At 62.4% G+C, this 55,776-nt stretch carries 52 protein-coding genes (2 of these 52 only partly in view); 30 read left to right on the top strand and 22 right to left on the bottom strand.

Features of this window, described 5'->3' with window-relative positions:
- A protein-coding gene (locus NIBR502773_RS00930) for an efflux RND transporter periplasmic adaptor subunit (protein ID WP_141155097.1) crosses the window boundary here: on the bottom strand, window positions 1-449 show its 5' portion. Its footprint begins 658 nt before the window's first position; 449 of the gene's 1,107 nt are visible here — the first part of the coding sequence; it begins with the start codon at window positions 447-449; the stop codon falls past the left edge of the window.
- A 100-nt stretch (window positions 450-549) separates the two neighbouring features.
- Between NIBR502773_RS00930 and NIBR502773_RS00925 the strand changes: the two genes are divergently transcribed.
- Together NIBR502773_RS00925 and NIBR502773_RS00920 are read left to right on the top strand one after the other, a co-directional pair.
- Window positions 550-1,755, top strand: a complete 1,206-nt coding sequence (locus tag NIBR502773_RS00925; RefSeq protein ID WP_141155096.1) for a multidrug effflux MFS transporter — start codon at window positions 550-552, stop codon at window positions 1,753-1,755.
- Between the two features lie 78 nt (window positions 1,756-1,833).
- The gene (locus tag NIBR502773_RS00920) at window positions 1,834-3,774 is read left to right on the top strand and encodes a TonB-dependent receptor domain-containing protein (protein WP_141155095.1); all 1,941 of its coding nucleotides are present in this window, start codon (window positions 1,834-1,836) and stop codon (window positions 3,772-3,774) included.
- Here NIBR502773_RS00920 and NIBR502773_RS00915 read toward each other — a convergent pair.
- Both NIBR502773_RS00915 and NIBR502773_RS00910 read right to left on the bottom strand, forming a co-directional pair.
- A complete protein-coding gene (locus tag NIBR502773_RS00915) occupies window positions 3,771-5,090 on the bottom strand; it encodes a HAMP domain-containing sensor histidine kinase (RefSeq protein ID WP_168209028.1) in 1,320 nt (439 codons plus the stop codon). The genes NIBR502773_RS00920 and NIBR502773_RS00915 overlap by 4 nt on opposite strands.
- A gap of 20 nt (window positions 5,091-5,110) precedes the next feature.
- Complete coding sequence (locus NIBR502773_RS00910) at window positions 5,111-5,854, bottom strand: response regulator transcription factor (protein WP_141155093.1); 744 nt, start codon at window positions 5,852-5,854, stop codon at window positions 5,111-5,113.
- A 179-nt stretch (window positions 5,855-6,033) separates the two neighbouring features.
- On the opposite strand from NIBR502773_RS00910, the gene NIBR502773_RS00905 reads away from it, so the two are divergent.
- From NIBR502773_RS00905 to NIBR502773_RS00885, 5 genes are all read left to right on the top strand, one after another.
- Complete coding sequence (locus NIBR502773_RS00905) at window positions 6,034-6,894, top strand: pirin family protein (RefSeq protein ID WP_141155092.1); 861 nt, start codon at window positions 6,034-6,036, stop codon at window positions 6,892-6,894.
- A gap of 122 nt (window positions 6,895-7,016) precedes the next feature.
- Window positions 7,017-8,462, top strand: coding sequence for a mechanosensitive ion channel family protein (locus NIBR502773_RS00900; RefSeq protein WP_141155091.1), 1,446 nt, complete (start codon window positions 7,017-7,019; stop codon window positions 8,460-8,462).
- A gap of 90 nt (window positions 8,463-8,552) precedes the next feature.
- Window positions 8,553-9,170: an LpxA family transferase gene (locus tag NIBR502773_RS00895; RefSeq protein ID WP_141155090.1), complete on the top strand. Its 618-nt coding sequence runs from the start codon at window positions 8,553-8,555 to the stop codon at window positions 9,168-9,170.
- A 91-nt stretch (window positions 9,171-9,261) separates the two neighbouring features.
- Window positions 9,262-9,780, top strand: coding sequence for a sigma-70 family RNA polymerase sigma factor (locus NIBR502773_RS00890; protein WP_027607930.1), 519 nt, complete (start codon window positions 9,262-9,264; stop codon window positions 9,778-9,780).
- Window positions 9,777-10,694: a DUF4880 domain-containing protein gene (locus NIBR502773_RS00885; protein ID WP_141155089.1), complete on the top strand. Its 918-nt coding sequence runs from the start codon at window positions 9,777-9,779 to the stop codon at window positions 10,692-10,694. The genes NIBR502773_RS00890 and NIBR502773_RS00885 overlap by 4 nt, the downstream gene beginning before the upstream one ends.
- 446 nt (window positions 10,695-11,140) lie before the next feature.
- Here NIBR502773_RS00885 and NIBR502773_RS00880 read toward each other — a convergent pair whose 3' ends face one another.
- The 3 genes from NIBR502773_RS00880 to NIBR502773_RS00870 are packed head-to-tail and all read right to left on the bottom strand — an operon-like array spanning window position 11,141 to window position 13,663.
- Window positions 11,141-11,857, bottom strand: coding sequence for an ABC transporter ATP-binding protein (locus NIBR502773_RS00880; RefSeq protein WP_141155088.1), 717 nt, complete (start codon window positions 11,855-11,857; stop codon window positions 11,141-11,143).
- Complete coding sequence (locus NIBR502773_RS00875; RefSeq protein ID WP_141155087.1) at window positions 11,854-12,681, bottom strand: ABC transporter permease; 828 nt, start codon at window positions 12,679-12,681, stop codon at window positions 11,854-11,856. Before NIBR502773_RS00875 ends, NIBR502773_RS00880 begins: the two co-directional genes overlap by 4 nt.
- Window positions 12,682-12,691: 10 nt before the next feature.
- The gene (locus NIBR502773_RS00870; RefSeq protein WP_141155086.1) at window positions 12,692-13,663 is read right to left on the bottom strand and encodes an aliphatic sulfonate ABC transporter substrate-binding protein; all 972 of its coding nucleotides are present in this window, start codon (window positions 13,661-13,663) and stop codon (window positions 12,692-12,694) included.
- A gap of 341 nt (window positions 13,664-14,004) precedes the next feature.
- On the opposite strand from NIBR502773_RS00870, the gene NIBR502773_RS00865 reads away from it, so the two are divergent.
- Window positions 14,005-14,220, top strand: coding sequence for a molybdopterin-binding protein (locus tag NIBR502773_RS00865; RefSeq protein ID WP_003173733.1), 216 nt, complete (start codon window positions 14,005-14,007; stop codon window positions 14,218-14,220).
- Between the two features lie 47 nt (window positions 14,221-14,267).
- On the opposite strand, the gene NIBR502773_RS00860 is transcribed toward NIBR502773_RS00865, so the two are convergent.
- Together NIBR502773_RS00860 and NIBR502773_RS00855 are read right to left on the bottom strand one after the other, a co-directional pair.
- Window positions 14,268-15,413 (bottom strand): MalY/PatB family protein, encoded by a 1,146-nt coding sequence (locus tag NIBR502773_RS00860; protein ID WP_141155085.1) that lies wholly within the window; start codon window positions 15,411-15,413, stop codon window positions 14,268-14,270.
- A 78-nt stretch (window positions 15,414-15,491) separates the two neighbouring features.
- Complete coding sequence (locus NIBR502773_RS00855) at window positions 15,492-16,343, bottom strand: LysR substrate-binding domain-containing protein (protein WP_370671275.1); 852 nt, start codon at window positions 16,341-16,343, stop codon at window positions 15,492-15,494.
- Window positions 16,344-16,586: 243 nt separating this feature from the next.
- Here NIBR502773_RS00855 and NIBR502773_RS00850 point away from each other — a divergent pair, with 243 nt between their 5' ends.
- The 10 genes from NIBR502773_RS00850 (at window position 16,587) to ggt (ending at window position 28,322) form a co-directional block, all read left to right on the top strand.
- Window positions 16,587-17,408, top strand: a complete 822-nt coding sequence (locus NIBR502773_RS00850; protein ID WP_141155084.1) for a transporter substrate-binding domain-containing protein — start codon at window positions 16,587-16,589, stop codon at window positions 17,406-17,408.
- A 2-nt stretch (window positions 17,409-17,410) separates the two neighbouring features.
- Window positions 17,411-18,217: a transporter substrate-binding domain-containing protein gene (locus NIBR502773_RS00845; RefSeq protein WP_115486155.1), complete on the top strand. Its 807-nt coding sequence runs from the start codon at window positions 17,411-17,413 to the stop codon at window positions 18,215-18,217.
- The gene (locus NIBR502773_RS00840; RefSeq protein WP_141155083.1) at window positions 18,210-19,631 is read left to right on the top strand and encodes an FAD-binding oxidoreductase; all 1,422 of its coding nucleotides are present in this window, start codon (window positions 18,210-18,212) and stop codon (window positions 19,629-19,631) included. The genes NIBR502773_RS00845 and NIBR502773_RS00840 overlap by 8 nt, the downstream gene beginning before the upstream one ends.
- Complete coding sequence (locus NIBR502773_RS00835; RefSeq protein ID WP_141155082.1) at window positions 19,628-20,830, top strand: aminotransferase class I/II-fold pyridoxal phosphate-dependent enzyme; 1,203 nt, start codon at window positions 19,628-19,630, stop codon at window positions 20,828-20,830. Before NIBR502773_RS00840 ends, NIBR502773_RS00835 begins: the two co-directional genes overlap by 4 nt.
- Window positions 20,827-21,552 carry an amino acid ABC transporter permease gene (locus NIBR502773_RS00830; RefSeq protein WP_027607919.1) on the top strand — a complete coding sequence of 242 codons (726 nt, stop codon included), beginning with the start codon at window positions 20,827-20,829 and terminating at the stop codon, window positions 21,550-21,552. The genes NIBR502773_RS00835 and NIBR502773_RS00830 overlap by 4 nt, the downstream gene beginning before the upstream one ends.
- Window positions 21,542-22,225, top strand: coding sequence for an amino acid ABC transporter permease (locus NIBR502773_RS00825; protein ID WP_141155081.1), 684 nt, complete (start codon window positions 21,542-21,544; stop codon window positions 22,223-22,225). Before NIBR502773_RS00830 ends, NIBR502773_RS00825 begins: the two co-directional genes overlap by 11 nt.
- A complete protein-coding gene (locus tag NIBR502773_RS00820; protein WP_141155080.1) occupies window positions 22,212-23,036 on the top strand; it encodes an amino acid ABC transporter ATP-binding protein in 825 nt (274 codons plus the stop codon). The genes NIBR502773_RS00825 and NIBR502773_RS00820 overlap by 14 nt, the downstream gene beginning before the upstream one ends.
- Before the next feature lie 16 nt (window positions 23,037-23,052).
- Window positions 23,053-23,646, top strand: coding sequence for a cysteine dioxygenase (locus NIBR502773_RS00815; protein ID WP_092489207.1), 594 nt, complete (start codon window positions 23,053-23,055; stop codon window positions 23,644-23,646).
- Window positions 23,647-23,802: 156 nt separating this feature from the next.
- Window positions 23,803-26,505 (top strand): cystathionine beta-lyase, encoded by a 2,703-nt coding sequence (gene metC / locus NIBR502773_RS00810; protein ID WP_141155079.1) that lies wholly within the window; start codon window positions 23,803-23,805, stop codon window positions 26,503-26,505.
- A 92-nt stretch (window positions 26,506-26,597) separates the two neighbouring features.
- The gene (gene ggt, locus NIBR502773_RS00805) at window positions 26,598-28,322 is read left to right on the top strand and encodes a gamma-glutamyltransferase (protein WP_141155078.1); all 1,725 of its coding nucleotides are present in this window, start codon (window positions 26,598-26,600) and stop codon (window positions 28,320-28,322) included.
- Between the two features lie 90 nt (window positions 28,323-28,412).
- Here ggt and NIBR502773_RS00800 read toward each other — a convergent pair whose 3' ends face one another.
- From NIBR502773_RS00800 to NIBR502773_RS00790, 3 genes are all read right to left on the bottom strand, one after another.
- The gene (locus tag NIBR502773_RS00800; protein WP_092489195.1) at window positions 28,413-28,934 is read right to left on the bottom strand and encodes an AAA family ATPase; all 522 of its coding nucleotides are present in this window, start codon (window positions 28,932-28,934) and stop codon (window positions 28,413-28,415) included.
- A complete protein-coding gene (gene pnuC / locus NIBR502773_RS00795; RefSeq protein WP_115486146.1) occupies window positions 28,931-29,494 on the bottom strand; it encodes a nicotinamide riboside transporter PnuC in 564 nt (187 codons plus the stop codon). Before pnuC ends, NIBR502773_RS00800 begins: the two co-directional genes overlap by 4 nt.
- A 178-nt stretch (window positions 29,495-29,672) precedes the next feature.
- Window positions 29,673-31,307 (bottom strand): methyl-accepting chemotaxis protein, encoded by a 1,635-nt coding sequence (locus NIBR502773_RS00790; protein ID WP_141155077.1) that lies wholly within the window; start codon window positions 31,305-31,307, stop codon window positions 29,673-29,675.
- A gap of 229 nt (window positions 31,308-31,536) precedes the next feature.
- On the opposite strand from NIBR502773_RS00790, the gene NIBR502773_RS00785 reads away from it, so the two are divergent.
- Together NIBR502773_RS00785 and NIBR502773_RS00780 are read left to right on the top strand one after the other, a co-directional pair.
- Complete coding sequence (locus NIBR502773_RS00785; RefSeq protein WP_141155076.1) at window positions 31,537-32,367, top strand: undecaprenyl-diphosphate phosphatase; 831 nt, start codon at window positions 31,537-31,539, stop codon at window positions 32,365-32,367.
- Window positions 32,364-32,747, top strand: a complete 384-nt coding sequence (locus tag NIBR502773_RS00780; RefSeq protein WP_092359431.1) for a DUF1294 domain-containing protein — start codon at window positions 32,364-32,366, stop codon at window positions 32,745-32,747. Before NIBR502773_RS00785 ends, NIBR502773_RS00780 begins: the two co-directional genes overlap by 4 nt.
- Here the strand turns inward: NIBR502773_RS00780 and NIBR502773_RS00775 are convergent.
- On the bottom strand, window positions 32,730-33,092 hold the full coding sequence (locus NIBR502773_RS00775; RefSeq protein ID WP_027607908.1) for an MmcQ/YjbR family DNA-binding protein: 363 nt from the start codon (window positions 33,090-33,092) through the stop codon (window positions 32,730-32,732). The two genes, NIBR502773_RS00780 and NIBR502773_RS00775, sit on opposite strands and share 18 nt — an antisense overlap.
- The gene (locus NIBR502773_RS00770; protein ID WP_065941322.1) at window positions 33,089-33,997 is read right to left on the bottom strand and encodes a LysR substrate-binding domain-containing protein; all 909 of its coding nucleotides are present in this window, start codon (window positions 33,995-33,997) and stop codon (window positions 33,089-33,091) included. The genes NIBR502773_RS00775 and NIBR502773_RS00770 overlap by 4 nt, the downstream gene beginning before the upstream one ends.
- Window positions 33,998-34,123: 126 nt before the next feature.
- Here NIBR502773_RS00770 and NIBR502773_RS00765 point away from each other — a divergent pair, with 126 nt between their 5' ends.
- Both NIBR502773_RS00765 and NIBR502773_RS00760 read left to right on the top strand, forming a co-directional pair.
- Window positions 34,124-34,735 (top strand): FMN-dependent NADH-azoreductase, encoded by a 612-nt coding sequence (locus NIBR502773_RS00765; protein ID WP_115486145.1) that lies wholly within the window; start codon window positions 34,124-34,126, stop codon window positions 34,733-34,735.
- Window positions 34,736-34,975: 240 nt separating this feature from the next.
- Window positions 34,976-36,013, top strand: coding sequence for a dienelactone hydrolase (locus tag NIBR502773_RS00760; protein WP_141155075.1), 1,038 nt, complete (start codon window positions 34,976-34,978; stop codon window positions 36,011-36,013).
- Here the strand turns inward: NIBR502773_RS00760 and NIBR502773_RS00755 are convergent.
- Entirely contained in the window at window positions 36,007-37,182 is a 1,176-nt protein-coding gene (locus tag NIBR502773_RS00755) for an MFS transporter (RefSeq protein ID WP_141155074.1), read from the bottom strand. The two genes, NIBR502773_RS00760 and NIBR502773_RS00755, sit on opposite strands and share 7 nt — an antisense overlap.
- Before the next feature lie 208 nt (window positions 37,183-37,390).
- Window positions 37,391-38,977 (bottom strand): ABC-F family ATPase, encoded by a 1,587-nt coding sequence (locus NIBR502773_RS00750; RefSeq protein WP_027607903.1) that lies wholly within the window; start codon window positions 38,975-38,977, stop codon window positions 37,391-37,393.
- A gap of 311 nt (window positions 38,978-39,288) precedes the next feature.
- On the opposite strand from NIBR502773_RS00750, the gene NIBR502773_RS30595 reads away from it, so the two are divergent.
- Window positions 39,289-39,450, top strand: coding sequence for a hypothetical protein (locus NIBR502773_RS30595; protein WP_168208991.1), 162 nt, complete (start codon window positions 39,289-39,291; stop codon window positions 39,448-39,450).
- Window positions 39,451-39,455: 5 nt separating this feature from the next.
- Window positions 39,456-39,773 carry a hypothetical protein gene (locus tag NIBR502773_RS00745; RefSeq protein WP_053130406.1) on the top strand — a complete coding sequence of 106 codons (318 nt, stop codon included), beginning with the start codon at window positions 39,456-39,458 and terminating at the stop codon, window positions 39,771-39,773.
- A 123-nt stretch (window positions 39,774-39,896) separates the two neighbouring features.
- Here the strand turns inward: NIBR502773_RS00745 and NIBR502773_RS00740 are convergent, their stop codons facing one another.
- Entirely contained in the window at window positions 39,897-41,135 is a 1,239-nt protein-coding gene (locus tag NIBR502773_RS00740) for an MFS transporter (RefSeq protein ID WP_141157810.1), read from the bottom strand.
- 154 nt (window positions 41,136-41,289) lie between these two features.
- On the opposite strand from NIBR502773_RS00740, the gene NIBR502773_RS00735 reads away from it, so the two are divergent.
- A complete protein-coding gene (locus tag NIBR502773_RS00735; RefSeq protein ID WP_141155073.1) occupies window positions 41,290-42,102 on the top strand; it encodes a bifunctional 2-polyprenyl-6-hydroxyphenol methylase/3-demethylubiquinol 3-O-methyltransferase UbiG in 813 nt (270 codons plus the stop codon).
- Between the two features lie 136 nt (window positions 42,103-42,238).
- Here the strand turns inward: NIBR502773_RS00735 and NIBR502773_RS00730 are convergent, their stop codons facing one another.
- Entirely contained in the window at window positions 42,239-42,625 is a 387-nt protein-coding gene (locus tag NIBR502773_RS00730) for a TIGR03067 domain-containing protein (protein WP_065941329.1), read from the bottom strand.
- Between the two features lie 333 nt (window positions 42,626-42,958).
- On the opposite strand from NIBR502773_RS00730, the gene lpxO reads away from it, so the two are divergent.
- Window positions 42,959-43,858 (top strand): lipid A hydroxylase LpxO, encoded by a 900-nt coding sequence (lpxO, locus tag NIBR502773_RS00725; protein ID WP_141155072.1) that lies wholly within the window; start codon window positions 42,959-42,961, stop codon window positions 43,856-43,858.
- A 17-nt stretch (window positions 43,859-43,875) separates the two neighbouring features.
- Here the strand turns inward: lpxO and ligD are convergent, their stop codons facing one another.
- Both ligD and NIBR502773_RS00715 read right to left on the bottom strand, forming a co-directional pair.
- The gene (ligD, locus tag NIBR502773_RS00720) at window positions 43,876-46,350 is read right to left on the bottom strand and encodes a DNA ligase D (RefSeq protein WP_141155071.1); all 2,475 of its coding nucleotides are present in this window, start codon (window positions 46,348-46,350) and stop codon (window positions 43,876-43,878) included.
- Between the two features lie 24 nt (window positions 46,351-46,374).
- Complete coding sequence (locus NIBR502773_RS00715; RefSeq protein WP_141155070.1) at window positions 46,375-47,214, bottom strand: Ku protein; 840 nt, start codon at window positions 47,212-47,214, stop codon at window positions 46,375-46,377.
- 184 nt (window positions 47,215-47,398) lie between these two features.
- On the opposite strand from NIBR502773_RS00715, the gene NIBR502773_RS00710 reads away from it, so the two are divergent.
- Window positions 47,399-47,713, top strand: coding sequence for a hypothetical protein (locus NIBR502773_RS00710; protein ID WP_065941332.1), 315 nt, complete (start codon window positions 47,399-47,401; stop codon window positions 47,711-47,713).
- 12 nt (window positions 47,714-47,725) lie between these two features.
- Entirely contained in the window at window positions 47,726-48,883 is a 1,158-nt protein-coding gene (locus tag NIBR502773_RS00705; protein WP_065941333.1) for a PQQ-dependent sugar dehydrogenase, read from the top strand.
- 42 nt (window positions 48,884-48,925) lie between these two features.
- Here NIBR502773_RS00705 and NIBR502773_RS00700 read toward each other — a convergent pair whose 3' ends face one another.
- Entirely contained in the window at window positions 48,926-49,405 is a 480-nt protein-coding gene (locus NIBR502773_RS00700) for a nuclear transport factor 2 family protein (RefSeq protein WP_141155069.1), read from the bottom strand.
- A 54-nt stretch (window positions 49,406-49,459) separates the two neighbouring features.
- Entirely contained in the window at window positions 49,460-50,023 is a 564-nt protein-coding gene (locus NIBR502773_RS00695; protein ID WP_065941335.1) for a TetR/AcrR family transcriptional regulator, read from the bottom strand.
- Window positions 50,024-50,148: 125 nt separating this feature from the next.
- Between NIBR502773_RS00695 and pssA the strand changes: the two genes are divergently transcribed.
- Window positions 50,149-51,492, top strand: a complete 1,344-nt coding sequence (pssA, locus tag NIBR502773_RS00690) for a CDP-diacylglycerol--serine O-phosphatidyltransferase (protein WP_065941336.1) — start codon at window positions 50,149-50,151, stop codon at window positions 51,490-51,492.
- 136 nt (window positions 51,493-51,628) lie between these two features.
- Window positions 51,629-55,369: a hypothetical protein gene (locus NIBR502773_RS00685; protein WP_257228102.1), complete on the top strand. Its 3,741-nt coding sequence runs from the start codon at window positions 51,629-51,631 to the stop codon at window positions 55,367-55,369.
- Window positions 55,370-55,411: 42 nt separating this feature from the next.
- Here NIBR502773_RS00685 and efeO read toward each other — a convergent pair whose 3' ends face one another.
- Window positions 55,412-55,776: the 3' portion of an iron uptake system protein EfeO gene (efeO, locus tag NIBR502773_RS00680; RefSeq protein ID WP_141155068.1), read on the bottom strand. Its footprint extends 454 nt past the window's final position; only the last 365 of its 819 coding nucleotides appear in the window; its start codon lies beyond the right edge, outside the window — the gene reads right to left on this strand; its stop codon occupies window positions 55,412-55,414.

The raw sequence follows: 55,776 nt of genomic DNA, 5'->3' as shown, positions 1-55,776 counted from the left end.
TCGGCCACGCGCAGGTTGGTGGCCGACTGGTCGAAGATCTGCCGTGACACCGCGCCGGTACTGGCCAGGCGTTGGTAGCGGTTTTCATCGTCACGGCGCTGACGCAGCTGGGCCTGGGCGGCGTTGACGCGGTTTTTCGCCGAGCGCAGGGCCAGCTCGAAGTCGCCGATGTCGAGCACCAGCAGGGTGTCGCCACGGGAAACGTGCTGGCCGGGGTCGACCTTGCGTTCGATGACCTTGCCGCCGACCCGGAAGCCCAGGTCGCTTTCCGTACGCGCAGCCACCACGCCGGTGTAGGCGCTTTGCTGAGTGCCGGCGGCTTCGACCTTGGCGGCGAGTACCGGGCGTGGTTGCGGCGCTTGGGCGGTGGTGTCGGCCTGGCTGTTGCAGCCGCTGAGGACGATCAACACGGCCAGGGGCGTGAGAAGGCGCGAGGGGAGAAGGATCATGTCGGGCTCCGGGGATTACCATTGGGCAAAAAATTATGGACATAATTTTTTACGCATATTATGGTCGAAATATAAATAAATCCAGCCTCGGATAATCCCCATGTCGAACGCCCCGGCCCCATCGCGAAGCTTGTTGTTTTTACTGGTGGCCTTGACGGCGCTGGGTGAAGTCTCGACCCAATTGATCATTCCAGGCTTGGGTCTGATCGAGCACGCCCTGTTGGCGTCACCGGGTTCGGCGCTTATGGCACTGTCGGCGTTTGTCGCCGCCTTTGGCCTGGGGCAACTGCTGTTCGGCCCGCTGTCGGACCGCATCGGCCGCCGTCCGGTGCTGATCGGCGGGCTGTTGCTGTATGTGCTGGCGACCTTGTCGATGCTGCTGGTCAATGACATCCAGCAATTTATCGCCGCTCGCGTCGTGCAAGGCCTCGGCGCCTGCGCTGCGCTGGTACTGGCGCGCACCGTGGTGCGTGACGTGTGGAAGGCCGACGCGGGGCCGGCGCTGGCGCTGACCATGATCGGCATGCTGTACGCCATCGTCGTCGCCCCGATGGTCGGCGGCCTGCTGATCAAGCTGCTGGGCTGGCGTGCACCGATCCTGCTGGCACTGGCGATTGGCAGTGGGGTGCTGCTGCTGGCGCTGCTGTTCTTCCGCGAGAGCAACCACTTCCTCGACCCCAAGGCCGGCCACTGGCGCACCCTCGGCGGGCAATACCTGGACCTGCTCAAGGGCCGCCCGTACCGCGCGTTTGCCGTGGCGCTGGCGTGCACCTATGGCGCCATGTTCGCGGTGATCGCCGGTTCCTCGGCGGTGTATATCAATCTGCTGGGCTTGAGCAGCCTGGAGTACGGCATCAATTTCGGCCTGATCGTGTCGATGCTGATCATCGGTTCCACCTACACCCGGCGCAACATCCAGCGCCTGGGGCCGCAACGGATTGTGGCGATGGGCGTGACGCTGGTGGCCATGGGCGGGATTGCCGCACTGGTGATTTATGCGCTGTTTGGTCTGTCGGTGCTGGGCCTGGATATTCCCATTGCGCTGGCAACCCTCGGCGGTGGCCTGGTATTACCCGGGTCTGTGACCGGTGGGGTCATGCCCAACGCTCACCGCGCCGGTTTGGCGGCGGGCTTGATGGGTTTTGCGCAGATGTTCGGCGCGACCTGCAGTGGCCTGTTACTGAGCCACCTGCGCGACGGCAGTGCCACACCGATGATCGTGATCCAGGCGTGTTTTGCCGTGACGGCCTTCGTGGCCTTCCATCTGTTGCGTGAGCGCCGTACCGCGGAGGTCGCGGCGGCTTGAGCTGTCACACTTTGTCCAAGTTATTCGGGGCTGGATGATTACGATTCTCTTTTGAGTCTAATCCGAAGGTCTTCGCCCATGCTGCCTGCTTTTCGTTTCTCGCCCCTGGCCCTGCTGGTTGCAACCAGCCTTCATGCCCACGCCGATGAGCCTGTTGCACTGGAACTCAATGATGTAGTGGTGACTGCATCCGGTTTTGCGCAAAGCGTGGAAGACGCGCCGGCCTCGGTCACCGTGATCGATGGCGAGGCGCTGCGTCGCAAGTCTTATCGCGACCTCGGCGACGCGGTTAAAGACGTGGAAGGCGTGACCGTCAACGGCGGTGCGAATGAAACCGACATCTCCATCCGGGGCATGCCGGCCGACTACACCCTGATCATGGTCGACGGCAAGCGTCAGAGCGCGCGGGAATCGCGGGTCAACGGCAACAGTGGCTATGAACAGAGCTTTGTGCCACCCGCTGCGGCCATCGAGCGGATTGAAGTGGTGCGCGGGCCGATGTCCTCGCTGTACGGCTCGGATGCCATCGGCGGGGTGATCAACGTGATCACGCGCAAAGTCTCACCGACCTGGGGCGGCTCCATCGGGTATGACTATTCGGCGCGCCAGCACAGCGACCAGGGTAATGCACGCCAGACCCAGTTCTACCTCAGTGGTCCGCTCAAGGAAGATTTCCTCGGTTTGCAGGTGTGGGGCCGCTACCTGGATCGCCAGGCCGATGACGACATCGAGCAGACCAATGGCTTCAGCAAGGCTGACCACCGCGACCTCACCGCGCGCCTGGCCTTCACCCCCACTATCGACCACGACATCCTGCTGGAAGCCGGCGCCACGCGCTTGAAGAATGGCGACGGCATGAGCGCCAACTGGGCCACCCGCGAACAGGAAAACAACCGCGATCACTGGTCGCTGTCCCATCAGGGCCGCTGGGGCTGGGCCACCTCGGACATTGCCTTGTCCCAGGAAACCTCCAGCCGTGAAGGCAAGGCGACACCGGCGCAGACTGACATCTACGGGCGTAAACCCGAGATCAAGAACAGCGTGTTTGACGCCAAGCTGGTGGTGCCCACCGCCCACAACGTCAGCACCGTGGGCGTGCAATGGAATAAAAGCGAGCTGACCGACTGGAACCAGGGCCTCGGTGACCGCGTCGACTATAAATTCTCGGTGGTGCAAAAAGCCCTGTTCGCGGAAAACGAGTGGTCGATGACCGACAGCTTCGCGCTGACCACCGGCCTGCGCCTGGATGAGCACGAAGAGTACGGCGCCCACCTCAGCCCACGGGTCTACGGGGTGTGGCGCGCCACCGAGCAGTGGACGTTCAAGGGCGGTGTTGCACGTGGCTTTAAGGCCCCCGAGCTGCGTGCGGTCGTCGAGGATTACGCCTACCTGCGCCGCAACCGCTTCGTGATGTTCGGCAACCCGGACCTCAAGCCCGAAACCAGCACCAACTATGAAGTCTCGGCACTGTGGAGCAACCGCGACAACCTGTCCGGCGGCGTGACGCTGTTCTACAACGACTTCCAGGACAAGCTCTCCACCGTCACCACCGACCGACGCTGGAACGGCTACACCATCATGGAGCGGGTCAACGTCGACAAGGCGATCATCCAGGGCGTTGAGCTCAACGGCCAATGGGACATCAACCCCAGCGTGTTGCTCAAGGCCAACTACACCTACACCGACTCCGAGCAGAAAAGCGGTGCCAACAAAGGTGCGCCCCTGGCCCTCACCCCTGAGCAAAAAGCCAATGTGCGCACGGAATGGACCATTAACGACCGCACCCAGGCCTGGGCTTCGCTGAGCTACTACGGCGAGGAAACCGGCAACACCATCACCACCGACGAACCGGCGCCGGGCTACACCACCGCTGACCTGGGCGGCTCCTACGACGTGAGCGATTCGTTGACCCTCAACGCCTCCCTGAACAACCTCACCGACAAGCGCCTGGACGATGAAACCTACGGCACGGTGAATTACGGCCGCACCTTGTGGATGGGCGCCACGCTCAACTTCTAGAGCGCGGTGGGCAATCGCACCACCGCGCACAGGCCGGCCGGTGCGCGATTCTCCAGCACCAGCTCACCGCCATGGGCCTGGATGCACGAGCGTGCGATCGCCAGGCCCAGCCCCACGCCGCCGTCACTGACACCCCGTTGTACGAAGGGCTCGAAGACTTTGCTCAACCACGCTTCGGGCAAGCCTTGGCCGTGGTCGAGAATCTCGATGCGCAGCCAACCGTTGTCCTCGCGAACCAGGCTCAGGTCGGCATCGCCGGCGTGGCGCAGGGCGTTGTCGATCAGGTTGGTCAGTGCGCGCTTGAGCGCCAGCGGGCGGCAGGTCAGCAGCAACGCGGGTGCGCCGGCCCAGGTGACGGGCTGTTGCAGGCGTTGGTAACGCTTGGCCAGGTCATCCAGCAAGTCGCTCAACGACAGCGTGGTGGTAGCTTCCTGCACCGCGTCATCGCGCACGAAATCCAGGGTTTCACGCACCATTGCACTCAGTTCCCCGAGGCTTTCGAGCATGTCATTGCGGGCTGCGCCGGGCTCCAGCAACTCCACTTGCAGGCGCAGTTCGGTGATCGGCGTATTCAAGTCATGGCTGACTGCTGCGAGCATCCGCGTGCGGCCTTCGACATGCCGGGCGAGGTTGACCTGCATGGTGTTGAAGGCGGCAGTGAGGTCGCGGGCTTCCTGTGGGCCGGTTTCCGCCAGCGGGGCGATCCATTCACCGCGGCTGACGCGCTCGGTGGCTTGGGCCAGGGTCTTGATCGGGCGCACCACGCGGGCAATGAAAAACATCACGATCAGCAGCACCGGCAGGGTCGTCACCGGCAGGCTGTAGGCCAGGACGCGGCCCCATTCATAGGCGCCGGCGGGGTATTGCACGGCATTCAGGTAGGTACCGTTGGGCAGCGGCACGCTGCTGCGCAGGCGCAACGGCGCCCACCCGGCGGGGCTGAACACATGGGTACGGGCGTCGGCGCCGCTGATGCGTTCCAACTGCATGCCGATGGCGGCGGCGTTATCCAGCTGTAATTGGCGCCGCAGCTCGTTGGCCAGGCGTTGTTCTTCCGGGCGTTGCGCAAACGGCGCCACCTCCGGCGTGGGGCCGATCCAGAAGCGCGTGTCGTCGGTGCTCATGCCGGCCAGCAGGTGCGCGGTTTCACTTGGGGTCAGGTCGATTGCCGTGTGATGGGCAATCCCCAGGCGTTCCAGGCTGAAACTGCGCGACAGCGGGTGGATCAGGCTGCCGGTGCGTTGCAAAAACAACATCGCAATGGCGTTCGACGCCAGCAGTGCCAGCAACAACAACAGGCTCAACTGCCGTGCCAGGGTGCGCGGCCACAGCCGGCTCAAGGTGTGCATTCGCTGACCTCGGACGCCAATAGATAGCCGCCGCCCCAGATGGTGCGTAACAGTTCCGGGGTGGCATCGCCCTGGGCCAGCTTGCGGCGCAGGCGGCTGACCTGACGGTCGATGGCGCGGTCGCTGACATCGCTGTCGGCGGCGGCGGTGAGGTCGATCAGGCGTTCGCGGGGCAGCAGGGTGTTGGGGTGGGCGAGGAACACTTGCAACAGCCGGCTTTCGGCAGTGCTGAGCCGGATGGCCGGGCTGCCGTCGCGGCGCAAGGTGGCGCTGGCCACACTAAAGTGCCAGCCGGCAAACTCATAGGCCCGTGCGCCGGCGCCGGGCGCAGTGGGGCCGGTCGCGCGGCCCTGGCGGCGCAGCACGCTGTTGATACGCGCCACCAGCTCCCGGGGCTCGAAGGGCTTGGTGACGTAATCGTCGGCACCCAGGTCCAGGCCGCGCACGCGGTCGGCGGCAGTGTCGCGGGCGGTCAGCAGGATCACCGGCGTGTTGCTGCGCCGATGCAACTGGTTGCACAACTCAAAGCCATCGCCATCCGGCAGCAGCACGTCGAGCACCACCACATCGAACGCCTGGGTCTTGAGCAATTGCCACATGCCGGCCGCGTCTTCAGCGGTGCGCACCTCAAAGGTGTAACGTCGCAGGTACGTGGCCAAGGGTTCGCGAATCTTGCGGTGGTCATCCACCACCAGCACGCGCGGTGCGACAGGCGCAGGGGCAAACGGCATTGCAGCCCTCGAGGGTTGAGCGGGAGAGGGCGGATATTACTACGAGTCATTATCATTAACGCTGTTTTTGTGAGGCTGCAGTCGTAGGTCGTCCTGCCGGTAGGACGATCAAGGTTGTTTTTACCGTCTAGCGCTGAATTGCTGCGAGTTTTAAGGTGTATGCACTTTGGAGGACTACCATGAAAAAACTCATCGGCATCTACACCAGCCCTCGCGCCCATTGGGTCGGCGACGGCTTTCCCGTGCGTACCCTGTTTTCCTACGACTCGATGGGCAAGCACATCAGCCCATTCCTGCTCCTGGACCACGCCGGGCCGGCCGATTTCGCCCCGACAAACCAGCGTCGCGGCGTCGGCCAGCACCCCCATCGCGGTTTTGAAACCGTGACCATCGTCTACGACGGCGAAGTCGAACACCGCGACTCCACCGGCGCCGGCGGCAAAATCGGCCGGGGCGATGTGCAATGGATGACCGCCGCCAAGGGCATCCTCCACGAGGAGTTCCACTCCGCCGCCTTCGCCCGCAGCGGCGGTGCGTTGGAGATGGTGCAACTGTGGGTCAACCTGCCCGCCAAGGACAAAATGGCCGACGCGGGCTACCAGACCATCGTCGACGGCGATATCCCCGCGCTGCCCCTGGCCAACGACGCCGGCCACCTGCGCCTGATCGCCGGTGAATTCGCCGGCACCCAGGGACCGGCGCGCACCTTCACGCCGATCGATGTGTGGGACCTGCGCCTCAACGCCAGCAAGCCCGTCACCCTCGACCTGCACGCCGGGCGCAACACTGCCCTGGTGATCCTGCGTGGCACGGTGCTGGTCAATGGCGAAGAAGTCGCACGCCAAGGTCAACTGGCGTTATTCGAACGCGACGGCCGCCAACTCACCCTGGAGGCCAACGACGACGCCAAGGTCCTGCTGCTCAGCGGCGAACCGATTGACGAGCCTATCGTTGGGCATGGACCGTTTGTGATGAATACCGAGCAGGAGATTCACCAGGCGTTTGCGGATTTCCAATCGGGTCGTTTTGGGCAGATGTAGGATTAAAGGTCGGCCACAAGGTCAATGTGGGAGGGGGCAAGCCTTCTCCCACATTTGTTTTCGCTATACCCCGGAACGGCATTTCATGCGATCTTCCCGTCATTCGCCCTGGAGTCGCCTGGATGCCCTCATTTATCGCTGATCACCCGATGCTGTGCGCCGTGGCGCTGATCTTTATCGACATCGCTGTGTGGCGACTGATCTCTGCCGACCTGGCCAATTGGAAGCTGGCTGCGCGACTGGCGATTTTTGCCGTGTTCAGTGCCGTGCTGTTCAACGACGGCATGAACCCCATGCAACTTGCACCCTATGCCGACAGTACCGCCTTGCACCTGGCCGCCACGGCCCTGCAGATCGGCTGGTGGCTGTTTGCGGCGCGCACGCTGACGGTGTTGCTGGGCGCGGTGATGATGCAGCGGGTGGGTCACACCGGGCGGTTGTTGCAGGACTTGATGGGCGCGGTGATTTTCCTCATCGCGATCATCGCCGCCATGGCCTACGTGCTCGACCTGCCGGTCAAGGGCGTGTTGGCCACCTCCGGCGCGGTGGCGATCATCGTCGGCCTGGCGTTACAAAGTACCCTCAGCGATGTGTTTTCCGGGATCGTGCTCAACACCACCAAGCCTTATCAGATCGATGACTGGATCTCCATCGACGGCACCGAAGGGCGGGTCACCGACATCGACTGGCGCGCCACGCGCCTGCAAACCTCCCAGGGCAGCCTGGCGGTGATTCCCAACTCCCTGGCCGCCAAGGCCAAGATCATCAACTTTTCGCGCCCGGCGGATATGTTCGGCCTGGCGGTCAGCCTGCAGGTCAGCCCCCATGCACGTCCGCAAACCGTGATCGAGGCACTGGAGCGTGCGATGCAGGGGTGCCGGCCCCTGTTGGCCAAGCCGGCGCCGAGCGTGGCATTCAAGACCTCCGCCAGTGGCGGTGTGGAGTATGAAATCAGCGGCTTCGTGCCGGCCATGGCCCTCAAGCGCGAGGTGCGCAACCAGCTCTATGACCTGGCGTTCCGGCACCTGCAAGCAGCGGGCGTGGGCGTGCTGTCCGCCACCGAGAGCAGCGCGCCACCGGCCATGTCCGCCGCGCGGGCGTTGCTGGAGCGTTCGTCGATTTTCTCCACCCTGCGCCAGGAAGAGAAGGACACCTTCAGCCAGAACATGACCCTGCACACCTACCGCGCTGGCGAGATGATCCTGCCGGCGGGGGAGGTCAGCGATCATTTGTTTATTGTCGAGTCCGGCGTGGTTTCGGTGATGTTGACCAAGGGCGGCCACGTATTCGAAGCCGGGCGCATGGGGCCGGGAGAAGTGATTGGCGAGGCTGGGATTCTGTCCGACCAGGCTGCGCTGGCGGACTTTTCCGCCAAGACCTTCTGCACGCTGTACCGCATCGAGAATGAATACTTGAAACCGTGCCTGGACGCGCGCCACGACATCGGTGAGGCGATGAAGGCGCTGCTGGATTTCCGCCTGCACGCCGCCCAGGTCCTGACCCAGGAAGCGCCGGTGGTGCCGGTGAAGAAGGGCTTTTTGCAGTGGTTGCGCAAGCGCGGTCTGTGAGAGGCGAGGGCCTGGAAGTGCTGTACTCGAGGTCGAATGATCGCCAATGCGGGGTTTCTTGACTGTCTCTGACCACATGAGGGCTCGACCTTGATTCGACTCGCCGACTACATTGCCAACCTTGCTCAATCTCCCCTGGCCCCGTGGGCCGGCCTGGCGCCCTGGGCCCTGGTCGCCCAGGCGCCGGCCGTTGTTCGCCAGATGCTCGCCGAACTGCCGGCCGACGAGTACAGCGTGAAGGCCGAAGTCGCCATCCACCGTACCGCCATCGTCGAACCCGGTGCCTTGCTCAAGCCGCCCCTGATCATCGGCGCCCATTGCTTTATCGCCAGCGGCTCGCTGCTGCGCGGTGGGTGCTGGGTGGATGAGCACTGCATCATCGGCCCCGGCGCCGAACTGAAAACCACCTTCATGTTCAGCGGCAGCAAACTGGCTCACTTCAACTTTGTCGGTGATTCAGTGCTGGGCCATGGGGTCAACCTCGAGGCGGGAAGTATCATCGCCAACTACCGCAACGAGCGGGACGACAAGGAAGTGCTGGTACGGGTTGACGGGGTATTGCAGCGCAGCGGCTGCGACAAGTTCGGCGCTTTGCTGGGGGATCAATGCCGGATCGGCGCTAACGCGGTGCTGGCGCCTGGGGCGCTGTTGGTGCCAGGCAGTGTCGTGGGGCGTGGGCGGGTGTTTGATGCCGAGGCGTCCGTATAAACGCGAAGTTGAAAAGATCATGGTGTCCCGGCACGATATTAAATAGAATGAATCTCATTTGAGACTCAATCGCGCCGTGCAGGTTGTTGCCATGAATGATGCTGTTGTCCCCACGCACGCTCCTGAACTGACGCTATCGAGCTTGTACCGTGACCATCGCAGTTGGCTGGAAAGCTGGCTGCGGCGGCGCCTGGGTAATGCCTGGGATGCGGCCGACCTGAGCCAGGATACGTTCCTGCGGGTGCTTGCCAGTGCGCAGCCGATTGCGCAGATGCAGGAACCCCGGGCTTACCTGGTAACGGTGGGCAAGCGCCTGCTGGTGAATTTCCATCAGCGCCGCAGCCTCGAACAGGCGTATCTGAATGCCCTGGCCACCTTGCCCGACACCTGTGTGCCGTCGCCCGAACAGCGCTGGCTGGTGCTGGAAACCCTGCAAGCCCTGGATGAATTGCTCGACGGCTTGCCCGTGCTGGTGCGCCGTGCGTTTCTATGGAGCCAGCTGGAAGGCCTGGGTTACCGCGAGATTGCCGAGCGCCTTGACGTGTCCGAACGTACGGTGAAGCGCTACATGGCCCAGGCCTACGAGCATTGTTTGCTGGTGGAGCTGTGAGCCGCGACGTCGCGCGCGCCGCCGCCCAGTGGCTGGCGCTGCTCGAATCCGGCGCGGCCACCGAGCGTGATCACGCCGCCTTGCAGCACTGGCGCGACAGCCATCCCCAGCATGAACAGACCTGGCAAAGAGCCCAAACCCTGCGCCAGCGTTTCAGCGATTTGCCCCAGGCGCTCGCCATGGCCAGCCTCGACCGCCCGCAACCGGGGCGACGTGCCGTGCTCAAGCGTGCCCTGGGGGTGGCGGCGCTGGTGCCGGCGGCCTGGCTGATCAGCCGGCAGTTGCCCATCGACACGTGGCGTGCCGACTTGCACACCGCCACTGGCGAACGCAAACGCATGCCGTTGGCCGAGGGTGGCAGCCTGCAACTCAATACCGCTACAGCCGTAGACGTGGACCTGGCACAACGGCGCATCACCCTGGTCGACGGTGAGCTGGCGCTGAACGTTCCGGGCGCGGCGGTGATGACGGTGCAAACCCGCTACGGCCAATTGCTCGTCAGCCAGGCCGAGGTGTGCGTGCGGCAACTGCCTTCCGGCTGCCTGGTGTCGGTGCTCAAGGGCGCGGTGCAGGTGCGTGATTTGCGCGCAAACTTGACTACATTGCAGGGTGGCCAGCAAGCGCCGTTGAAAGCAGCCGGGCTGGGCGCTTCAGTGCCATTCGATGTGCTGCAATTAGGCTGGCGCGACGGCGTGTTGACCGCACAGAACCAGTTGCTGGGGGATTTTCTGCGCGAGCTGGAACGCTATCGCCCCGGCGTATTGCGCTGGGATCCCGGCCTGGAAACGCTGCGGGTGACCGGCAGTTTTCGCCTGGATGACACCGACCGCATCCTCAACCTGCTGGCCTCGACCCTGGGGTTGGAGGTGCAATCTCGAACCCGTTATTGGGTGAGCCTGCGCAAGGCGGCGTGATGCGGTTTTGTGGCCAGCCTGCTTGTTGTGGTGAACAGGCTTATTGTGGTGAGTGGGCTTGCTGTGGTGAGCGGGCTTGCCCCGCGCTGGGCTGCGAAGCAGCCCCAATCAGGCTCCCTGTGTTCTGTCAGGTAAACCGCAGCGCCTGGTTTTGGGTCTGCTGCGCAGCCCAGCGCGGGGCAAGCCCGCTCACCACAAGTTACGAGTAGTCCTCGATCACTTAGGCGCGTGGAGGTGCAATCTCGAATGGGTTATCGGGTGAGCCTGCGCAAGCTTATTGTGGTGAGCGGGCTTGCTGTGGTGAGCGGGCTTGCCCCGCGCTGGGCTGCGCAGCAGCCCCAATCAGGTTCCCTGTGTTCTATCAGGTAAACCGCAGCGCCTGGTTTTGGGGCTGCTTCGCAGCCCAGCGCGGGGCAAGTGCGCTCGCCACAGGTTACGAGTAGTCCTCAGATCACGTGGGCACGCTGCAACTCGGTCAAGGCCAGCGCCTTGAGCCGGGCCAGCAACGGATCACGTCGGTCTCTCGGGTGCGGCAGGTCGACCGTCAGCTCCTGGCGAATGCTGCTGGGCCGGTTGTCCATCACCAGTACCCGGTCACTCAGGTACAGCGCCTCATCCACATCATGGGTCACCAGCAACAAGGCGATGGCGTGGTGCGCGGCCAGTTGCAGCAGCAAGTCCTGGAGCTTCATGCGGGTGAAGGCATCCACCGCACTGAACGGTTCATCCAGCAACAGCACCTGCGGGCGTGAATACAGGCCGCGTGCGATCGCCACCCGCTGTGCCATGCCGCCCGACAACGCCTTCGGCAGCGCCTGGGCGAAGCCCTTGAGGCCGACTTCCTCGATCAATTGTGTGACCCAGGCCCTGTCGTAGCGGTTGTCATCGCTGAAACCAATGTTCTGCTCCACCGTGAGCCAGGGCATCAGGCGCGGTTCCTGGAACACGAACGCCACGTCGCCGTCAGGGCTGCGCAGTTCGCCCTGGAAGTCCTTTTCCAACCCGGCGACGATCCGCAGCAGGGTACTTTTGCCACAGCCACTGGGGCCCAGCAGGCTGACCGCTTCGCACGGCTGCAAGGCCAGGCGCACGTCTTTCAACACGGTGGTGCTGGCAAAGCTTTTACGCTCCACCCGAATGTCCAATAACGGCTGGGTACTCATTGTTCCGCTCCTTGGCCAGTGAAGGTGTCGCGCCAGGCCAGGCAGCGTTTCTCCACCGCCGCGAGCAGGCCGTCGCTGATCTTGCCCAGTAGCGCCAATACGATGATGGCGGCCAGCACAATGTCGGGCCGTGAGGTTTCCCGCCCATCGCTGAGCAGGTAACCCAAGCCCTTGGTCGCCGCGATCAGCTCGGCCGCCACGAGGAACATCCACGCCAGGCTCAAGCCACTGCGCAACCCTGTGAACAGGCCGGGCAGGGCCGCGGGCAGCAGGATCCGGCGCACCAGGCGGCGGCGACTGAAACCGTACATTTGCCCGACTTCCACCAGCTTGCGATCAATATCGCGAATCGCCGCGACGCCATTGAGGTACACCGGGAAAAACGCGCCAATGGCGATCAGCACAATCTTCGAGGTTTCATCGATGCCCAGCCAAAGCAGCAGCAAGGGCACCCAGGCCAGGCTCGGGATCGAACGCAGGCCGGCGAAGGTCGGCTCCAGATAGGCTTCGGCTTCACGGCTCAAACCGACCCAGGCGGCAAACACCAGGGCCAGGCCGGCGCCGATGGCAAAGCCCAGCAGCACGCGGGCGAGGCTGGCGCTGATGTGTTTCCACAAGGCGCCCTCGGCCAGGTCGGTGAGGGTCACGACGATCTCGCTGGGCGCCGGCATCTGGTAGGACGGCAGCCAGCCCACCCGCACGACCCCTTCCAGGATCATCAGAATCAGCACCGGCAAGGCCAGGCCTTTGAACCGGCGTGGCCAGGCGCTGCGCTGGCTGGCCACAGGTACCGGAAGCGGTAATGCCTGGCTTTTGCTGGTCATCGCGCGCCCCTTATTGCTTCGACAGGGTTTGGCCGAACGAAGGGTCGATCAGTTGATCGATCACCTGGTCCACATTCACCCCACGACGCACCAATTCCTCGGACACCAGGATCGGCGCCGCCGCCTTCGACGACTGCACATCCTTGGCGCTCAACAATGGCGTGCTCAGATCGGTGCGCGACAATTGCAGCTTGGCCACTTCCAGCGGCAGGCCGGATTCATCCGCCAGCAACCTGGCGAATTCATCCGGGTGCTTCACCGCCCAATCCCGGGCTTTTTCATACGCCCCGAGCACCTTGGTGATGGTTTGTGGGTGTGCCTTGGCGAACTGCTCGGTGACGCTCACCACGCCATAGCTGTTGAAATCCTTGTTGCGGTACAGCAGGCGCGAACCGGCCTGGATTTCACTCGCGGCCATGTGCGGGTCGAGGCCGGCCCAGGCGTCCACGTCACCTTTTTCCAGGGCGGTGCGGCCGTCCGGGTGTTGCAGGTGCACCAGTTCCACGTCGTCATTTTTCAGCCCGGCCTGTTGCAGGCTGCGCAGGGTGAACAGGTACGGGTCGGTGCCTTTGGTTGCGGCGATTTTCTTGCCCTTCAGGTCGATGACGCTGTTGAGCGGCGAGTCCTTGCGCACCACCAGGGCGGTCCACTCGGCGCGGCTGTAGACGTACACCGATTTGATCGGGCTGCCATTGGCGCGGCTCAACACGGCGGACAAGCTGGCGGACGAAGCGAAATCCACGCCGCCGCTGTTGAGGTATTCCAGGGAGCGGTTGCTGCCCTGGCTGAGTACCCAGCCGACCTTGCTGTGGGGCAGGGCCTGTTCCAGCCAGCCGAAGTGCTTGAGCACCAGGCTGACCGGCGAGTAGTAGGCGTAGTCGAGGTTGACTTCGGCGGGATCGGTTTCGGCGGCATAGGCATGCGCCTGCAGGCTCAGGATGAGGGCGCAGGCGCCGAGTAGACGCTGGGTGAAGGGTTTCATGGAACAGCTCCGGACAAGGCGTTGAGAGAAGGCTTTTCTTATATTCAGAAAGATGATTTTTAATGTGTCATCATGCTTTACAGGAATATGCAGTCTCTATGCCAAGGTCACCGCTACCCCGCGTAGATATCGTCTTAACCGTAAATATCGCCTTATCCAAATCCGCAGCTGCTACGGGGGGGAGCAAATTGTTGATCGGCTGTTGGTGAGGCAACAGTGCGCATATGTTTTTATGGAATAAATAAAGAGTTATATATTCCTTTTAATGTTCTACGCGATAGCGCACTTTGAAGGCCTGCGCATTCGTGCGGATTGACCCAACAGCCAAAAGGAAAGCCGACATGACCATTAAAGCGATCAACGTGCGCAACCAGTTCAAGGGCGTGATCAAGGAAATTCTGCTGGGGGAGGTGGTGTCCGAAATCGACGTGCAAACCGCGTCCGGCATCGTCACCTCGGTGATCACCACCCGCTCGGTGCGTGACCTGGAATTGAAGGTGGGCAGCGAAGTGATTGCCTTTGTGAAGTCCACCGAAGTGTCCATCGCCAAGCTGTGACACCCACCGGATGTGGGAGCGCCGCTCCCCCATCCATAAAGCCTGCCTCAGCGCTGCTGCAGCGCACGCTCCATACGTTGCAGACCCTCTTCCAGCAAAGCCCGTGGGCAGCCGAAGTTCAGGCGTACGAACTGCTGGCTGTCGTCACCGAATTCGATCCCCGCACTCAGCCCGACCTTGGCCTGCTCCAGGAAGAACTGCTGTGGGTCGTCCAGGCCCAGGGCGCTGCAATCCAGCCAGGCGAGGAAGGTGCCTTGCGGCGCATGCATCACCACGCCGGGCAAGCGGGTTTGCACGGCATCGAGCAGGTAATCGCGGTTGGCTTGCAGGTAGTGCTTCAGCGCGTCGAGCCATGCGCCGCACTGGCTGTAGGCGGCGCGGGTGGCTTCCAGGCCCAGGGGGCTGACGCTGTCGACCATGCCGCAGCGGGCCTGGTTGAAGCGCTCGCGGATCTCGGCGTTCTGGATCACCGCAAAGCAGGTCTTCAGGCCGGCCACGTTGTAGGCCTTGCTCGCCGACATCAGCGTGATGGTGCGCTGGGCAATCTCCGGGCTGAGGCTGGCGGTGGGGATGTGGCGGCGACCGTCGAAGCACAGTTCGGCGTGGATTTCGTCGCTGATGATCAGCGCGCCGTTTTCCAGGCAGGCAGTGGCCAGGGCCAGCAGTTCTTCACGGGGGAAGACCTTGCCGATGGGGTTGTGCGGGTTGCTCAGCAGCAGTGCGCCGGCGCCGGTCAGGGCCTTGCGCAGGGCGGGCATTGGCGTGATGTATTCAGCGTTGTTCAATTCGAACGGTACTTCGATGCGCGGCAGGTTCCAGTGGCCGGGCGCCAGGCGAATCGGCCGGTAGTTGGGGGTTTGCAGCACCACCGGCTGGCCCGGTTGGACGAAGGCGTGCAGCGCCATATTGAAGCCAGGCTCAACACCAGGCAGGAACAGCAGGTCGTCGGGCCGCACGCGCCAGGCGTACTTGGCCCACAGGTCGGCCACGATGGCCTCGCGTACATCCGGGCCGGCCACGCTGTAGCCGAGAATCTGCTGGTCGAGGCGTGCGTGCAGGGCCTGCAGCACGGCGGGCGGCGCGGCGATGTCCATGTCGGCGATCCACATCGGCAACACATCGGCCGGGTAGCGATTCCATTTGGTGCTGCCAGTGCCGAGTCGGGGGTGGATCGTATCGAAATCAAAGCTCATGAAGGGGCTCGTGTCAGGGAGGGCAGGCGGGAATGGCGATGATTCTAACGGGATAAAATCCAGATGCCAGCCCCGTCTTTACAGGCCCTGGCTGCCCCGAATCAAGTCATACGCCTTGCGCGCAATCGGGTTCGCCGTATTCGGCCGAATCCACAGGTAATACGTGACCTCCGGCAACCTCGGCAACCCATCCGTTTCGCCCAGCACGCGCATGTCCGGGCCGAGCATTTCCATGCTGCGCGGCGTCACGCCCAGGCCCGCGCGAGTGGCCGCTTTAATCCCGATCAGGTTCGAGGCCAGGTACGCCTGGCGCCAGGGAATGTTCGCCCGTTCCAGTGCTTCCAGTGCGTAACGCCGATAGATGCTCGGCTCATCCACCAGGATCAGCGGCAGCGGTTCGCTCGGCTGGTGGATGTACTGCGCCGAACAGATCCACCACACCGGCGACGTACGCAGCGCAAAGCCTTCCAGGTTCGGGTCGGCGCGGGTGGAGATCACCATGTCCACCTTGCCCCGGTGCAGGTCGTCCATCAGGAACGGACTGCGGCCCACGTCGATCTCCAGGCGCAGGCGCGGCGCCGAGCGGGCGATATGGCTGAGGATCGGCGGCAGGATGGTGTCGGCAATATCGTGGGGCGAGCCGATGCGCAGCACACCGCTCAGGCTGCTCTCGCGCAGGGAATTCAATGCATCGTCATTCAGCGCCAGCATCTGCCGCGCATGACGCAGCAGTTGCAGGCCGGGCTCGGTCAGTTGTTTTTGCCGGCCGCGCTTCTCGAACAGGCTGACCCCCACTTGCTGCTCCAGGCGCTGCATATGCTGGGTCACGGACGACTGGGTGCGCGCCAGGTGCGTACCGGCTTCGGCGAAACTGTGGTGGTCGACCACGGCGATAAAGGTGCGCAGGAGTTCAAGGTCGAGGGTCGACATGGCCATTTCCAGGGGCGGTTTTATATCAAGGACGTGAAGTTAAACATTACAGATATTTATGCTTTTCTGAAGATTATTTTTGCGTGGGCCAATAAATAAAGGGTTATGCCAAAAATGAAGGCGGGGCAGACACGGCAAGTTATAACGATATGAGATATTTGCATTTCCGTTGCCTGCGCACTCTCCCTAGCATGCCCCTCCATCAGGTCGGGGTACGCCGATCATTCGCCAGGGGGAAGTCCAATGATGTTGAAGAAATGGTTGCCGGTGGCCCTGGGGTCGATGATCGCCCTGGGCGGCAGTGTGGCGGCGCAGGCCGATGCGACCCTGGACAAGATCGAGCAGCGCCATGTGCTGGTGGTGGGCGTGTTGTTGTCCGGCGGGCCGTTTGGCAGCATCGATCCGGCCACGCAGCAGCCCAAGGGCTTGAACGTCGACCTGGCCAATGAGCTGGGCCGTCAACTCAAGGCCGAGGTGCAGCTGGTGCCGGTATTGCCGGCCAATCGCGTGCAGTTCCTGCAACAGGGCAAGGTCGACCTGCTCATCGCCAATATGGAATGGACCGCCGAACGCGGTGAAATCCTCGGCTTCGTGCCGACGCCGTTCTACCGCGTCGGCGGTGCGGCTGCGGTGCTCAAAGACAGCAATATCACCCGCTGGGAAGACCTCAAGGACCAACCCGTGTGCACCTCCCAGGGCAGCAGCTACGTCAAGCCGCTGACCGAGTTCGGCGCGCAGCTCAAGGCGTTCAAGAGCTCGTCCGAATCGCTGCTGGCCCTGCGGGGCAACAACTGCGTCGCGGCGGTGCACGACTCTACCCTGATCAACCCATTGATCAACGACAGTGCCGAATGGAAGGACTACCGCGTCCTTGGTCCGGAGCTCAACCCGGCACCGTCGGTGATCTGGACCCGTCGCGGCGAGAATGACACCCAGGCCAGGCTCGATCCGATCGTCAAGGAACTGCACCGCAGCGGCTGGCTGATCGAGGCCCAGACCCGCAACCGTATCAGCCCGGCATCGCCGGCCCTGGTGGAATTGCAGAACCAGTTCAAGGGCGCCTGAGCATGAACCTGAAAACCTTCACCGCACTCGGCCTGGCCCTGTGCGCGGGCCTCGCCCATGCCGACGCCACCCTCGACAAGATCCAGCAACGCCACGCCATCAGCGTCGGCGTGATCCTCAGCGGTCCGCCGTTCGGCACCATTGATCCCAAGACCGGCGAACACCTGGGCTACAACGTCGAGCTGGCCAAAGGCATCGGCCAGGCGCTGGGCGTCGAGGCCAGGACCGTCTCGGTACTGGCGCCCAACCGCGTGCAGTTCCTGCAACAGGGCAAGGTCGACATCCTGATCGCCAATATGCAGTTCACCGAAGAGCGCGCCGAAATCCTCGACTACGTGCCCACGCCCTATGAAGAAGTCGGTGGCGCTGCGTTGATTCGCAAAGGCGCCGGCATCCAGCAGTGGGCCGACCTCAAGGGCCAGCCGGTGTGCGTGTCCCAGGGCAGCAACTTCATCAAGCCTTTGCAGGAGACCTACGGCGCACAGATCAAGGCGTTCCGCAGCCAATCCGAATCGCTGCTCTCGCTGCGTGGCAATGGTTGCGTGGCTGCCGTACATGTCAGCCCGACCATGCATGCGCTGCTCAGCGATGCCGAGTGGGCCGGTTATGAAATCCCGTTGCCTGGCGATTTGATCCCGTCGAAATCGGTGATCTGGATTCGCAAGGGCGAGCACGACACCCAGGCCAGACTCGATGCCATCGTGAAGGGCTGGCATAAAAGCGGCTTCCTGATCGCCCTCGGCGAGCGCACCGGTATGGCACCGTCCCAGGCCTTGCGCGACCTGCATGAGCAGTTCAGCCATGAGTGATGCGCTGTTCGCCACCTTGCAACAACTGCTCGGCGCGGCCCATGTACAAACCAGTGATGAGGCGGCGCACCGCCTTACCGATAAACAGGGCCGCTACAGCGGGCGGGTGGTTGCGGCGGTGCACCCAGGTAATACCGAAGAAGTTGCCGCGGTGGTGCGCGCCTGTGTCGCGTTGAAAGCGCCCATCGTGGTGCAGGGCGGCAACACCGGCCTGATGGCCGGCGCGACGCCGGATGCCAGCGGGCGCTCGGTGTTGCTGTTGCTCGACCGCATGAACCGTGTGCGCAATGTCGATACCGACAATGACACCCTCACGGTAGAGGCCGGCTGCATCCTGCAAAACATCCAGGACCTGGCCCGCGAGGCCGGCCGTCTGTTTCCGTTGAGCCTGGGCGCCGAAGGCAGCTGCACCCTCGGCGGCAACCTCGGTACCAATGCCGGCGGTACCGCCGTGCTGCGCTATGGCAACACCCGTGAGCTGACCCTGGGCCTGGAGGTCGTCACCGCCGAAGGCGAGATATGGGATGGCCTGCGCGGTTTGCGCAAGGACAATACCGGCTACGACTTGCGCGACCTGTACATCGGCAGCGAAGGCACCCTGGGCATTATTACTGCCGCCACCTTGAAGCTGTTCCCGCTGCCCAAGGCCCAGGCCACCGCATTGTTGGCCTTTGATGAGCTGGCCCAGGCGGTGGCGTTCCTGTCCCACGCCCGTGCCGGTTTTGGCGCCAATCTCACCGCTTTCGAATTACTCAGCGCCGATTGCCTGGCCTTGCTGCGCGACCAGTTCCCTGACGGTCCCCAGCCGTTCAGCTGCGCGAGCCAACCCTGGTTTGCCTTGCTTGAACTCTCTGACAACCACGGCGAGAGCCATGCCCGCGAGGCCTTTGAGCGCGTGCTCGGAGAAGCCTTCGAGCACGCATTGATCGCCGACGCCCTGATCGCCGAGAGCCTGGCGCAAAGCGACGCCTTGTGGCTGCTGCGCGAGAACATGAGTGAGGCGCAGAAACGTGCCGGGGGCAACATGAAGCACGACATCTCGGTGCCGATTTCTCAGGTGGTGGCCTTCGTTGCCCACACCGATGCAGTGCTCCAGGAACATTTCCCCGGCGTGCGCAACTTCACCTTCGGCCATCTGGGCGACGGCAACCTGCATTACAACGTGGCCCATCCGCTGGATTCGACGGTGGAAGCGCATATGGCCCATTACGCGCAATTGAGCGCGCTGGTGCACGACAGCGCCCACGCCCACGGCGGTTCGATCAGCGCCGAGCATGGCATCGGCCAGCGCAAGGTCGGCCTGCTCGGCCGCTATAAAAGCCCGGTGGAACTGGACCTGATGCGCCGCATCAAGCAGGCGCTGGATCCGCACAACCTGCTCAACCCCGGCAAAGTCCTCGAGGTTCAGCCATGACCGTACGCCTGTCCCGGCGTGTGCAGCGAGTGTCGCTGTCCGCCAACGCCGCGGCCAAATCCCGCGCGACTGAATTGCGCGATGCCGGTCGCGACATCCTCGACCTCACCACCGGCGAGCCGGATTTCGACACGCCCGGGCACATCAAGCAGGCCGCCTGCGCAGCCATCGCTGCCGGCGCGACCAAATACACACCGACGCCGGGCGTTAAAGCCTTGCGCATCGCGGTGCAGCGCAAGCTGGCCGAAGAAAACCAACTCGACTACCCGCTGGCGTCCATCGTGATTGCCAATGGCGCCAAGCAGATCATCTTCAATGCCTTCGCCGCCACCCTGGATGACGGCGATGAAGTGCTGGTGCCGACGCCGTATTGGCCGTCTTTCCCGGACAGCGTGCGTTTCAATGGCGGCGAACCGGTGTTTATCGAATGCGGCCTGGAGCAGGGCTGCAAGCTGCTGCCCGCGCAATTGGAGCAGCACATCGGCGCACGCACACGCTGGCTGATCCTCAATGGCCCCGGCAACCCCAGTGGCGCGGTGTACAGCGAAGCCGAGCTGCAGGCGCTGGCCGAGGTGCTGCGGCGTCATTCCCACGTATTGATCCTGCTGGACGAGCTGTATGAACACATCCGCTTCGATGGTCGCCCGGCGCAGAGCCTGTTGAATGTCGCGCCGGATTTGCAGGCGCGCTGCCTGCTGGTGGGCGGCGTGTCCAAGACCTATGCCATGACCGGCTGGCGCATCGGCTTTGGGGCGGGGCCGAAAACCCTCACCGACGCCATGGCGGTGGTGCAATCCCAATCCACTTCCGGCGCCTCATCGGTGGGGCAGGCCGCAGCGTTGGCGGCGTTTACCGGCGGGTTGGACTTCCTCGCGGAGCAGGTCGCAGCCTATCAATTGCGCCGCGACATGCTGGTCGAGGCGCTGAAAAATATCGATGGACTGGATGTACTCGAGCCCCAAGGCGGCTTCTTCGTCTTCGTGCGTTGCGCCGGGCTGGTGGGGCGTTCTCTTCCGGACGGCCAGCGCATCGACAACGATGCCGATGTGGTGGCCTGGCTGCTGGAGGAAGGTGTGGCCGGCGTGGCGGGCAGTGCCTATGGCCTGTCGCCGTGGTTCCGCCTGTCCATCGCCACCGCGACCGACAGCGTTGCCGAAGCCGGGCGGCGTATCGCGACAGCCTGCGGAAAATTGCAATGATGGAGCTTTTCGTCGATTGGGCCGCGCGTATCGGCCTGAACTACACCTTCCTGCTCGACGCCTATCAGCGCGGCAGCCTGGTCCAGGGCGCGCTGACCACCGGGCTGCTGTGCCTGTTCACCATCCTCGGCAGCCTGCTGGCGGGGATCACACTGGCGGCGATGCTGACTTCAGGCAACCCGTGGCTGGCCAAGCCGGCGCGGGTGTTTGTGGAGGTCACGCGCAACACGCCGACGCTGGTGCAGCTGTACTGCGCGTTCCTGGTGTTGAACATGCTGCTGACCCAGGCGGTCGGCGCGGCCAACCCGCTGACGCCGTTCGCCTGGGTGGTGATCGTGATTTCCCTGCACAAGGGCGCGTTCCATGCCGAGGCCTTGCGCGCCGGCATCGAAGCGGTGCCCGCCGTCACGCTGGAGGCCGCCAGCTCCCTGGCCTTCAGTCGCCGCCAGTTGCTGTGGAATGTGCAGTTGCCCCTGGCGCTGCGCTTCGCCTTGCCGTCGCTGATCAATAACTTGATCGACCTGGTGAAGATGACCGCCGTGGCCTCCGCGATTGCGGTGGGCGACATCACCTACGCGGCGATCATGATCTGGACCCAGAGTGACAACGTGCTGGAGCTGATGCTCCTGATCCTGAGCTTTTTCGGCCTGCTGAGTTTTATCGTCAATTGTGTGGGGCGCTGGCTCGAAGCGCGCCTGAGGATGCCCGGCTATGGCCATTGATTCATTTCCCGTGCTGTCGGCGTTGTGGCAGTGGTCGCCGGCGCTGGTGGCCGGTTTTGGCCAGAATATTCTGATCAGCCTGCTGGCGATTGGCATGGGTTCGGTGCTGGGCCTGTTGATCGGTGCATTGGCATTGTCGCCCCTGGGCGTTGTGGCGCGGCTGTGGGTGCAGGTGTTTCGCAATGCGCCATGGCTGGTGCTGATCTACTTCACCACCTATGTGTTCCCGTTCGAGATCCGGATCGGCAGCAGCTACGTGTCGTTCCCCGATTGGATCAAGGTCACCCTCGGCCTGGCCTTGCCGGCCAGCGCCAATGTCGCGGAAATCTTCCGTGGCGCCATCGGTTCGATCCCCAGCACCCAATGGGAAGCCGCGCGGTCCCTGGCATTCACCCGTGGCCAGCTGTTTCGCTCGATCATCCTGCCGCAGTGCTTCAAGCGCATGTTGCCGCCGTGGATGAACCTCTACGCGGTAGTCACCATGGGCACCGCGCTGGCCTCGCTGGTGGGCGTGCATGATGTGATCGATACCGCGCAGATCGCCAGCAACACCGTGAACATGACCGGCTTTACCGTGGTGATCTACCTGAGCCTGCTGGTGCTGTTCTTTGCCTACTGCTACCCGATTTCCCGCCTGACCCAACACCTGGAGCGCCGTTATGCCTTCTACTGAACCCCTGGTGAGCCTGCGGGATGTGCACCTGTCGTTCGGCGCCAACCCGGTGCTCAAGGGCATCGACCTCGACGTGCTGCGCGGCCAGGCCGTGTCGATCATCGGCCCGTCGGGCTCGGGCAAGTCGACGATCCTGCGCTGCATCACCGGGCTGTTGCAGCCCCAGCGCGGCAGCATTCGCGTGGATCAGACCCAGGTCGACAGCCTGGTCCAGGAAGCCCAGCGCATCGAGCTGCGCAAGCGCGTCGGCTTTGTGTTCCAGCAATACAACCTGTTCCCGCACTTGTCGGTGCTGGAAAACCTGGTGATCGCCCCGCGCAAGGTGCTCGGTCGCAGCCGTGCCGATGCGGAAAAAGACGCGCGGGCGCTGCTGGCCAAGGTGCGCATGGAGCATAAGGCCGATGCGTACCCCGGCCAGTTGTCCGGCGGCCAGCAGCAGCGCGTGGCGATTGCCCGCGCCCTGGCGATGCGCCCGGAGCTGATCCTGTTTGACGAAGTGACCTCGGCGCTCGACCCGGAAACCGTCGGTGAAGTGCTGACGGTGATCCGCGAGTTGACCGAAGAGGGCATGACCTGCGTGCTGGTCACCCATGAAATGCGCTTCGCCGAAGAGATCAGCGACGTCGTGTACTTCACCGAAAACGGCGTGATTGTCGAGCATGGCAGCGCCACGCAGATCTTCCAGAACCCGGGCAACGAACGCACCCAGACGTTCCTGCGCCATGCCTTGGGCGATTCGGGGCGCCGTGGCCCCATCCACCATGACCCGTACCTGTTGACCCATTTGAGCCGTTACAGCCTGTCAGTCTGATAAGAGGAAAACCGTGATGAGCAACGCAAACCGTGCCGCCGTGATCGAGGCGTTTTTGCAGCAGATCCGCGTCATCAACCAGCGCGGCGTAGACCGCGCGGCCCTGGTGGACATCGTCGGCCTGCTGGAGCAATTGGCCGAGCGCCGCGACCTGTTCAACTTCGAGGCATTCCCCGCACCTGTGCCAGGGCAGGGCAGCACCGCGTTCCGCTATCGGCTGAACGACGACGGCGATACGCCGACCCTGTACCTCAACTCGCTGTTGCCGGGCAAAAGCACGCTGCCGCACAACCATGAGACCTGGGCGATCATCAGCGCGGTGGAGGGCCAGGAGATCAACTACGTCTATGCACGCAATGATGAAGGTCGCGAGCCGGGCTTCACCACCCTGAGCCTGGAGAAAGAAGTAATTGTGCAGCCGGGCACGTCGATCTCGTTCCTCGGTGAAGACCTGCATGGCATCAAGGTTGAAGGTGAGCAGGCAACGTTGCATTTCCACCTGTATGGCTTGCCGCTGGAATCCCTCAATGGCCGCTACGGCGTGGACGCGGACGGCCGCATCCTCAACTACAACGCCTCGCAGATGGCGCCGTCTATTCGCGCTTACTGATCGCGGGGTGTCAACCGGATCAAATGTGGGAGGGGGCTTGCCCCCGATGGCAGAGTGTCAGTCACCGGATGGATTAACTGACACGCCCTCATCGGGGGCAAGCCCCCTCCCACAGTTGGTGTTGCAGTCACTTTTCTCTTAATTGTTGGGACTTCCATGAGCCAGACCATCACCCCACGTCAACTGCAGCAATGGCTGTTCGACGGGCAGGAAATCGCCGTGTTCGACGTGCGCGAGCACGGGCAATACGGCGAAGCCCACCTGTTCCATGGGGTGAACCTGCCCTATAGCCGCCTGGAGCTGGAGGTACGCCGCCTGGCGCCCAACCCGCAGGTGCGGCTGGTGATCTATGACCAGGATGGCGGCGAGGTGGCGGCGCTGGTTGCAGCGCGTTTGCAGGCGCTGGGCTACCGCCGCGTGCATGTGCTGGAGGGTGGTGCCGAGGGTTGGCAGGCGGCGGGGTTGCAGCTGTTTGCCGGTGTGCATGTGCCGTCCAAGGCCTTTGGTGAGTTAGTGGAAGAGGCCAGTCACACGCCCCATGTCACTGCACGCCAGCTGGCGGATTGGCAGGCGCGCGGCGAGCCGCTGGTGGTGCTGGACGGACGACCGTTCGAGGAGTACCGCAAGATGACCATCCCCGGTTCCATCTGCTGCCCCAACGGTGAGCTGGGCTACCGCGTACAGGACCTGGTGCCGGATGAAAGCACGCCCATCGTTATCAACTGTGCAGGACGCACCCGCAGCATTATCGGCGCCCAGACCCTGATCAACCTGGGCCTGAAAAACCCTGTCTATGCCTTGGAAAACGGGACCCAGGGCTGGTATCTGGAAGATTTCCAGCTGGAACATGGCAGTACTCGGCGCTATGCCGATCAGGTCAGCACTGACCTGGCTCGGCAGCGCCTGGCTGCGCGGCAATTGGCCGAGCGGGCAGGGGTGGTGACGGTATCGGCGGATCAGGTTCGACAATGGGCGGATGACGCGCAGCGCAGTCTATTTTTGTGTGATGTGCGCACTGCTGAAGAGTTTGCCGCGGGCAGCTTGCCAGGCGCGCAGCATACACCGGGCGGGCAGTTGATCCAGGCCACCGACCTGTATATCGGCGTGCGCCAGGCGCGCATCGTGCTGGTGGACAGCGATGGCGTGCGTGCGCCGATTGTCGCCAGTTGGCTGCGTCAACTCGGGCACGAAGCCTATGTGCTCAGCGGTGGTATCGACAGCGGCCTGGCGCTGCCGGTGTTGCCGACGGTGGCGTATGAGCCGTTGCCGCTGATCAGCGCCCAGGCCCTGGCGCTGGAATTGAGCGATGTGAACCTGATCGACCTGCGCCCGAGCATGGCCTACCGCAAGGGCCATATTGCCGGTTCCCGCTGGTCGATTCGTGCGCGGCTCAAGACCGACCATCGTCCCTTGGTGCTGGTGGCGGATGACCCGGCATTGGCGGCCTTTGCTGCCGAAGGCCTGTCGGCCCGGTTGCTTGACGGTGGCTTCGCTGCGTGGGTCTCGGCCGGCCTGCCGGTCAACCAAGACCCGCAGACGCCGCCGGACGCCGAGTGTATCGACTTCCTGTTTTTCACCCACGACCGTCACAGCGGCAACAAGGACGCCGCGCGCCAGTACCTGGCCTGGGAAATCGGCCTGCTCGCACAAATGAGCGAAGCAGAAATCGCCAGCCTCAAGCCGCTGGTACCTGTGTCGCGGGTGCGCACGCGGTTGATCCATGCCGCGCGTACCGAAAAAGGTCATGGCGGCCGTGCCGTCAATGTACCCGTCACGCGCCTGAGCACCGTGCTGTTCGACAACCTGGCGCAGATGCGCGACGCCCGTGCCCGCCGCGACGGCGAGCGGGTGCTGACCTACGGCGCGCGTGGCAACCCGACCTCCCATGCGCTGGAAGACCTGGTCACCGAGCTGGAGGGCGGCTTTCGCACGCGGCTCTACGGCACGGGCCTGGCGGCAGCGGCCCAGGTGTTCCTGGCCTACCTGCGCCCCGGAGATCATGTGTTGATCACCGACGCGGTGTACTCCCCGGTGCGCAAGCTGGCACGGGAGTTGCTCCAGCCGTTCGGCATCGAGGTCAGCTACTTCGCACCCGATGGCAAGGGGCTGGAAGCGCAACTGCAAGCCAATACCCGGCTGGTCTACGCCGAAGTACCGGGCTCACTGTTGTATGAGCTGTGCGATCTGCCGGCGATTGCCGCGTTGTGCAAGCCACGCGACATCCTGCTCGCCGTCGACAACACCTGGGGCTCGGGCTACCTGTACCGACCGCTGGCGTTGGGCGCGGATATTTCGATCATGGCCCTGACCAAATACCTCGGCGGCCACAGCGACGTGATGATGGGCAGTGTGTGCACCACGCAGGCGGCCTGGCCGACGCTGGGCAGGATGAGCGACACCTTGGGCAACGCGGTGAGTGCCGACGACGCCTACCTGATCCTGCGCGGCGCCCGCACCCTGGCCTCGCGCCTGGATGTGCACGAACGCCAGGCCGTGCACATCGCCCTGTGGTTGCAGGCGCAACCCCAGGTCAAGCGCGTGTTCCACCCGGCCTTGCCCGGGCATCCGGGGCATGAGTTGTGGCGTCGGGACTTCACCGGCAGCAATGGCTTGGTGTCGTTTGAACTGGTGAATGCCGAGGCCGCTTACGTCGAGCGGTTTATCGACGGCTTGGAGCTGTTTGGCCTGGGCTCTTCGTGGGGCGGCTATGAAAGCCTGGTCATCGTGGCCGACACCCGCGACCGCGACAGTGCGGCCGACCGTGCGTTGAACCCGGTGGTGCGCCTGCATATCGGTCTGGAAGATGTGGCCGCGCTGATCGAGGATCTGCAACGCGGCTTTGCATGTGCCGTTCTGTGACCGACAGGTTCTGTAATAAAAACGCCATTGCGCTGGGGATTAAATTCGGGACGGGCTATTTTGGTGCATCTCAATAAACAGAGTAGCCATGGATGAAATACCAACCCTTCAGCCGCACACTGATTGCCACCGCCCTGGTGTTGACCGTCAGCGGCGTACAGGCCGCTTCCCAGGCCCCGGTGGCCGGTGAAAATGGCATGGTGGTGACCGCCCAGCATTTGGCCACGCATGTCGGCGTGGATGTACTCAAGGCAGGCGGCAACGCGGTGGATGCGGCGGTGGCGGTCGGCTATGCGCTGGCGGTGGTGTACCCGGCGGCGGGTAACCTGGGCGGCGGTGGGTTCATGACCGTGCAACTGGCGGATGGGCGCAAGACCTTCCTCGACTTCCGCGAAAAAGCCCCGTTGGCGGCCACCGCCGATATGTACCTGGACAAGGCCGGCAATGTGGTCGAAGGCTTGAGTGCCAAGGGACACCTGGCGGTCGGCGTGCCTGGCACCGTGTCCGGCATGGAGCTGGCCCTGAGCAAGTACGGCACCCTCAAGCGCGCCCAGGTGATTGCCCCGGCGATCAAGCTGGCGGAAAACGGCTTTGCCCTGGAGCAGGGCGATATCGACCTGCTGCACACCGCCACCGGCGAGTTCGAAAAAGACAAGGATATGCGCGGGATTTTCCTGCACAACGGCCAGCCGCTGCAGGTCGGCCAGAAGCTGGTGCAGAAAGACCTGGCGAAAACCCTGAAGGAAATCTCCGCCAAGGGCAGCGACGGTTTCTATAAGGGTTGGGTCGCCAAGGCCCTGGTGGATTCCAGCCAGGCCGGCAAGGGCATCATCACCCAGGCCGACTTGGACAAGTACAAGACCCGCGAACTGGCGCCCATCGAGTGCGACTACCGCGGCTACCACGTGGTCTCGGCACCGCCGCCAAGTTCGGGCGGCGTGGTGATCTGCCAGATCATGAATATCCTCGAAGGCTACCCGATGGCCGACCTCGGCTATCACTCGGCCCAGGGCCTGCACTACCAGATCGAAGCCATGCGCCACGCCTACGTGGACCGTAACAGCTACCTGGGCGATCCGGATTTCGTGAAGAACCCGATCGAGCATCTGCTGGACAAGAACTACGCGGCCAAGCTGCGTGACGCCATCGAGCCGCAAAAGGCCGGGGATTCCCAGGCGATCAAGCCGGGTGTGTCGCCGCACGAAGGCAATAACACCACGCACTACTCGATCGTCGACAAGTGGGGCAACGCGGTCTCTGTCACGTACACCCTTAACGACTGGTTCGGTGCGGGCGTGATGGCGAGCAAGACCGGGGTGATCCTCAACGATGAAATGGACGACTTCACCGTCAAGGTCGGGGTGCCGAACATGTACGGCCTGGTGCAGGGGGAAGCCAACGCCATCGCACCGGGCAAGGCGCCGCTGTCGTCGATGAGCCCGACCATCGTGACCAAGGACGGCAAGGCCGTGATGGTCGTAGGTACGCCAGGTGGCAGCCGCATCATTACCGCGACCCTGCTGACCATCCTGAATGTCATCGACTACAAGATGAATATCCAGGAAGCCGTGGACGCGCCGCGTTTCCACCAGCAATGGATGCCGGAAACCACCAACCTGGAGACCTTCGCGGTCAGCCCGGACACCCAGAAGATTCTGGAAAGCTGGGGCCACAAGTTTGCCGGGCCGCAGGACGCCAACCACTTGGCGGCGATCCTGGTGGGCGCACCGTCCCTGGAGGGCAAGCCGGTGGGTAACAACCGCTTCTATGGGGCGAATGACCCGCGTCGTAATACCGGCCTGTCGCTGGGCTACTAACCCCCCCTAAAACCAAACACCGCGTCCTGTCTGGCAGGCTGCGGTGTTTTTATTGGGGCGGCTTCGCCACCCAGCGCGGGGCAAGCCCGCTCACCACAACAGCTGTTCTACCGCAGCAAACGCGGCGGTGCGGCGCTCCTCCCAACTCCCCCTGATGACCACCACCGCCTGTCGATGCGCCTGCATCCACGCCAGGCTGTCCTGGAAAAACGCCTGGCGGTCGGCCAGTTCCGGTTGGCAGCGCTGGCCGTCGGCGGTCCATTCCACATCATCCGGCGACAGCAGCAGGTGCAGGTCGTAATGCCGCGCCAGCAGTTCGTCGTCGAGCCATGCCGGGTAGTCGCCGAACAGGGTCTGGCTCCAGAGTCTGTTGGTCAGCAGGTGCGTGTCGAGGACCAGCAGGCGCGGCTGCCGGGCGCGGGCGGCATCTTCCCAGGCCAGTTGGCCGTGGGCGATGGCCGGGATATCCCCCAGGTGGGTGTCGCGCTGGTGCCGGTCGATGAAATACCGCACGTACTCACCGACCATCAGCCCACCGAAATGCGCGTGCAGCTCGGCAGCCAGCCAGCTTTTACCGCTGGACTCGGGACCGGCCAGGACCACCACCTTCATGCGCGTAACGCCGGGTCGGCGCGCCATTCACGCCAGCCTTGCACGGCGATCACGGTGAACAGGGCATAGAGCGCAGCGGTGAGGTACAAGCCTTTGTAGAGGAACAGCCCGACAAAAATCACGTCCACGGCAATCCACAGCGGCCAGCATTGCACGCGTTTCTGCGCCATCCACAGTTGCGCCACCAGGCTGAAACCGGTGAGGGCGGCGTCGAGCCAGGGCTGGGCGGCATCGGTCCAGTGCGCCATCGCAGCGCCCAGCAGCAGGCTGCCGACCGCACCGATGGTCATGCTGGTCATGATTGCCGGCCAACCCAGGCGGGTGACCTGGCGCCCTTGCCTGACCTCGCCGGCGCGGGTCCACTGCCACCAGCCGTAGACTTGCAGGGCGGCGTAGACCACTTGCAGCAGCATGTCGGAATAGAGCTTCACGTCATAGAACACCCAGGTGTACAGCAACACCATCACCAGGCCGATGGGCCAGCACCAGGGGTTTTGCTTGACCGTCAGCCAGACAGCGATCACCCCCAGGGCGGCGGCGAACAGTTCAAGCCCGGACATGGCGGTTCCTTGGGAGAGTGGGAGAGGGCGGGGATTGTAACCAGAGGCCAGCAATCTTCAAAACACAGTAAGGCAAATGTGGGAGGGGGCTTGCCCCCGATAGCGGAGGGTCAGCTGCACATATGCAGACTGATGTATCGCCATCGGGGGCAAGCCCCCTCCCACATTTGGAGCAGTGTTAGACCTTGAACTGGCGCAAGAGGCCGTCGAGCTGCTCGCTCAGCCCGCGTAAATGCACGCTGGCCACGTTGGACTGCTCGGCCGCCATTGCGGTGCTGTGGGACAGGCTCGCAGCCTGGGTGACGTTCTGGTTGATGTCTTCCACCACATGGGCCTGTTGCAGGGTAGCGCTGGCAATCGAGGCATTCAAACCGTTGAGGTTGTGCAGCGCCTGGCCGATGGCAGTGAGGCTGGCACCGGCCTGGCCGGCTTGTTCGATGGTCAGTTGCGAGGCGCTGTGGCTGTCGCTGATCACCTTGACCGCGGCTTCCGAGTGACCTTGCAGGCGCTCGATCATCGCCTGGATCTCGGCGGTGGATTTCTGCGTGCGCTGGGCCAGCAGGCGGACTTCATCGGCCACCACGGCAAAACCACGGCCTTGTTCCCCGGCGCGCGCCGCTTCGATGGCGGCGTTGAGGGCCAGCAGGTTGGTCTGGTCGGCGATGGAGCGGATCACTTCCAACACACCACCGATCTGCGTGCTTTCGCTGGACAAGGTGCGGATCACTTCCACGGCCTGGCTGATGGTGGTGGAGAGTTGGTCGATCTGCTGCAGGCTGCTGTCGATATTGACCTGGCCTTGCTGCGCCTGGGCCTGGGCATCGCGCATTTCGCTGGCGGCGTGTTCGGCGTTCTTGGCCACGTCCTGCACGCCGTAGGTGACTTCATTGATGGCGGTGGCCACCAGTTCCATCTGCTGGGACTGCTGCTGGCTGCGGTCGTGGGCCTGGGTCGCGTTGTTGCCCAGTTCCGTGGACGACTGCCCCAGGGCGTTGGCGCACACCTGCAACTGGCTGACGACCTGGCGCAGCTTGGCCGTGAAGGTGTTGAAGTGCTGGGACAGCTGGGTGACTTCGTCGCGGCCGTGGGCGTCGAGGCTGCGGGTCAGGTCGCTTTCGCCGCTGGCGATATTGCCCATGGCATTCACCGCATCCTGCAAGGGGCGCACGATGCTGCGGGCAATCAGCGATACGAGCAGGGCCATCACCAGTGCGATGCCGAGGACGATAAGCGAGGCCTTCCACACTTGGCTGTTGAACTCGGCCTGCACATCGTCCACGTACACGCCGGAGCCGATGATCCAGCCCCACGGCTCGAACAACTGGATATACGAGGTTTTCGCCACCGGCGCCTCCGCACCCGGCTTCGGCCAGCGGTAGTTGATGATGCCGGCACCCTTGGCCTTGGCCAGGATCACGAACTCGTTGAACACGGCAAACCCGTCGGGATCGCGGATGGCCGAGAGATTCTGGCCGTCCAGCTTGGGGTTGGCCGGGTGCATGATCATCACGGGGGTGAGGTCATTGATCCAGAAATAGTCGTCGTGGTCATAGCGCAAGCCGCGCACTGCGCTCAGGGCTTGTTTTTGCGCCGCTTCGCGGGTCATAACCCCGGTGGTTTCGAGGCTGTGATAAAACGTCAGGATCCCGCTGGCGGTCTGGACCACGTGCTGGGTCTGCTGGCGCTTGGCCTGGTACAGGTCGTCGTGGATCTGCTTGAGCATCAGCAAACCCAGGGCCATCAGCATCAGCACGGCGACGATCAGGATCATCCAGAGGCGTCGGCTGATCGACATATTGCGCAAACTGTTCATCGTCCTGTCACTCCGGGCTTTTTATAATTGTGGGCGTCGCATCGACTTTTACGCCTTGTCTGATAGGCTTTCGGCCTGAAATCGCAAAACCTGAGTACTGCCTGATTTTTCACAGAATTTTTGCAGGCCGGCATTGACCATGGTCAACACCGGGCACTTGAGTGCGCTCGTCAGTGAACCATTAAAAGATTGATAAGGCATGCCACAGCGCATGACCTTTGGGGGAAGCATGGATTTTTGGACCGCCATTCAGGCATTGATTCTTGGCGTCGTGGAGGGGCTTACCGAGTTCCTGCCGATCTCCAGCACCGGCCACCAGATTATCGTCGCCGATTTGCTCGACTTCGGCGGCGAACGCGCCATGGCGTTCAACATCATCATCCAGCTGGGCGCCATCCTCGCGGTGGTCTGGGAATTCCGGCGCAAGATCCTCGATGTGGTCACCGGCTTGCCGACCCAGCGCAATGCCCAACGCTTCACGGTCAACCTGCTGATCGCGTTCCTGCCCGCCGTGGTCCTGGGGGTGATCTTTGCCGACCTGATTCACCATTACCTGTTCAACCCGATCACCGTGGCCACCGCGTTGGTGATTGGCGGCATTGTCATGCTGTGGGCCGAACGCCGCGAGCATGAAGTGCATGCGGAAAGCGTCGATGACATCACCTGGAAAGACGCGCTCAAGGTCGGTTTTGCCCAGTGCCTGGCGATGATCCCAGGTACGTCGCGCTCCGGCTCGACCATCATCGGCGGCCTGCTGTTCGGCCTGTCGCGCAAGACCGCCACCGAGTTTTCGTTCTTCCTGGCCATGCCGACCATGGTCGGTGCGGCGGTGTACTCGGGCTACAAATACCGCGATCTGTTCCAGCCGGCGGAGCTGCCGGTGTTCGCCATCGGCTTCGTCACCTCGTTCATCTTCGCGATGATCGCGGTCAAGGGCCTGCTCAAGTTCATCGCCAGCCATAGCTACGCGGCGTTCGCCTGGTACCGCATTGCGTTCGGCCTGTTGATCCTGGCGACCTGGCAATTCGGCTGGATCGACTGGGCAGCGGCCAAGGCATGATGATTCAGCATCCGCGCTTGAAAGCGGCGATCTTTGTGCTGCTGTGCGCGGCGCCGCTGGTGGGGTCGGTATTGGTGTGGCAACGCGGCGAAACCGTGATCCCGCTGGTGGCCTATGGGGTGGTCAGCGTGATCGCGTTTTTCCTGTATTGGAGCGACAAGCGCAAGGCCCGCACCGACAGTTGGCGCACCCCGGAAAACATCCTCCACGCCGTGGAACTGGCGGGCGGCTGGCCGGGGGCGCTGATTGCCCAGCAGGTGTTCCGGCACAAGACACGCAAGGTGTCTTACCAGGTGCTGTTCTGGGTGATCGTGTTGTTGCACCAGGTGTTCTGGCTGGACCAGTTGTTCCTCGGCGGCACGCTACTGTCCGTTCTCTAGCAGCAACCCCACCTGCGTGCGCTTGGGCAGTTTGCTCACCACCAACTGGTGGGAGCGCTGCAACAGGCTACGCAGTTCCTCGGCCCCCAGCGGGTAGGGCGTGTTCATGATGATCCACTGCGCGCGTGCCAGGTACGGCGCCGGGTGGATGCCGGGACGGTCCACATGGCCGAGGAACAATTCCTTGTCGACCTTGAACGCCAGCGAGTCGCCGCGCAGATTCTGCAGGGCGAACATCTTGTTGCCGGCGATCGAGAACACCCGCACGCCGCCCCATTTGTAGTCTTCCCGCGCGCCGGGCAGGCTCAGGCAGAACGTCGCGACCTGTGCTTCGGTCATTTTCATAGCAGGCGGTCTCCGCAGCTTTTGAAGCCTTCTTCCAGGTAATCGATCCAGGCGCGAATCGCCGGCAGCACGCCACGGCGATGCGGGTAGACGGCCTGCAGCCAGCCGCCCGGCAACGACCACTCCGGCAGCAACTGTACGAGCCGGCCGCTGGCCAGTTCTTCTTCGCAGTACATCATTGGCAGCACGGTAAAGCCCAGGCCCATGATGGCGCTGGCCTTGCGTACGTTGAAGTCATCGACGCCCAGGCGCGCTTCCATCACCAGGTCGTGGGGGTTGCCTTCGGGATCGAGGATGCGTTGGTGCACCATGCGGTCAGCTTCCAGCGCGCCGAGTATCGGCAGTTGCTTGAGGTCGTCGAGGGTGTTGATGTGCCGACCGTGCAAAAAGTTCGGGCTGGCGACCAGGGCCGTCTGGGCGGGGCGCAGGCGCTTGGTGACCAGCAGCGGGTCTTCATCGCCCAGTTCGCGCACGCGCAGCGCCACATCGATGCCTTCGGCTACCAGGTCGACACGGCGGTTGACCAGGGTCATCTCCAGCTGCACCTGGGGGTGGGCAGCCAGAAAACCCGCGACCACATCCGGCATCATGTTTTGCGCCAGGCCCACCGGGCACGTCACCCTCAGCCGCCCGCGCGGTTCACTGGACATGCTGGCGACGGCCTCGTCGGCCATTTCCGCTTCCAGCAGCATCGCCTGGCAGTGGCGCAGGTAGCGCTCGCCGACGGCGGTCAGGGTCAGTTGCCGCGTGGTGCGTTGCAGCAGGCGCGCGCCGAGGCGCTCTTCCAGCTCGGCAATGCGCCGCGACAGCCGCGACTTGGGAATGCCCAACAGCCGTCCGGCCGCCGCGAAGCCGCCGGCTTCGACGACTTTGGCAAAATAGTAGAGGTCGTTGAGGTCTTGCATGGTCAGCCTATTGTCCTGTCAGTGGGACAAACTATCGCATTTCAGGCGTCTTATCGACTATTGGTTTCATGCGTAGCATCCCCTTCATCTGATCGCCACTGTCGATCCCACACTCGGAGATCCACCATGAAACTGTTGCACATCGATTCCAGCATCCTCGGCGACAACTCGGCTTCCCGTCAGCTCAGCGCTGGCGTGGTCAAGGCCTGGCAAGCGGCCGAGCCAGGTGTGGAAGTGACCTACCGCGACCTCGCCAGCGAAGGCATCAACCACTTCTCCGGCGCGACCCTGGGCGCCCTGGGCACCGCCGCCGAATTGCGTGACGCCGCGCAACAACACGAGGCCGACCTGAGTGCCAACAGCCTGGCCGAATTCCTCGCCGCCGACGCCGTGGTGATCGGTGCGCCGATGTACAACTTCACCATTCCAACCCAGTTGAAAGCCTGGATCGACCGCATCGCCGTTGCCGGCCAGACCTTCCGTTACACCGAAGCGGGCCCTGAAGGCCTGTGCGGTAACAAGAAAGTCGTCATTGTGTCCACCTCCGGCGGCATGCATGTCGGCCAGGCAACCGGTGTGGCCCACGAGGAATACCTCAAAGTGATGCTGGGCTTCCTCGGCATTACCGACATCGAATTCGTCCGCGCCCATGGCCTGGCCTACGGTGATGAAGTGCGCAGCAAATCCCTGAGCGACGCCAACGTGCTCATCAACGAACAATTGTTCGCCGCTGCGTAAGGCTTATGTAAATTTCGCCTCTGCTCGGTTTCAATCCGAAGCCGGGCGCCTAAACTCTGTATTCTTGTCGCCTGAAACGACCGGAGTACGGAGTTTTTTCGTTTACCCGTTGTCATTACTTTGGCCCAGGTTATGCACGCATGGGTTTATCACCCGATGCGAGTGCCTTGAACCATGGACTTTTCATATAGACATGCCGCGGGTGTTGAACGTGGTCACGCAGCAAAGGTGGACATCCTCATGATGCGTCTTTGTGCTGTTATGGTTCTTTCCCTGCTCGGCGGCCTGATTTCAGTGCACGCCGCGCCCGCGCCGCACCCCCATTGGAGTGTGGGCTTCCACCGCATGAGCTTTCTCGACCCGCTGGACCAGCAGCCGATGAAAGCCGTGGCCTTCTACCCATCGACCGACGCTGAACACAGCACGCAACTGGGTCCCTATCACGTCGCCGCCAGCGAAGATTCCAAGATCGCCATTGGCCGCTTCCCGATGTTGATGCTGTCCCATGGCAACACCGGTACGCCGCTGGCCCTGCATGACCTGGCCACCTCCCTGGCGCGCAAAGGCTTTGTGGTGGTCGCGGTGTTGCATCCCGGCGATAACTATAAGGACCACAGCCGCCTGGGCACGGTGAGTAACCTGTACGGCCGGCCGATCCAGATTTCCGAAGCGATCACCGCGACGCTGGCCGACCCGATGCTGTCGCCGTTCGTCAACGTCGATCAGGTGGGTGTTATCGGCTATTCGGCCGGTGGCGAAACCGCGTTGATCCTGGCGGGAGCCAAGCCGGACTTTGACCGCCTGCGCCGCTATTGCCAGGAACGCCCCGAAGATCGTGATGCCTGCACCACCAAGGGCGAACTGGTGGTGGACCGTGACGACCTGCAACCGCAATCCGATCCGCGCATTCATGCCTTGATGTTGATGGCGCCTTTGAGCCTGATGTTCGGCCGCCACACCCTGGCCGACGTGCATGTGCCGGTGCTGCTCTATAGCGGCGACGGCGACAAGCTGGTGGCGGTCGACAAGAACGCCGCCGCCCTGGCACGCAAACTGCCGGAGCCACCGGACTTCAAGCTGCTGGCGGGGGCAGGGCACTTCGTGTTCATGGCGCCGTGCGACAGCGACCAACTGGCCGCGATGCCGGCGATCTGCACCGATGCCGACGGCGTCGACCGTGAAGGTATCCACCGCGACCTGATCTCCGAGGCCGGGCGTTTTTTCAGCCACACCCTCGGCCAGGCTACCCGCGCCGGCTTGCAGACCGCCGATCAGTAAGCGCGGCGCTTGAGCAGCAAGGTCACTCCCAGCGCCGTGACCGATAACAGCGCTGCGCAGAAGAAAATCCAGCTGTAACCCAGGTTCAGCGCCACGGCGCCCATCAACGGCCCGGCAATCGCCAGGGCCAGGTCGAAAAACACCGCATAGGCACTCAGGCCCGCACCGCGACTGCTGTTCGGCACCTGCTTGATGGCCTCCACGCCGAGCGCCGGGTACACCAGCGACAAGCCAAAGCCGGTCAGCCCTGCACCGATCAAGGCTACGCCGGTGGACGGTGCCAGCCACAGCAGCGTCAGGCCCAGGGTCTCGATGATCATGCAGGCAATCGCCGCCCTGAAGCCGCCAAAACGGCTTATCGCGGAGATGAACAGCAGCCGCGAGAGGATAAAACACACGCCAAACACCGTGAGGCAGTACGCCGCGCCGGCCCAGCCGCGATTGAGGTAATACAGGGTGATAAAGGTGGTCAGGGTGCCGTAGCCGATGGACGCCAGGCACAGGCTGGCACCAAAGGGTGCGATGCGCCCGAACACCGCCCAGAACGGCAGACGCTCGCCGCGCACTACCGGCACCGAGGGTTTATTGCGGATCAGCACCAGGCCCAGCGCCGCCAATACCGACAGGGCGATACCCAGGCTGGTGTAGCCATATTCGGCGACCATCACCACCCCGAGCGGCGCGCCGATGGCGATGGCGCCGTAGGAGGCAATGCCATTCCACGAAATCGACCGCGCCGTGTGCTCCGCCCCGACCTGGCCCATGCACCAACTGATGGTGCCCACGCCGATCAGGCCCTGGGCCACGCCCAGCAACAGCCGGCCGAGGATCAGAATCCCCAGGCTCAGGCTGGGCAGGTTGTCCACCAGGGTGGCGAAGAACGTCAATACACCGCTGACCAGGATGCCCGCCAGCCCCAGCACAATCGCGCGCTTGGTGCCGACGTTGTCGGACATGCGCCCGGCCATGGGGCGGCTGAGCAGGGTTGCCAGGTACTGCGAGCCGATGGTAATCCCGGCCACCACCGCGCTGAAGCCCAGTTGCTCATGGACATAGCCCGGGATTACCGCAATCGGCAGGCCGATGCAGATAAAGGCGATGAAGGTGTAGAAGACGATGGAGACGATCTGCAGGGTGATCGACAGGGAGGAGGAGGCGGCGTTGGACATGGGCACTCGTTCGCGGGCGGGCGGTGAACGCATCATGGCAAGGGCTTGGGGGAAAAGGAAGCAGCCTAACTACTTTGGCCGAGAAACCGGCCTACTGTGGCGAGCGGGCTTTTGTGGTGGGCAAGCCCGCTCACCACAACAAGCCTGCTCACCACAAAAGCCCGTTCACCACAACGAGCCTGTTCCCCAGGGTTCCAGGTCGCTACTGTTAGAACACCACGCCTTGGCTGCGCAGGTAGTCGTCGTAGGTGCCGCTGAAGTCGATCACGCCGTTGGCGCTCAACTCGATGATGCGGGTGGCCAGGGACGATACGAACTCACGGTCGTGGCTGACGAAGATCAGCGTGCCCGGGTAGTTCTCCAGCGCCAGGTTCAGCGCCTCGATGGATTCCATGTCCAAGTGGTTGGTCGGTTCGTCCATGATCAGCACGTTCGGCTTCTGCAGGATCAGCTTGCCGAACAGCATGCGGCCTTGCTCACCACCGGAGATCACCTTTACGGACTTCTGGATTTCATCGTTGGAGAACAGCATGCGACCCAGGGTGCCACGGATCATTTGCTCGCCTTGGGTCCACTGGCCCATCCAGTCGAACAGTGTGACGTCGTCTTCGAAGTCATGGGCGTGGTCCTGGGCGTAGTAGCCCAGTTCCGCGGCGTCGGTCCACTTGATGCTGCCGGCATCCGGGGTCAGTTCGTTGACCAGGGTGCGCAGCAGGGTGGTCTTGCCGATACCGTTCGGGCCGATGATCGCCACGCGCTCGCCGGCTTCGATCTGGAAGCTGAAATCCTTGAACAGCGGCTTGCCGTCGAAACCTTTGGCCATGCGCTCGACGATGACCGCCTGTCGATGCAGCTTCTTGTTCTGTTCGAAACGGATGAACGGGCTCACACGGCTCGAAGGCTTGACCTCGGCCAGCTGGATCTTGTCGATCGCCTTGGCACGGGACGTCGCCTGCTTGGCTTTCGAGGCGTTGGCCGAGAAGCGGCTGACGAAGGATTGCAGCTCGGAGATCTGCGCTTTCTTCTTGGCATTGTCCGACAGCAGCTGCTCGCGGGACTGGGTCGCCACGGTCATGTACTCGTCGTAGTTGCCCGGGAACAGGCGCAGCTCGCCGTAGTCCAGGTCAGCCATGTGGGTGCACACGCTGTTCAGGAAGTGACGGTCGTGAGAGATGATGATCATCAGGCTGGAGCGTTGGGTCAGGATGTTTTCCAGCCAGCGGATGGTGTTGATGTCCAGGTGGTTGGTCGGTTCGTCGAGCAACAGCACTTCCGGGTCCGAGAACAGCGCCTGGGCCAGCAACACACGCAGTTTCCAGCCGGGGGAGACTTCGCTCATCGGGCCGAAATGCTGTTCCAGGGGAATACCCAGGCCCAGCAGCAGTTCACCGGCACGGGATTCGGCGGTGTAGCCGTCCATCTCGGCGAATTCGGTTTCCAGCTCGGCCACGGCCATGCCGTCGTCTTCGCTCATTTCCGGCAGCGAGTAGATACGGTCGCGCTCGGCCTTGACCTTCCACAGCTCCTCGTGGCCCATGATCACGGTGTCGAGCACGGTGAATTCTTCATAGGCGAACTGGTCCTGGCGCAGCTTGCCCAGGCGCACATTCGGCTCCAGCATGACCTGGCCGCCAGACGGATCGAGGTCGCCGCCAAGGATTTTCATGAAGGTCGACTTGCCGCAACCGTTGGCACCGATCAGACCATACCGGTTGCCGGCGCCGAACTTGACCGAGACGTTCTCAAAGAGCGGCTTGGCGCCGAACTGCATGGTGATGTTAGCTGTGGAGATCAATTACTTTACCTATCAATGGGTTGCGAGCGTGGCGGCAGGAGCCTTCAGGCATGCATCAACAGCGACATCAAGGCGCGAAACCCGGTCGCTGAGCAAAAAATGGGGGATGTGTGTTGGAATTTGGCGCGCATTGTCGCATATGTCAGGCGACAGTTGTATGGCGGCCGACGAGGGATGTTGAGCGCCTTCAATCTCATGTGGCGCGTGGTCACTCCAAGGTGGCGGGTTGTTCAGAACGGATAGCGGAACGTATGATCGCCACGCGCCCCCAATGTGGACGCCAAGACTCACCCCCTATGAAGGATATGAGCATGGAAAAGCACTTCGGTAATTCAGGCCTGTTCAAGGCTGCTTCGTATCACTGCAACGAACTCCTGGGCTGCGGCATCGCTGGCTGGGAGTTGAAAAATATTGCGCTGAATACGAAGGAGTTTTTGATATGTCCAAAGAACTACTCGGAGTTTCTGCTCTAGGGTTGATGGTGCTCGGCGAGTTTTGTGCAATCTACAGTGAGGTGGTCACCGCCAAGCTTGCCCAGACAGGAAATGGTTCATGGGAAGGGTTCGTCCTTCCTGTTGTGCTGATGTGTTTTGCAGGGCTTTGTCTGTTGGGTGCGTATTGGCTGGGGTACGTTGCTGTCGGTGACATCTGGATCGTCACCGTGGTCTCCGTCACCTCTTTGTTGCTGCTTGAGCCCTTGGTGGTCTGGTCGCTGTTTCATGAAGCACCAGGACGAGGCGCCCTTATCGGGTTCGTCTTGGGAGCCTTGGGAATGCTGTCCACTGTACTGCTCTAACTTGCGCTTCTGGCCCAGCAATCAAACGCTGGGTCAGCTCACCGAAGGTGGGTGAGACTTTTTTTGGGCCGAAATTTGGCGCCCGCTCGGATTTCGTCTGCACAGTTCCTGGCGTCGCTCATATCAGGCAGCAGAGGCGTGAGGCGCGAAGAAGGGTTTGGCCAGCGTCTCCGGCATCGCCAGCCATAACAGCGCCAACGCGACGCCCGCCACCCCGGCAAGGGTGAGGAAGGCCGCATTGTAGCCAGCCTGCTGCACCACAAAACCGGCCAGGCTGCTGCTCAAGGCCGCGCCCAGCCCAAATACCGTGGACAGCGCCCCCAGGCTGACGTTGAAACGCCCGGTGCCCTGGGTCAGGTCCTTGACGATCACCGGGAACAGCGCACCGAAGATCCCTGCGCCGATGCCGTCGAGCATCTGCACGGCCACCAGCCAGTAGGGATCGCTGGACAGGGTGTAGAGCACGCCACGCAGCGGCAGGATCATGAAGCCGAACAGCAACAGCGGCTTGCGCCCCCACACGTCGGCCTTGCTGCCCACCAGCCAGGCCATCGGCACCATCACCAATTGTGCGGCGACGATACAGGCCGAGGTCAATGGCGTGGCCATCTGCAGGTTGATCTGCGAGAGCTTCTGGCTGACCAGCGGCAGCATCGCCGCATTGGCCAGGTGGAAGAGGGCGCAGCAGACGGCAAACAGCAATAACGGCCGGTTGGCCAGCAAGACCGCAATGCCGGACGGCTGCTCATGGTCGCTGTGGTGGGCAGGGTCGAAGCCCCGGGCTACCTCATGGTCGATCGCCTTGGCCGAGACGCAACTGACCGCCACGACACTGGCCACCGCCATAAAGGCCATCAGGTAGAACACCACCACGGGGCCGAACAGGTACGCCAGGCCACCGGCCAACAGCGCCGCCACAGCGTTGCCGGCATGGTTGAAGGTTTCGTTGCGCCCGGTGCGCCGGGTGAACGCACGTGGCCCGGTAATGCCCAGGGAAATCGCGGAGATCGCCGGCGCGAACACCGATGCGGCGATGGCACTGGCCGCCTGGGTCAAGGCAACCAGGCTGAATGAACTGACGAAGGGCAGCAACAGGCAACTGCCGGTCACCAGCAGGGCGGCGACGGCAATCACAGCGCGTTTGCTGCGCGTGCGGTCGACCAGGGCACCCGCCGGGCCCTGGGTGATCAGCGCGGCGATACCTGCCAGGGTCATGACTACGCCGATACTGGCCGGATCCCACTTGTGCACCGCCAGCAAGTAGATGGCCAGGTATGGACCGAGGCCGTCGCGCACATCCGCCAGGAAAAAATTCAGGCTGTCCAGGGACAGGGTATTACGCAGGTCGGCGTGTGTGGCCATGGTCAGGACTTCGCAGGGGGCGTTCAAAGGCTGAACACTCATTGCGCTAGTGACCTGCGCGCAGTTCATTTAGTTTCGCCTGCTGCTGGGGTTTTAATCTGCGGGCTTGTGGCTTATTTTCTTTGCCTCGCCGTATGACTTATCTGGAGACGCAATGGACATGCCCTCAGCTCAACAGGCGATTGCCTGCAACAAGGACGCCTGGGATCAATCCGCCGACCTGCACAAAACCACCGAGACCTGGAGCGCCCTGCTTAACGGGGTCCGCGACCCTGGGTTTTCGTGCCTGGATCCCACCCTTGCCGGGTTGTTGCAAGACATTGGCGTTGCCGGCAAAGAGGTGGTGCAGGTGTGCTGCAATAACGGTCGCGAAAGCCTGTCACTGTTCGGCCTGGGCGCGTGCTCGGTGGTCGGTGTGGATCAATCCCGGGCGTTCCTGCAGCAGGCCCGTGAGCTTGCCGACGTTTCGCCCCACAACCCGGAATTCATCGAAAGCGATATCCACCAGTTGCCATCACGCTTGCACGAGCGCTTCGACATCGCCTTGGTGACCATCGGCGTGCTGGGCTGGATGCCGGATGTGGCGCTGTTCATGCGCCATGTCGCCAGGACCTTGAAACCCGGTGGCACGCTGGTGATGTATGAAACCCACCCGTTTCTGGAAATGTTCGACCCGCGTGCGCCAGACCCACTGTTGCCGGCCAGTTCGTACTTCCAGCGTGAGCCTTTTGTGCTGCAGGAGTCGATTGTCTATGAGGGGCAGGGCGAAGTGGCGGGGCCGACCTCCTATTGGTATGTGCACACCCTGGGGGATGTGGTGAGCGCGGCGATTGCTGCGCAGTTGCAGATCGACCATCTGCAGGAATATGCCCACTCCAATCGCGAAGAACTTTACGACCAGTACGAGCACCAGCCTGCCCAGTTACCCCTGTGCTTCACGCTGGCCGCCACCAAGCGTCCCGCCTGAGCCGATTCGCACCAGGCAAAAAAAGCCCGCGAACTGGCGGGCCAAGGGATTTACTGGAGTAGGTAGGCTTCACCCTATAGGGCTGAAAGTGAAGGCTTTGTGAAATTGCTGTCGCGCGTTCGGATGGCGCGCAGCATCACGCGCGGCGCACGAAAGTGCGCATGGTTTGGCCTGGGCCGGTACTGAACACGATGGGTCTGGGCATTCCTTCATCCGCCGCAATGAACACAAATGAATCCCCCTCCAGGCGATAACTGGCGGGCAAGTGCTTGCCGGCGTCATCGCCCAGGGCGTCCACCCAGGTAATGCTTTTGGGAACCGTGCTGCTGTCGAGGAAAAACCGACCCGCCAACAACACTTCGCCACTGACGGTCTTCACTTCGAAACGATCGCCGCTGATAGTGGTTAAAGCGCCCGGAGCGCTGTGGGCATCGATGGGATTGAGTACGCCACTGTCTTCAAGTGAGGTTTGCTCCCAAACGCCTTGAAGGGTTTGACTATCCGGATCTGAAAGGGCTGACATACAAATTCCTTTTTGCTGAGGGGGTAATTACCGGGCGTTGCCGGCGGTGCTGCCTTTTACCATCTTTCGCCGTTCGATGATCGGTGGTTGCCGTGCCCCAAGGCCGGCCGTCGAGGCGCCTGCCCGGCACATTCACTAGACAGGTTTTCACAATTCTTGATTAACTTTTGGTTACAAACTGTGGCTAAATAACTGCCACGGACCACGTATCGGGACATTACTCAGCCGGTCGTGCCAATTGTGTGAATTGTGATTTCAGACGCTGCTATCCATCCTCAGCCGTTGTGGGCGCGCAGGAGCAGCCTGTTTTCTTCTGACATGTGACGAAATCCCTTGAAACTCATCATTGTTGTTCTTTACGTTGCCTCCATTGCGTATGTACACCTGCGTGGTCGGGTGCGGCATAAGCTGGGCCGCCAACTCAGTGATCATTCGACCTTCCTGGCACCGATCAACTGCTTCCTTTACCTGTTCTCCAAACTGCCCGGCCGCCCTTATTTATCACCCAGCGATTTTCCCGAACTGAGCCCGCTGCAAGAGCACTGGGAGGAGATTCGCCGGGAAGGCCATGCTCTGATGCGTGCGGGCGAAATCAAACGCTCCGACCAATACAACGACGTAGGTTTCAACTCGTTCTTCAAGTCCGGCTGGAAGCGGTTCTACCTGAAATGGTATGGCGACAGCCACCCCTCGGCGATGAAGCTGTGCCCGCGTACCACCGAGCTGGTGCAGGGCATCGGCTCGATCAAGGCGGCAATGTTCGCCGAGTTGCCGCCGGGCTCCAAGCTGGTGCGCCACCGTGACCCGTATGCCGGTTCCTACCGTTACCACCTGGGCCTGGACACGCCGAATGATCCGGGCTGCTACATCAATGTGGACGGCGAAAGTTACTACTGGCGTGATGGCGAGCCGGTGATGTTTGACGAGACGTATATTCACTACGCTGAAAACACTACACAACAGAACCGCATCATCCTGTTCTGCGATATCGAGCGCCCGATGAAATACCGTTGGGCCGCCGCCTTCAACCGCTGGTTCAGCCGCACTGTGATGGCGGCCGCAGGCTCGCCCAATGACGCCAGCGACAAGACGGGTGGGCTCAACCGCGCGTTTACTCGCCTGTACAAGATCCGTCTGCGTGGCAAAGAACTGAAAAAGCGCAATCGCACGCGTTACTACCTTGAAAAGTGGGCGATCTTCGCTGCCCTGGCGGCTCTCTTCCTGCTGATCTGAACCGGTCCGGGCGCCACTCACTTCGGTGGCGTGGCGTCTAATTGATCCCACATCTTTCTGTTGATTTTTTGCCGATTGGCATAGCCCGCCCACGGGTCTTCCTTCAAACCTTGCAAACGCTCCAGCACATTGGCCACCGTCCATTGCTGGGCACTGCGCAAGCCTTTGAGCTCTTCACGACTTACCGGTACCGACACGGGCAAGCCCGGCCGTGCGCGTACCGAATAGGCCGCCACTGTGCTGGCGCCACGGGCATTGCGCAGGTAATCGATGAAGATCTTGCCTACGCGGTTTTTTGGCCCGGAGGTGGCGGTAAAACGCTCGGGCAACTGCCGGGCCATGAACTGGGCGATGGCTTTGGCAAAGGCTTTTACCGTGTCCCAGCCATCCCGCCGCGCCAACGGTATGACCAGGTGCAAGCCTTTGCCGCCGCTGGTCTTGACGAAGGCTTCCAACCCCAGCTCGTCGAGTACCGACAAGGTGAGCTGAGCGGCTTCCAGCATGGTTTTCCAGGGCAGCGCCGGGTCCGGGTCAAGGTCCAGCACAAACAGGTCCGGGGTTTCGATCTTGTCCGAAGTGGCGCCCCAGGTATGCAGTTCGAGGGTGCCCATTTGCACGGCCCCAACCAGCGCTTTCGTCGTGTCGATCTCCATCAGGCGCGCATGGCCTGGGTCCAGTGCCGGGTCCAGTTGCTTGATGTTCGGAATCGCCAGGCGCTCCGAGTGCTTCTGGAAGAACTGCTCGCCCTCGATGCCTTCCGGAGCCCTGAGCAGGGACACGGGGCGATGGCGCAGGAAGGGCAGGATCCATTCGCTGATGCCTTCGTAGAACTGCGCCAATTGCTGTTTCTGCGTGCCGCTTTGCGGGTCGATGACGCGGTCGGGGTGAGTGATCGTCACCCCGCTGCCCTTGCATGCCGCCGATGCTTTCAGGGTTTTGGCCGCGCGGGGCTGCTCCTGAATGACCTGCGCGGCGGGTTTGTCCGTGCGCAAGCCCATGAACGCTGCCTGGCGTACCACACCCTCTCGGGTCCATTGGGCAAACTGCACCTCACCGACCAGCGTCGGCTCTACCCAATGCACGCCGCGCGCCTGGGTGCCGGTCAGCGGTTTTGCCAGGGGCGACGCCGTGCGTTCCAAAGGCTTGAGCCGGGCATGGATGTTTTTCAGTGAGGCCTGGTCGAACCCGGTGCCCACGCGCCCGGCATAGACCAGCGCGCCATCGGCATGGACGGCCAGCAGCAGCGCACCAAAACCGCTGCGTGATCCCTGGGGGCGGGTGTAGCCGACGATCACGAACTCCTGGCGCAGGCGGCATTTGAGCTTGATCCAATCGGTACTTCGACTGGAAACGTAGGGGCTGCCCTTACGCTTGCCGATCACGCCTTCCAACGCCAGCTCGCATGCGCTTTCGACAATATCGCGCTGGTTGGCGGCAAATGCTTCGGAGAAACGCAGCAGTTTGCTGCGGCTGCCGGACAAGGCGTCTTTGAGCGCGGCGCGGCGCTCCTCCAGTGGCGCCTGACGTTGATCGCTGCCGTTTAAAAACGGCGCGTCGAACAGGTAGTAGACGATGTCCAGGCTGCGGCCGAGCTCAAAGGCATTTTGCAGTGCCTGGAAGTCCGGCAGGCCGTCGTCATTAAGGCTGACCATCTCGCCATCGAGCCAGCTGTCCTTGAGCTTCAGGGCCTGCAGGGCCTTGACCTGGCGTGGCAGGCGCTCGGTCCAGTCATGGCCATTGCGGGTAAACAGGCGTACCTCGCCGCCGCGGATGCGGGCGAGCATGCGGTAACCGTCGAACTTGATCTCGTAGTGCCAGTCGCCTTCGGGTGCGCGGTCTACCAGGGTTGCCAGTTGCGGGGCGAATTGTTCGGGGAGGGCGGTTGCCCGCTTCTGTGGTTTGGCGCGAGGCTTGGCCTTGGGTTCACCGACCGAGGCGTCACTGAGGACGCTCTTTGGCTGGGCCTGGACGATATCGTATTCGGTGGCGGGGCGGGCCTGCTGGTCTTTTTCCTTGATCAGCAGCCACTGCTCCTTGTCGCCGCTGCCCTTGAGGCGCGTACGTACCAGCGCCCAGTCACCGGAGAGCTTTTCACCGACCAGGGTAAATGTGAGTTTGCCGGCGGCATAGGCCTTGTGCGGGTCGTCATGGGGTTGCCAGATGCCGCGGTCCCACACGATCACATCGCCGGCGCCGTACTGGCCGGCCGGGATGCTGCCCTCGAAACCGCCATAGCTCAGGGGATGATCTTCAACGTGCACGGCCAGGCGTTTCTGGCTCGGGTCCAGGCTCGGCCCCTTGGGCACTGCCCAACTGAGCAGCACCCCGTCAAGCTCAAGACGGAAGTCATAGTGCAGGTTGCGCGCGTCGTGCTTCTGGATCACGAAGCTCAGGGCCGATGCCTTGGGCTTACGACCCGGTGCGCGGCCTGATGGCTCGGCGGTGACCTCGAAATCGCGTTTACGGTTGTATTCGCTCAGGGGCTTGGCCATGTGGTTCTCCCGCATAAGGCAGGCTCAGGAGGCCTTTTTGGTGGATTTTTTCGCGGCCGGGTTTTTCGTCGCCGGCTTGCCCGCCAGGCTGCGCTTGAGCAGCTCGGTCAAATCGATCACATCGGCGGACTTGCGCTCGTCGCTGCCTTCCTGGGATTCGACGTCTTCGATCTTGCCGGCCTTGGCTTTCTTCGCCACCAGCGCCATGATCTTTTCCTGGAAACTGTCGCGATAGTCCTCGGGCTGCCAGTCTGCGCTCATGTCTTCCACCAGGCGCTTGGCCATGTCCAGCTCGCCCTTGGCCAGGCTGGGTTTGGTCACCTCGCTGGGCAGTTCCAGTTCATCCAGGCTGCGCACTTCAGCCGGCCAGCGCAGCATCACCAGCACCAGCGCCGACTCCAGGGGCATCAGTGCCGCCAGGTGTTGCTTGGTGTGCAACACCACATTGGCCAGGGCGACCTTGCGGGTTTTCTTCAATGTTTCGCGCAGCAGTGCGTAGACTTTGCCACCACGTTTATCCGGGGCCAGGAAGTAGGGCGTGTCGATGTTCTGCAACGGAATCTGGTCGCTGGCGACAAACGCGATGATTTCGATGGTCTGGGTCGACTTGGGGTGGGCCGAGCGGATCTCATCTTCGCTGAGTACCACATAGCGGCCTTTCTCAAACGCTACGCCCTTGACGATATTCTCCTTGGTGACCTCCTTGCCGGTGGCCTTGTTGATGCGCTTGTAGCCCACCGGGTCCATGCTGCGCTTGTCCAGCCAGTCGAAGTCCACGCCCTGGGCGGAGGTGGCCGAGACCAGCGATACCGGAATATGAACCAGGCCGAAACTGATGGCGCCTTTCCAGATTGCCCGTGGCATACGTGCGATTCCTTAAGAAGAAGCTGTGTTCGGGTGACTCGACGGCAGCGTGAAAAGTTTCCCCGGGCAGATGCGCGGACAGATCGTGTTACACCTGATGAGAAACTATTTAGTTACGAAAGCCGAACCCAGGGCGTAGCGTGGTATCGAAAGCATGTACTCCTCGCCCCAGAGAGGCTTCGTCATGAACAGCTGTGTGCGTCATCTCGCGGTGCTGGTGCTAGGCCTGGCACTTGGGCCAGTTGCCCTCGCGCAAAACCTGCCCGGCAGAAGCGATTCCAATAACGGCCCGATCCACCGGGCCAATCCCAACAGCATGCAGGGCACCCAACCCAATACGCCGGCGGTGCGTGGTATTCAGACCGTGCCGACGCCGCGCACACCTACCCTGGAAAACGGTGGTATCGGCAATCGCTATCCGCAACGCGATGCGGCCCCCAGCCGTCCAGCCACCGACTCCAAAGCCCCCACCTATGATGCCAACGGCAATCGCCGGTAAGGACGCTGTCTTATGTTGATACGCAAAACCCTGCTCGCCACCCTGTGCGCCACCACGCTGCTTGCGCAGACGGCCGTTTATGCCGCCGATGGGCAGCAGTTCCCCAGTGAACAAGGCAGCATCACCGCGACCCCGATCGTCAAAGGCCTCGATCACCCCTGGGCTGTGGCGTTTTTACCCGACCAGCAAGGGTTCCTGGTGACCGAGCGTCCGGGGCGCCTGCGCTTTGTCAGTCCGGACGGCAAGCTGTCTGCGCCGTTGACCGGCGTGCCCGAGGTGTGGGCCAAGGGGCAGGGCGGTTTGCTCGATGTGGTGCTGTCGCCGGACTTCAAGCAGGACCGCATGGTCTACCTGACGTACGCCGAAGGCGGCGGCAAGGGCGGCACGGCCGGCACCGCTGTGGGTCGCGGGCGCCTGGCGCCGGACCTGAGTGGCTTGACCGATTTCAACGTGATCCTGCGCCAGGAGCCGAAACTCTCCACCGGCAACCACTTCGGTTCGCGCCTGGCCTTCGACCGCGATGGCTACCTGTTCGTGACCCTGGGGGAAAACAACGACCGCCCGACCGCCCAGGACCTGGACAAGCTGCAAGGCAAAGTCGTACGGATCTACCCGGATGGCCGCGTGCCCGATGACAACCCGTTTGTCGGTCAAGCCGGGGTACGTCCCGAGATCTGGTCCTACGGCCAGCGCAATCCACAAGGGCTGGCGCTGAACCCATGGAGTGGCACGCTCTGGGAAAACGAACACGGGCCGCGCGGCGGTGATGAAATCAACATTATCGAGCGCGGCAAGAACTACGGCTGGCCGCTGGCGACTCACGGCATCAACTATTCGCTGACACCGATTCCCGAGGCCAAGGGCAAGACCGCAGAAGGCACCGTGGCGCCCCACCATGTGTGGGAGAAATCACCGGCTATCAGTGGCATGGCCTTCTACGACGCCGACCGGTTCAAGGCGTGGCAGCACAACGTGTTCATCGGTGCGCTGGCCAGTCAGGAACTGATTCGTCTGCAGTTCGATGGCGACAAGGTTATCCATGAGGAGCGCTTGCTGGGCGGCTTGAAGGCACGCATTCGCGATGTGCGGCAGGGGCCGGATGGCTTTCTGTATGTGCTGACGGATGAGGACGATGGCGTGCTGTATCGAGTGGGCCTCAATCAGGATTGAGCAATGAGCCGCAAGCTTGAAGTTTCAAGCTTGCGGCTTCAGTCAAAGCCCGAGTTCGGACAACCCCGGATGCTCATCCGGGCGCCGTCCCAGCGGCCAGTGGAACTTGCGTTCGCTCTCCTTGATCGGCAGGTCGTTGATGCAGGCAAAACGATTGGCCATCAGGCCATTCTCGTCGAACTCCCAGTTCTCATTGCCATAGGAGCGGAACCAGTTACCCGAGTCGTCGTGCCATTCGTAGGCATAGCGCACGGCGATGCGGTTGTCGGTAAAGGCCCATAGCTCCTTGATCAGCCGATAATCCAGCTCCCTGGCCCATTTGCGCGTGAGAAAGCCCTTGGCCTCTTCGCGGTTATGGGCGAATTCGGCACGGTTACGCCATTGCGTGTCCAGGGTGTAAGCCAGCGACACCCGGTGCGGGTCGCGGGAATTCCAGCCGTCTTCGGCCAGGCGCACTTTTTCAATCGCCGATTCACGGGTAAACGGCGGCAAGGGCGGACGTGTTTCTGCGGTAGATGACATCAGGCGGCTCCTCAAAACCATACAGCGTTATCGAAAGTTGCCAGGCGGGTGGGTTCACAGTCCCAATAACGTTCGCGCCATGCATTGCGCATTATCGGCAGCTGTTGAATCACCCATGACCAGGGCAACGGTAATGGCGCCATCGATCAGGATCAGCAGTTGCGCGGCCTGCCGTTCGGGGTCGGGGGTGCCATGTGCTTGGCACAGTTCGAGTGCGTACTCGAACAGTTTCTGTTTATGGGCCTTGGCCAGCAGGCGAACCGGGTCGTGCGGGTCGCCGGTTTCACCACTGGTGTTGATAAAGGCGCAGCCGCGAAAATCCGCCGAGCCGAACCAGGCCTTGAGCGCGTCGAACAGCGCGAGCAAGCGTGCGCCGCTGCCATCGACGCGCTCCACTTCGCCGCGCAGCCAGTGCATCCAGCGCTCGTCACGGCGCTGCAGGGCCGCGATCACCAACTCATCTTTATTGGCGAAGTAACGGTAAATACTTTTTCGCGAGACGCCGGCGGTTTTCACCAGGAAGTCCATGCCGGTGGCGGCGATGCCGTGGCGATAGATCAACTTCTCGGTGACGTCGAGGATAATGTCGCGGGTTTCATTCTGGGTCATGTCGTTCATGGCTTCTAAAGTAGAACGATCGTTCTTCTTGGTCAACAGGAATTTTACTCTCTGCCACTGCGAGACCTGAGCACCCCCATGGTGTAAGCTCGGGGCCTCTTCGGATTCGACCCATTGCGAGCCTTATGCCGTCGTTCTTCAAACGCTCCCTGTTGCCCAAACTGCGCGGTTTTCCCCTGACCCCCGACGCCATTGACGTGCTGTCCGGCGCTGACGCGTTCCGTCGCTGCCTGCTGGAGAACATTGCCCAGGCCACCCGCCGCATCTACATCGTCGCGTTGTACCTGCAGCAAGACGAGGCAGGGCAGGAGATCTACGACGCCCTGCACGCCGCCAAGGCCGCACGGCCGGAGCTGGACATCGTGGTGGTGGTCGACTGGCTGCGCGCCCAGCGCGGGCTGATCGGCGCCGGCAAGCAACCGGGCAACAGCGCCTGGTACCAGGCCATGACGCAGCGCCATGCCAGTGAAGTGCCGGTGTACGGCGTACCGGTGCAAACCCGCGAGCTGTTCGGCGTGCTGCACCTCAAGGGCTTTGTGATCGATGACAGCGTGTTGTACAGCGGTGCCAGCCTGAACAACGTGTACCTGCACAAGTTCGATAAATACCGCTTCGACCGTTACCACCTGATCCACAGCCAGCCCCTGGCGGATTCCATGCAGCACTTGGTGGAGCACGGCCTGGTGGCCTCCAAGGCCGTGCACCGCCTCGACCTGCCGAACCCGCCGACCACCCGCAGCCTGCGCAACGACATCGGCGACCTGCGCAGCCGGCTCAAGCACGCGGCCTACGACACCACCGCAGGGCAGTTGCCCAACGGCCACCTGTCTGTCAGCCCGTTGCTCGGCGTGGGCAAGAACAACCCGTTGAACCGCGTGATTCTCGAACTGATCGCCAGTGCCCGGCATCAACTGACCATCTGCACGCCGTACTTCAACCTGCCGCTGCCGGTGACCCGCGAAATAAACCGCGCCCTGGCGCGCGGGGTGAAGGTCGACATCATCGTCGGCGACAAGACCGCCAACGATTTCTACATCCCGCCCAGCGAACCCTTCAAGGTGATCTCGGCACTGCCGTACCTGTACGAAATCAGCCTGCGCCGCTTTGCCAAGCGTCATCAACCGGTGATCGACAGCGGCCAGTTGAACCTGCATCTGTGGCGCGACGGCGACAACACCTACCACCTCAAGGGCATGTGGGTCGATCAGCGCTACACCTTGCTCACCGGCAACAACCTCAACCCACGGGCGTTTCGTCTCGACCTGGAAAACGCCTTGCTCGTCGATGACCCCCAAGGCCAGTGGCTGGAGCCGCGACGCACGGAGCTGGCGCAGATTTTCCAGCACACCACGCGGATCGAGCGTTACCAGGATTTGCAAACCCTGGTGGATTATCCCGAGGCCGTCGGCAAGTTTTTGCGCCGGGTCAGCCGTGTACGAATCGAGCGGTTGTTGTACCGAATTCTCTAGTAACGGGTGCGTTGCGGCAGGCTCGATGTGTTGAGACTTTGCCTCTGCAGCGTCTTTGGCGTGTGCTGTACGTTGTCTATTGACTGTTCTAAGGGACGAGAACTCTCGCCGTTCAATTGGCCAGGGGTTAATAGATATGTACACCACTCGATTCAGCAGTACTGTCCCGGCGCTCAGTGAGTTTCAGGCGCCCTCCCAGGCGGCGGTGTTGCACCCTGTCGCGGTCCCTGACAGCCGGTCCCAACGTGCTGTATCCGATACCGTAACGTCACGGCGCAATTTCCCCAGCGCCGCTGTCGCCGCTGTCGCGGATACCACGTTGCACAAACGGCTGGTTCAGTGGCTGACCACGGGCAGTCCGCCCGAAAACCTCATCCCGCCCAATGCGTCCATCGCCCCCTTTCTCCAGCTATACAACGCCGCAATCACTGAACCGGCCGTGCAAGCCTGGTTTGAAGCCAAGGGGTTGAAGCTATCGACCGTGCGCGTGTTTCGAGATTCGGTGGCAGGCATGGTGACGCGTGAGGGCAAGGATACCTTTGAGCGGTTTACATTAACGGATGGTTCGGGCTGGTGGGAGGTCAGTACCAAGATCCACGCCATCCAGCAGGTTCTTTCTCCCAATGACTTGGGGGTGCCAGTTGCTATGAGCCCGACTCAAAGTGCAGTGCCGCGTGACGTGGTGCTGGATTTCTACGGCGTAAGGCCGCCGCTCAATGAGCGGGCCGCGGCGGCATTGGGCACACAACTCAAGCGCGAGGGATGGCCCGCGATTTCTTCCTCCTTGCGTGACCAGTGGGAGAAACAGTTCAAGCACCTGCTGCAACAGGGCGATGATCAGGCAGTGCGCAGGCAATTGGTTGGCCAATTGCAGCCGATAATCGAGGGCAAGGAGGGCGGTGAATCACTCAAGCTGGATGATCATACGGTCTCCATTGCGAGGGGATCGACCCTGGATCAACTCAGCCAAGAGCCACGAAAGCAGTTCAATGCCTTTCTGGCGACGCCGACCTTCCAGGATTTCCTGGCGAACGTGGGGGACGCGGGAGAGGGCCGCGCATACCGGTTGTCCGAGGGGGCCCTGCAGATGCGCAACGCTGCCGGTCAATGGCAATCGCTGCAGGCGTATTTCGACGAGGAAATCCAGAAAGCCCTGGCCACCGGCAGCGAAGAAGCACAACAGTCGGCTCGCCAGATGAACTCGAATCTCGATGATTTGCTGCGCATGAGTGGCAAGACCGGGAATGCCCTGTACAGCACTCGCACCTATGACGCGCGGCAGGCGTTGGCGTTTTATGCCCCTGATGCGCCGCAGACGGTGAGTGACGTGCGTGCCACATTGAGTTGGTTCAATACGTCGTTCCCGCCGCCGCTGTCGGCAGGCGATTATGCGGTCATGCTGCCCTATGAGCAGAGCGTGGGTGCCGCGTTGTCGGCCGATGATCGCGAGGTGTTGAAAGGCATGGCGCCAGCGGTGGTGGCATTGCTTGGACGCTTTACCGGCTCCAGTGTGGTCGAGCAATCGCCCCATGATCCGGACCGCCGTCTTGCCGACTTTTTCGATTCGCCACCCTGCATCGCCAAGGCCGACGAATTGGCCACGCGCCTGAAGCTTTACGCCGTGGCCGACGGTCAGCCCTTGAGTAAAGCCAAGCGCCATCAACTCCTGGCGGCGGCGCTGAAGCTGAGTGTGAACGCTCCAGTGCCGGGCCGGCCAGGCGTAGTGGCCGGGTATTGGCTTTACCAGCCAGGCAACCTGGGCCGCACGCTCAAGGATGTGCGCCAGGACGTGGAAAAACACCTGGAAAGCAAGGGGGTCGATGCCACGCTGTCGTCCCTGTTCGCCCACCTGTTCCTGGCCCAGTCTGCACCGGAGATGCTGATCAAGGCCGATCCGGGTGTGCCGACGGAGGCCGCGCAGGCCTTCAACCGTGACCCGCAAAGCATCAAGATCGGCTCCACCGGCTGGCTGGAAATGCGCCTGGGCTGCGCAATAGCCGATGCACTGTCCGGCGCGGGCAGTTCGCGATTGATGAACCTTACGCAAATCATGGCACTCGCGCGCCTTGACGCGGGTGGTGCCACACAAGAGGCGCTGCTCAAGACCCTGGCGACCAGGCCCTTGTTGGACTGGGCGGTCATGACCGGCATTTTCCCCATGACCCACGACAACCAATACTCTCCAGGGGATTATCAGGCCGCGACACAGGCCTTTACCGCGCGGGAGAAGCAGATCCGCGAGGCCTTCAGCACACTGACGAAAGAACCGCCGACTCAGCGCAGCTTGCTGATCGAGCGGCTGCTGTCGTTGTTCCCGGAAATGACCGCCGATGAACTGCGTGGATTCAGGCTTGAACTGGACACGGACGTGCCTTTTGAACCTCGCCAGCATGCGCATCTGGAATCCCGTCGGCCGTTGCTGACCGATGTCATTCTGACGGAGCAGGTTCGCGATGACCCGTTGCTGGCCGTCGATCATTGGCTCAATGCACGGATCAATGGGGAGCGACGCTACCGGTTCATCCATCCCAGGATTTCCCAGGCAACGTTCGAGGCGCGCATCCGGCAGGTGCCAGAGATCGCCCCATTGGTGGCGGCCGCCGTCGATCAGCACATTGCCGATACCCGCGTGGCTCAGGCTACTGCGCTGAAACTGATGATTGCCCAGTTGCCCGCGCAGGAACGTCTGGCGCTTGAGTCAGGCAACATAGAGTTTTTCACCGTACGCCAGGAAACCGGGGAAGCCCTGGAGGACGATCAGGGCCCCGACTCCAAGGTCGACGAACACTGTGGCAAGCATGGCCTGCTGCCGCGTTATGAAACGGGCGCGGTCGAGCCAAGGTTCGGTTACTACGAGGTGTTCCCGCGATCAATGCAGATGGTCAAGCGCACCGATTTGCCTTATCGATTGAAACTCGATGGTACCGTCGAAGAAGGCCGCAAGCCCCACGGGCCATTTGCTTATGTGCGCAGGCCGTTCCGGCTGGGGACTGAGCAAGCCTTCGATGTAGAGGCCTACCGTTCAGGTTCGCTGCCGCGTGCGGGTGCCAAATCGAAGGTGATTATCGAGAAAGTACCCACAGAACTGCCGCCGACGCCGCAGCTACGCCCTGGGGATAGGGCGATCCGGCGTGTGCCCGATACCTTTGCTTCAACCAAAACCCAGCAAATTGTCAGCGCTTTGCTGGCCCACAGCTTTGACGGCAAGCGTGCGACGCTGATTGAGTTTGCCAACCAGCCCCCGGGTTTACAGAGCCGACGCACCTATCCGTTTACCTCCGGCACTCAGCTGTTCAACGCCGAGAACGCCCGTATGATGCTGAGCCTGATCCCGTTTGTGGGTGCGATTTCAGATATTGCACACGGCAATGTGAAGGAGGGACTCAAGGGCTTACTGATTGATTTCGCGTCGTTCGCCGCCACAGGCGGGCTGAGTGGGGCTAGCCGATTTTTGCGTGGCGTAAAAAAGCTGGTGCTGTTCAATGGCAAGTCATTCAGCCTGCCAGGGCTCAAAGGCACCGCACCGTTGCTGCGTAGCCTGTTCAATCCCCTGGACGGTACGATTGACGTGTTCAAATCCGGGTCGAAAACCGTTTATGCGCTACGCAAAATCAGGAACGGTGAAGTCGCTCGCCTGGCGCCCGGTCTCTATATGCCGACCACGGCATTCGAGAAGTGTCGTTGGGCGGTGGGCGTACAAGGTTGCCTCTTCCCGGGAGGCATTCGATCGTTCAAGGCTGTGTCGGGCGCTCGAACAGGCAACGTGGGGGATCTTGAAGTCCAGGCGATCCAGAAAAACGCCGGGTGGTATGTGATCAATCCCAGCTCTGGCGAGCCTGAGGGTGCACCCTTGAAGCATTTCAGGGTTCGGGACTGATAGGGGCCGCCCAGGCTCGCTGCGAGCCTGGACAGCCACGGATCAGTTCAGGCCCAGCTTGCCACGCAGGGTCGACAGGTCTTCGGCCAGGGTGTTGACCGGACCCACCAGTGCCTTGCGGTCGTTTTCCTTGACCTTGTCATAGGTCTCGAAGCCGCCGTCCTTGGTCTTGTACTTGGCCAGGATCTTGTCCACGCTGGCGAAGTTCTTGTCGACCTTGGCCAGGAAGGCCTTGTCCTGTTTCTCGATCTGGCCACGGAACAGGTCGACGATTTTCTTCGCGCCGTCGATGTTGCCCTGGAAGTCATACAGGTCGGTGTGGCTGTAGCGGTCTTCTTCACCGGAGATCTTGGTGGCGGCGACTTCTTCCAGCAACGCTGCGGCACCGCCGACAACTTTCTCCGGCG

Origin of the sequence: Pseudomonas sp. NIBRBAC000502773 (assembly GCF_006517195.1) — a bacterium.
GTDB classification, from domain to species: domain Bacteria; phylum Pseudomonadota; class Gammaproteobacteria; order Pseudomonadales; family Pseudomonadaceae; genus Aquipseudomonas; species Aquipseudomonas marginalis.
Note: the sequence above shows the minus strand (reverse complement) of the source record. Positions and strands in the feature narration are given on the sequence as shown.

Bases quoted from the DNA above. Each gene is read 5' to 3' on its own strand.
- NIBR502773_RS00755 (WP_141155074.1), bottom strand. From the start codon at position 37,182: ATGTCCAACGCCGCCTCCTCCTCCCTGTCGATCACCCTGCAGATCGTC.
- NIBR502773_RS00855 (WP_370671275.1), bottom strand. From the start codon at position 16,343: ATGTCGACCCTCGACCTTGAACTCCTGCGCACCTTTATCGCCGTGGTC.
- NIBR502773_RS00830 (WP_027607919.1), top strand. From the start codon at position 20,827: ATGATGGAGCTTTTCGTCGATTGGGCCGCGCGTATCGGCCTGAACTAC.
- NIBR502773_RS00875 (WP_141155087.1), bottom strand. From the start codon at position 12,681: ATGACCAGCAAAAGCCAGGCATTACCGCTTCCGGTACCTGTGGCCAGC.
- NIBR502773_RS00920 (WP_141155095.1), top strand. From the start codon at position 1,834: ATGCTGCCTGCTTTTCGTTTCTCGCCCCTGGCCCTGCTGGTTGCAACC.
- NIBR502773_RS00880 (WP_141155088.1), bottom strand. From the start codon at position 11,857: ATGAGTACCCAGCCGTTATTGGACATTCGGGTGGAGCGTAAAAGCTTT.
- NIBR502773_RS00850 (WP_141155084.1), top strand. From the start codon at position 16,587: ATGATGTTGAAGAAATGGTTGCCGGTGGCCCTGGGGTCGATGATCGCC.
- pnuC (WP_115486146.1), bottom strand. From the start codon at position 29,494: ATGTCCGGGCTTGAACTGTTCGCCGCCGCCCTGGGGGTGATCGCTGTC.
- NIBR502773_RS00845 (WP_115486155.1), top strand. From the start codon at position 17,411: ATGAACCTGAAAACCTTCACCGCACTCGGCCTGGCCCTGTGCGCGGGC.
- NIBR502773_RS00910 (WP_141155093.1), bottom strand. From the start codon at position 5,854: ATGCCGTTTGCCCCTGCGCCTGTCGCACCGCGCGTGCTGGTGGTGGAT.
- NIBR502773_RS30595 (WP_168208991.1), top strand. From the start codon at position 39,289: ATGGAAAAGCACTTCGGTAATTCAGGCCTGTTCAAGGCTGCTTCGTAT.
- NIBR502773_RS00765 (WP_115486145.1), top strand. From the start codon at position 34,124: ATGAAACTGTTGCACATCGATTCCAGCATCCTCGGCGACAACTCGGCT.
- NIBR502773_RS00735 (WP_141155073.1), top strand. From the start codon at position 41,290: ATGGACATGCCCTCAGCTCAACAGGCGATTGCCTGCAACAAGGACGCC.
- NIBR502773_RS00785 (WP_141155076.1), top strand. From the start codon at position 31,537: ATGGATTTTTGGACCGCCATTCAGGCATTGATTCTTGGCGTCGTGGAG.
- NIBR502773_RS00760 (WP_141155075.1), top strand. From the start codon at position 34,976: ATGATGCGTCTTTGTGCTGTTATGGTTCTTTCCCTGCTCGGCGGCCTG.
- NIBR502773_RS00900 (WP_141155091.1), top strand. From the start codon at position 7,017: ATGCCCTCATTTATCGCTGATCACCCGATGCTGTGCGCCGTGGCGCTG.
- NIBR502773_RS00925 (WP_141155096.1), top strand. From the start codon at position 550: ATGTCGAACGCCCCGGCCCCATCGCGAAGCTTGTTGTTTTTACTGGTG.
- NIBR502773_RS00685 (WP_257228102.1), top strand. From the start codon at position 51,629: ATGTACACCACTCGATTCAGCAGTACTGTCCCGGCGCTCAGTGAGTTT.
- NIBR502773_RS00705 (WP_065941333.1), top strand. From the start codon at position 47,726: ATGTTGATACGCAAAACCCTGCTCGCCACCCTGTGCGCCACCACGCTG.
- NIBR502773_RS00890 (WP_027607930.1), top strand. From the start codon at position 9,262: ATGAATGATGCTGTTGTCCCCACGCACGCTCCTGAACTGACGCTATCG.
- NIBR502773_RS00825 (WP_141155081.1), top strand. From the start codon at position 21,542: ATGGCCATTGATTCATTTCCCGTGCTGTCGGCGTTGTGGCAGTGGTCG.
- NIBR502773_RS00840 (WP_141155083.1), top strand. From the start codon at position 18,210: ATGAGTGATGCGCTGTTCGCCACCTTGCAACAACTGCTCGGCGCGGCC.
- NIBR502773_RS00715 (WP_141155070.1), bottom strand. From the start codon at position 47,214: ATGCCACGGGCAATCTGGAAAGGCGCCATCAGTTTCGGCCTGGTTCAT.
- ligD (WP_141155071.1), bottom strand. From the start codon at position 46,350: ATGGCCAAGCCCCTGAGCGAATACAACCGTAAACGCGATTTCGAGGTC.
- NIBR502773_RS00745 (WP_053130406.1), top strand. From the start codon at position 39,456: ATGGTGCTCGGCGAGTTTTGTGCAATCTACAGTGAGGTGGTCACCGCC.
- pssA (WP_065941336.1), top strand. From the start codon at position 50,149: ATGCCGTCGTTCTTCAAACGCTCCCTGTTGCCCAAACTGCGCGGTTTT.
- NIBR502773_RS00865 (WP_003173733.1), top strand. From the start codon at position 14,005: ATGACCATTAAAGCGATCAACGTGCGCAACCAGTTCAAGGGCGTGATC.
- NIBR502773_RS00780 (WP_092359431.1), top strand. From the start codon at position 32,364: ATGATGATTCAGCATCCGCGCTTGAAAGCGGCGATCTTTGTGCTGCTG.
- NIBR502773_RS00870 (WP_141155086.1), bottom strand. From the start codon at position 13,663: ATGAAACCCTTCACCCAGCGTCTACTCGGCGCCTGCGCCCTCATCCTG.
- NIBR502773_RS00790 (WP_141155077.1), bottom strand. From the start codon at position 31,307: ATGAACAGTTTGCGCAATATGTCGATCAGCCGACGCCTCTGGATGATC.
- NIBR502773_RS00710 (WP_065941332.1), top strand. From the start codon at position 47,399: ATGAACAGCTGTGTGCGTCATCTCGCGGTGCTGGTGCTAGGCCTGGCA.
- NIBR502773_RS00730 (WP_065941329.1), bottom strand. From the start codon at position 42,625: ATGTCAGCCCTTTCAGATCCGGATAGTCAAACCCTTCAAGGCGTTTGG.
- NIBR502773_RS00800 (WP_092489195.1), bottom strand. From the start codon at position 28,934: ATGAAGGTGGTGGTCCTGGCCGGTCCCGAGTCCAGCGGTAAAAGCTGG.
- NIBR502773_RS00835 (WP_141155082.1), top strand. From the start codon at position 19,628: ATGACCGTACGCCTGTCCCGGCGTGTGCAGCGAGTGTCGCTGTCCGCC.
- ggt (WP_141155078.1), top strand. From the start codon at position 26,598: ATGAAATACCAACCCTTCAGCCGCACACTGATTGCCACCGCCCTGGTG.
- NIBR502773_RS00860 (WP_141155085.1), bottom strand. From the start codon at position 15,413: ATGAGCTTTGATTTCGATACGATCCACCCCCGACTCGGCACTGGCAGC.
- NIBR502773_RS00770 (WP_065941322.1), bottom strand. From the start codon at position 33,997: ATGCAAGACCTCAACGACCTCTACTATTTTGCCAAAGTCGTCGAAGCC.
- NIBR502773_RS00740 (WP_141157810.1), bottom strand. From the start codon at position 41,135: ATGGCCACACACGCCGACCTGCGTAATACCCTGTCCCTGGACAGCCTG.
- NIBR502773_RS00815 (WP_092489207.1), top strand. From the start codon at position 23,053: ATGAGCAACGCAAACCGTGCCGCCGTGATCGAGGCGTTTTTGCAGCAG.
- NIBR502773_RS00700 (WP_141155069.1), bottom strand. From the start codon at position 49,405: ATGTCATCTACCGCAGAAACACGTCCGCCCTTGCCGCCGTTTACCCGT.
- metC (WP_141155079.1), top strand. From the start codon at position 23,803: ATGAGCCAGACCATCACCCCACGTCAACTGCAGCAATGGCTGTTCGAC.
- NIBR502773_RS00695 (WP_065941335.1), bottom strand. From the start codon at position 50,023: ATGAACGACATGACCCAGAATGAAACCCGCGACATTATCCTCGACGTC.
- NIBR502773_RS00905 (WP_141155092.1), top strand. From the start codon at position 6,034: ATGAAAAAACTCATCGGCATCTACACCAGCCCTCGCGCCCATTGGGTC.
- NIBR502773_RS00775 (WP_027607908.1), bottom strand. From the start codon at position 33,092: ATGAAAATGACCGAAGCACAGGTCGCGACGTTCTGCCTGAGCCTGCCC.
- NIBR502773_RS00820 (WP_141155080.1), top strand. From the start codon at position 22,212: ATGCCTTCTACTGAACCCCTGGTGAGCCTGCGGGATGTGCACCTGTCG.